The 54635-nt window shown below is 68.8% G+C and carries 53 protein-coding genes and 1 pseudogene; 30 read left to right on the top strand and 24 right to left on the bottom strand.

Going from position 1 to position 54635, the window contains the following annotated elements; genetic code table 11:
• The 4 genes from gspF to ACFDTH_RS04490 form a co-directional block, all read right to left on the bottom strand.
• Window positions 1-1182: type II secretion system inner membrane protein GspF (gene gspF, locus ACFDTH_RS04505; protein WP_375286309.1), on the bottom strand; the 1182-nt coding region annotated here is incomplete at its 3' end.
• Window positions 1183-1287: 105 nt separating this feature from the next.
• A complete protein-coding gene (locus ACFDTH_RS04500; RefSeq protein ID WP_375286308.1) occupies window positions 1288-2853 on the bottom strand; it encodes a GspE/PulE family protein in 1566 nt (521 codons plus the stop codon).
• A gap of 50 nt (window positions 2854-2903) precedes the next feature.
• A complete protein-coding gene (gene gspD, locus ACFDTH_RS04495) occupies window positions 2904-5114 on the bottom strand; it encodes a type II secretion system secretin GspD (protein WP_375286307.1) in 2211 nt (736 codons plus the stop codon).
• Window positions 5111-5908, bottom strand: a complete 798-nt coding sequence (locus ACFDTH_RS04490) for a type II secretion system protein N (protein WP_375286306.1) — start codon at window positions 5906-5908, stop codon at window positions 5111-5113. Before ACFDTH_RS04490 ends, gspD begins: the two co-directional genes overlap by 4 nt.
• Before the next feature lie 120 nt (window positions 5909-6028).
• Between ACFDTH_RS04490 and ACFDTH_RS04485 the strand changes: the two genes are divergently transcribed.
• Window positions 6029-6682 (top strand): prolyl hydroxylase family protein, encoded by a 654-nt coding sequence (locus tag ACFDTH_RS04485; protein ID WP_375286305.1) that lies wholly within the window; start codon window positions 6029-6031, stop codon window positions 6680-6682.
• 9 nt (window positions 6683-6691) lie between these two features.
• Here the strand turns inward: ACFDTH_RS04485 and ACFDTH_RS04480 are convergent, their stop codons facing one another.
• The 4 genes from ACFDTH_RS04480 to ACFDTH_RS04465 all read right to left on the bottom strand — a co-directional run bounded on the left by ACFDTH_RS04480 (window position 6692) and on the right by ACFDTH_RS04465 (window position 11835).
• Window positions 6692-8560, bottom strand: coding sequence for a CHASE4 domain-containing protein (locus ACFDTH_RS04480; protein ID WP_375286303.1), 1869 nt, complete (start codon window positions 8558-8560; stop codon window positions 6692-6694).
• Entirely contained in the window at window positions 8560-10437 is a 1878-nt protein-coding gene (locus ACFDTH_RS04475) for an EAL domain-containing protein (protein WP_375286302.1), read from the bottom strand. The genes ACFDTH_RS04480 and ACFDTH_RS04475 overlap by 1 nt, the downstream gene beginning before the upstream one ends.
• 64 nt (window positions 10438-10501) lie before the next feature.
• Window positions 10502-11395: an ROK family protein gene (locus tag ACFDTH_RS04470; RefSeq protein WP_375286301.1), complete on the bottom strand. Its 894-nt coding sequence runs from the start codon at window positions 11393-11395 to the stop codon at window positions 10502-10504.
• Complete coding sequence (locus tag ACFDTH_RS04465) at window positions 11392-11835, bottom strand: MarR family winged helix-turn-helix transcriptional regulator (protein WP_375286300.1); 444 nt, start codon at window positions 11833-11835, stop codon at window positions 11392-11394. The genes ACFDTH_RS04470 and ACFDTH_RS04465 overlap by 4 nt, the downstream gene beginning before the upstream one ends.
• 76 nt (window positions 11836-11911) lie before the next feature.
• Here ACFDTH_RS04465 and hppD point away from each other — a divergent pair, with 76 nt between their 5' ends.
• From hppD to dapE, 5 genes are all read left to right on the top strand, one after another.
• A complete protein-coding gene (gene hppD / locus ACFDTH_RS04460) occupies window positions 11912-12976 on the top strand; it encodes a 4-hydroxyphenylpyruvate dioxygenase (RefSeq protein ID WP_375286299.1) in 1065 nt (354 codons plus the stop codon).
• Window positions 12977-13117: 141 nt separating this feature from the next.
• On the top strand, window positions 13118-14404 hold the full coding sequence (hmgA, locus tag ACFDTH_RS04455) for a homogentisate 1,2-dioxygenase (RefSeq protein ID WP_375286298.1): 1287 nt from the start codon (window positions 13118-13120) through the stop codon (window positions 14402-14404).
• Window positions 14401-14751, top strand: a complete 351-nt coding sequence (locus tag ACFDTH_RS04450) for a Rieske (2Fe-2S) protein (protein WP_375286310.1) — start codon at window positions 14401-14403, stop codon at window positions 14749-14751. The genes hmgA and ACFDTH_RS04450 overlap by 4 nt, the downstream gene beginning before the upstream one ends.
• A 35-nt stretch (window positions 14752-14786) precedes the next feature.
• Entirely contained in the window at window positions 14787-15674 is an 888-nt protein-coding gene (locus ACFDTH_RS04445; RefSeq protein ID WP_375286296.1) for an alpha/beta fold hydrolase, read from the top strand.
• Entirely contained in the window at window positions 15675-16796 is a 1122-nt protein-coding gene (gene dapE, locus ACFDTH_RS04440; RefSeq protein ID WP_375286295.1) for a succinyl-diaminopimelate desuccinylase, read from the top strand.
• Here dapE and ACFDTH_RS04435 read toward each other — a convergent pair.
• From ACFDTH_RS04435 to ACFDTH_RS04420, 4 genes are all read right to left on the bottom strand, one after another.
• Entirely contained in the window at window positions 16760-18439 is a 1680-nt protein-coding gene (locus tag ACFDTH_RS04435) for a putative bifunctional diguanylate cyclase/phosphodiesterase (protein ID WP_375286294.1), read from the bottom strand. The two genes, dapE and ACFDTH_RS04435, sit on opposite strands and share 37 nt — an antisense overlap.
• A 69-nt stretch (window positions 18440-18508) precedes the next feature.
• Window positions 18509-19084: a Smr/MutS family protein gene (locus ACFDTH_RS04430; RefSeq protein ID WP_375286293.1), complete on the bottom strand. Its 576-nt coding sequence runs from the start codon at window positions 19082-19084 to the stop codon at window positions 18509-18511.
• Window positions 19065-20285, bottom strand: coding sequence for a murein transglycosylase A (locus tag ACFDTH_RS04425; RefSeq protein WP_375286292.1), 1221 nt, complete (start codon window positions 20283-20285; stop codon window positions 19065-19067). Before ACFDTH_RS04425 ends, ACFDTH_RS04430 begins: the two co-directional genes overlap by 20 nt.
• A gap of 14 nt (window positions 20286-20299) precedes the next feature.
• Window positions 20300-20938, bottom strand: a complete 639-nt coding sequence (locus ACFDTH_RS04420) for a Tim44/TimA family putative adaptor protein (protein ID WP_375286291.1) — start codon at window positions 20936-20938, stop codon at window positions 20300-20302.
• A gap of 107 nt (window positions 20939-21045) precedes the next feature.
• On the opposite strand from ACFDTH_RS04420, the gene secB reads away from it, so the two are divergent.
• Genes secB through trpS form a run of 3 tightly spaced genes read left to right on the top strand, consistent with a single transcriptional unit; the run spans window position 21046 to window position 24140 of the window.
• A complete protein-coding gene (gene secB / locus ACFDTH_RS04415) occupies window positions 21046-21546 on the top strand; it encodes a protein-export chaperone SecB (protein ID WP_375286290.1) in 501 nt (166 codons plus the stop codon).
• Between the two features lie 18 nt (window positions 21547-21564).
• Window positions 21565-23124, top strand: a complete 1560-nt coding sequence (gene murJ, locus ACFDTH_RS04410) for a murein biosynthesis integral membrane protein MurJ (protein WP_375286289.1) — start codon at window positions 21565-21567, stop codon at window positions 23122-23124.
• Between the two features lie 8 nt (window positions 23125-23132).
• Complete coding sequence (gene trpS / locus ACFDTH_RS04405) at window positions 23133-24140, top strand: tryptophan--tRNA ligase (protein ID WP_375286288.1); 1008 nt, start codon at window positions 23133-23135, stop codon at window positions 24138-24140.
• A 112-nt stretch (window positions 24141-24252) separates the two neighbouring features.
• Here the strand turns inward: trpS and dnaA are convergent, their stop codons facing one another.
• From dnaA to mutM, 3 genes are all read right to left on the bottom strand, one after another.
• On the bottom strand, window positions 24253-25623 hold the full coding sequence (dnaA, locus tag ACFDTH_RS04400; protein WP_375286287.1) for a chromosomal replication initiator protein DnaA: 1371 nt from the start codon (window positions 25621-25623) through the stop codon (window positions 24253-24255).
• Between the two features lie 403 nt (window positions 25624-26026).
• The gene (rpsT, locus tag ACFDTH_RS04395) at window positions 26027-26290 is read right to left on the bottom strand and encodes a 30S ribosomal protein S20 (RefSeq protein WP_375286286.1); all 264 of its coding nucleotides are present in this window, start codon (window positions 26288-26290) and stop codon (window positions 26027-26029) included.
• Window positions 26291-26380: 90 nt separating this feature from the next.
• A complete protein-coding gene (gene mutM / locus ACFDTH_RS04390; RefSeq protein WP_375286285.1) occupies window positions 26381-27196 on the bottom strand; it encodes a bifunctional DNA-formamidopyrimidine glycosylase/DNA-(apurinic or apyrimidinic site) lyase in 816 nt (271 codons plus the stop codon).
• A 57-nt stretch (window positions 27197-27253) separates the two neighbouring features.
• Here mutM and ACFDTH_RS04385 point away from each other — a divergent pair, with 57 nt between their 5' ends.
• The 9 genes from ACFDTH_RS04385 (at window position 27254) to ACFDTH_RS04345 (ending at window position 34676) form a co-directional block, all read left to right on the top strand.
• The gene (locus tag ACFDTH_RS04385; protein ID WP_375286284.1) at window positions 27254-27985 is read left to right on the top strand and encodes a class I SAM-dependent methyltransferase; all 732 of its coding nucleotides are present in this window, start codon (window positions 27254-27256) and stop codon (window positions 27983-27985) included.
• A 7-nt stretch (window positions 27986-27992) separates the two neighbouring features.
• Window positions 27993-29525: a 2-polyprenylphenol 6-hydroxylase gene (ubiB, locus tag ACFDTH_RS04380; RefSeq protein WP_375286283.1), complete on the top strand. Its 1533-nt coding sequence runs from the start codon at window positions 27993-27995 to the stop codon at window positions 29523-29525.
• Window positions 29525-30637 carry a hypothetical protein gene (locus tag ACFDTH_RS04375; RefSeq protein WP_375286282.1) on the top strand — a complete coding sequence of 371 codons (1113 nt, stop codon included), beginning with the start codon at window positions 29525-29527 and terminating at the stop codon, window positions 30635-30637. The genes ubiB and ACFDTH_RS04375 overlap by 1 nt, the downstream gene beginning before the upstream one ends.
• The gene (gene coaBC, locus ACFDTH_RS04370) at window positions 30634-31818 is read left to right on the top strand and encodes a bifunctional phosphopantothenoylcysteine decarboxylase/phosphopantothenate--cysteine ligase CoaBC (RefSeq protein WP_375286281.1); all 1185 of its coding nucleotides are present in this window, start codon (window positions 30634-30636) and stop codon (window positions 31816-31818) included. The genes ACFDTH_RS04375 and coaBC overlap by 4 nt, the downstream gene beginning before the upstream one ends.
• Window positions 31808-32257 carry a dUTP diphosphatase gene (gene dut / locus ACFDTH_RS04365; protein WP_375286280.1) on the top strand — a complete coding sequence of 150 codons (450 nt, stop codon included), beginning with the start codon at window positions 31808-31810 and terminating at the stop codon, window positions 32255-32257. The genes coaBC and dut overlap by 11 nt, the downstream gene beginning before the upstream one ends.
• Window positions 32254-32697 (top strand): hypothetical protein, encoded by a 444-nt coding sequence (locus tag ACFDTH_RS04360; RefSeq protein WP_375286279.1) that lies wholly within the window; start codon window positions 32254-32256, stop codon window positions 32695-32697. The genes dut and ACFDTH_RS04360 overlap by 4 nt, the downstream gene beginning before the upstream one ends.
• A complete protein-coding gene (locus tag ACFDTH_RS04355; protein ID WP_375286278.1) occupies window positions 32694-33464 on the top strand; it encodes a ThiF family adenylyltransferase in 771 nt (256 codons plus the stop codon). The genes ACFDTH_RS04360 and ACFDTH_RS04355 overlap by 4 nt, the downstream gene beginning before the upstream one ends.
• The gene (locus ACFDTH_RS04350; RefSeq protein WP_375286277.1) at window positions 33461-34222 is read left to right on the top strand and encodes a ZIP family metal transporter; all 762 of its coding nucleotides are present in this window, start codon (window positions 33461-33463) and stop codon (window positions 34220-34222) included. Before ACFDTH_RS04355 ends, ACFDTH_RS04350 begins: the two co-directional genes overlap by 4 nt.
• Window positions 34223-34316: 94 nt before the next feature.
• Entirely contained in the window at window positions 34317-34676 is a 360-nt protein-coding gene (locus ACFDTH_RS04345; protein WP_375286276.1) for a DUF6481 family protein, read from the top strand.
• Window positions 34677-34843: 167 nt separating this feature from the next.
• Here ACFDTH_RS04345 and ACFDTH_RS04340 read toward each other — a convergent pair whose 3' ends face one another.
• Together ACFDTH_RS04340 and galU are read right to left on the bottom strand one after the other, a co-directional pair.
• Complete coding sequence (locus ACFDTH_RS04340; protein WP_375286275.1) at window positions 34844-35830, bottom strand: SDR family NAD(P)-dependent oxidoreductase; 987 nt, start codon at window positions 35828-35830, stop codon at window positions 34844-34846.
• An 8-nt stretch (window positions 35831-35838) separates the two neighbouring features.
• Window positions 35839-36708 (bottom strand): UTP--glucose-1-phosphate uridylyltransferase GalU, encoded by an 870-nt coding sequence (galU, locus tag ACFDTH_RS04335; RefSeq protein ID WP_375286274.1) that lies wholly within the window; start codon window positions 36706-36708, stop codon window positions 35839-35841.
• Between the two features lie 118 nt (window positions 36709-36826).
• Between galU and wecB the strand changes: the two genes are divergently transcribed.
• From wecB to ACFDTH_RS04315, 4 genes are all read left to right on the top strand, one after another.
• Window positions 36827-37945 carry a non-hydrolyzing UDP-N-acetylglucosamine 2-epimerase gene (wecB, locus tag ACFDTH_RS04330; protein ID WP_375286273.1) on the top strand — a complete coding sequence of 373 codons (1119 nt, stop codon included), beginning with the start codon at window positions 36827-36829 and terminating at the stop codon, window positions 37943-37945.
• Entirely contained in the window at window positions 37929-39221 is a 1293-nt protein-coding gene (wecC, locus tag ACFDTH_RS04325) for a UDP-N-acetyl-D-mannosamine dehydrogenase (protein ID WP_375286272.1), read from the top strand. The genes wecB and wecC overlap by 17 nt, the downstream gene beginning before the upstream one ends.
• A gap of 50 nt (window positions 39222-39271) precedes the next feature.
• Window positions 39272-40051, top strand: coding sequence for a metallophosphoesterase family protein (locus tag ACFDTH_RS04320; protein WP_375286271.1), 780 nt, complete (start codon window positions 39272-39274; stop codon window positions 40049-40051).
• A gap of 187 nt (window positions 40052-40238) precedes the next feature.
• Window positions 40239-40466 (top strand): hypothetical protein, encoded by a 228-nt coding sequence (locus ACFDTH_RS04315; RefSeq protein WP_375286270.1) that lies wholly within the window; start codon window positions 40239-40241, stop codon window positions 40464-40466.
• Between the two features lie 208 nt (window positions 40467-40674).
• On the opposite strand, the gene ACFDTH_RS04310 is transcribed toward ACFDTH_RS04315, so the two are convergent.
• From ACFDTH_RS04310 to ACFDTH_RS04300, 3 genes are all read right to left on the bottom strand, one after another.
• On the bottom strand, window positions 40675-41301 hold the full coding sequence (locus tag ACFDTH_RS04310) for a DUF4198 domain-containing protein (protein ID WP_375286269.1): 627 nt from the start codon (window positions 41299-41301) through the stop codon (window positions 40675-40677).
• Window positions 41302-41360: 59 nt separating this feature from the next.
• The gene (locus ACFDTH_RS04305; RefSeq protein WP_375286268.1) at window positions 41361-43568 is read right to left on the bottom strand and encodes a TonB-dependent siderophore receptor; all 2208 of its coding nucleotides are present in this window, start codon (window positions 43566-43568) and stop codon (window positions 41361-41363) included.
• Between the two features lie 109 nt (window positions 43569-43677).
• The gene (locus ACFDTH_RS04300) at window positions 43678-44952 is read right to left on the bottom strand and encodes an acyl-CoA dehydrogenase family protein (RefSeq protein WP_375286267.1); all 1275 of its coding nucleotides are present in this window, start codon (window positions 44950-44952) and stop codon (window positions 43678-43680) included.
• A gap of 74 nt (window positions 44953-45026) precedes the next feature.
• On the opposite strand from ACFDTH_RS04300, the gene ACFDTH_RS04295 reads away from it, so the two are divergent.
• The 7 genes from ACFDTH_RS04295 (at window position 45027) to ACFDTH_RS04265 (ending at window position 51235) form a co-directional block, all read left to right on the top strand.
• Window positions 45027-46016 (top strand): phosphotransferase family protein, encoded by a 990-nt coding sequence (locus tag ACFDTH_RS04295; RefSeq protein WP_375286266.1) that lies wholly within the window; start codon window positions 45027-45029, stop codon window positions 46014-46016.
• Window positions 46013-46357, top strand: a complete 345-nt coding sequence (locus ACFDTH_RS04290; protein ID WP_375286265.1) for a DUF6285 domain-containing protein — start codon at window positions 46013-46015, stop codon at window positions 46355-46357. Before ACFDTH_RS04295 ends, ACFDTH_RS04290 begins: the two co-directional genes overlap by 4 nt.
• A gap of 42 nt (window positions 46358-46399) precedes the next feature.
• On the top strand, window positions 46400-47584 hold the full coding sequence (locus ACFDTH_RS04285) for an acyl-CoA dehydrogenase (protein WP_375286264.1): 1185 nt from the start codon (window positions 46400-46402) through the stop codon (window positions 47582-47584).
• 222 nt (window positions 47585-47806) lie between these two features.
• Window positions 47807-48187, top strand: a complete 381-nt coding sequence (locus tag ACFDTH_RS04280; RefSeq protein ID WP_375286263.1) for a DoxX family protein — start codon at window positions 47807-47809, stop codon at window positions 48185-48187.
• A gap of 92 nt (window positions 48188-48279) precedes the next feature.
• Window positions 48280-49401: a CaiB/BaiF CoA transferase family protein gene (locus ACFDTH_RS04275; RefSeq protein ID WP_375286262.1), complete on the top strand. Its 1122-nt coding sequence runs from the start codon at window positions 48280-48282 to the stop codon at window positions 49399-49401.
• 65 nt (window positions 49402-49466) lie between these two features.
• On the top strand, window positions 49467-50576 hold the full coding sequence (locus ACFDTH_RS04270) for a CaiB/BaiF CoA transferase family protein (protein ID WP_375286261.1): 1110 nt from the start codon (window positions 49467-49469) through the stop codon (window positions 50574-50576).
• Between the two features lie 134 nt (window positions 50577-50710).
• Window positions 50711-51235, top strand: coding sequence for a hypothetical protein (locus ACFDTH_RS04265; RefSeq protein WP_375286260.1), 525 nt, complete (start codon window positions 50711-50713; stop codon window positions 51233-51235).
• A gap of 19 nt (window positions 51236-51254) precedes the next feature.
• On the opposite strand, the gene ACFDTH_RS04260 is transcribed toward ACFDTH_RS04265, so the two are convergent.
• Genes ACFDTH_RS04260 through ACFDTH_RS04245 form a run of 4 tightly spaced genes read right to left on the bottom strand, consistent with a single transcriptional unit; the run spans window position 51255 to window position 54081 of the window.
• Entirely contained in the window at window positions 51255-52661 is a 1407-nt protein-coding gene (locus ACFDTH_RS04260; RefSeq protein ID WP_375286259.1) for a coniferyl aldehyde dehydrogenase, read from the bottom strand.
• Window positions 52662-52680: 19 nt separating this feature from the next.
• Window positions 52681-53085: a hypothetical protein gene (locus ACFDTH_RS04255; protein WP_375286258.1), complete on the bottom strand. Its 405-nt coding sequence runs from the start codon at window positions 53083-53085 to the stop codon at window positions 52681-52683.
• A complete protein-coding gene (locus tag ACFDTH_RS04250) occupies window positions 53067-53837 on the bottom strand; it encodes a prepilin peptidase (protein ID WP_375286257.1) in 771 nt (256 codons plus the stop codon). Before ACFDTH_RS04250 ends, ACFDTH_RS04255 begins: the two co-directional genes overlap by 19 nt.
• Window positions 53830-54081 carry a hypothetical protein gene (locus ACFDTH_RS04245; protein WP_375286256.1) on the bottom strand — a complete coding sequence of 84 codons (252 nt, stop codon included), beginning with the start codon at window positions 54079-54081 and terminating at the stop codon, window positions 53830-53832. Before ACFDTH_RS04245 ends, ACFDTH_RS04250 begins: the two co-directional genes overlap by 8 nt.
• Window positions 54082-54190: 109 nt before the next feature.
• Here ACFDTH_RS04245 and ACFDTH_RS04240 point away from each other — a divergent pair.
• Window positions 54191-54635: pseudogene (locus tag ACFDTH_RS04240) on the top strand (acetyl-CoA C-acetyltransferase); the annotation flags it as partial.

Raw genomic sequence — 54635 nt, 5'->3', positions numbered from 1 at the left:
GATGGATAGCACGATCGTCGCGACGATGCCCCCCATCACCACGATGATCGCCGGCTCCAGCAGCGACAAAGCGGTGGCGGTGAAGCGGTCGAACTCGCGCTCGAGGTAATCGGCCGCGCGCTCCAGCATCTCGTCCAGTCGCCCGGCGCTCTCGCCGCTCGCCGCCAGATACGTCAGCAGAGGGGGAAAGACGCCCGCGCGGCGCATCGCCGCGGACAGGCTGCCGCCGCCGCGCACCGCCTCGGCGATCTCGTCGGACGCGATACGAAGCCGCCGGTTGTGGATCGTGCCCGCGGTCAGCGTCAGCCCGTCGAGCAAGGGCAGCCGGCTCGCCACCATCGTGGAGAGCGTCCGAGCCATCCGCGCCGCATGCAGGTCGCGCAGCAGCCGCCCGAGCAGGGGCAGCCGCAGCAGCCTTGTGTCGAACGCCAGCCGGATCGGCGGCTGGCGCAACGCGAACCAGCCGCCCACGCCCAGCGCCGCCACCCCCAGCAGCATCAGCCACCACCAGCCGACCAGCAGGTCGGACAGCGCGATCACCAGCCGGGTCAGCAGCGGCAAGGTCTGGCCGACATCCTCGAATTGCTCCACCACCTGCGGCACCACGAACATCATCAGCGCCACCACCACGCCCATCGCCACCAGCGCCAGGATGGTGGGATAAGCGAGCGCGGTCAGCAGCTTGCCGCGGATCTCCGCCTGCCGTTCCAGCAGGATCGCCAGCCGGTCGAGGATCGCGGGCAGCGACCCCGATCCCTCGCCCGCCGCCACCATCGCGCGATAGAGCGGCGGAAAGCTCTTCGGCTCGCGCGCCATCGCATCGGCGAGGCGGCGCCCCTCGACCACGCCGGCGTGCACCGACTGGACCACCGCCTGCACCCGCTCCTGCTCGGTCTGCCGGGTGATGGTGCGCAGCGATTCCTCCAGCGGCGCGACGCGGTTGAGCGTCGCCAGCTGGCGGGTGAAAAGGGTCAGCTGCTTGCCCGACATCTTCGGCGCACCGAGTGTCAGCCCGAACAGCGGTCGCCCTTTCGCAGCGGGCGCGCTCCCCGGCTCGATCCGCACCACGTACAGCCGCCGCCGGTCGAGCAGCGCGCGCGCCGCGTCGAGGCTGTCCGCGGCGACATGCCCGCGCGTCTCCTGCCCGCGCGTGTCGATGGCGAGGAAGTCGAAGTCAGCCATCGAGACTCTCCTCCCTGGAAGGGAGGGGCCGGGGGTGGGTGGAGGCCTGGCGATACGGATGCCCGATCGCCTGACCTTGCCGTATCACCAAGCCTCCACCCACCCCTAGCCCCTCCCTTCCAGGGAGGGGGATTCCGATCCATCCGCCCGCGACACCCGCACCGCCTCCTCGGCGGTCGTCACGCCCTCCTCCACCAGCCGCCGCGCATTCTGCGCCAGCCGGCCGCCACGCGCGAACGCGTAAGCGGCGATGGCATCCTCGTCCGCGCCCTCGTTGATCATCCGCCGCACCGTCTCGTCGACGCGGATGCCTTCATAGACCCCGATCCGTCCGCGGAACCCCGTCCGCGAACATTGCTCGCAGCCCACCGCCTCATAGACGGTCGCCTCCGGCGCCACCCCCAGCAGCACCGCAACCGTCCCCTCCGCCCGCACCGGCCGCCGGCACGACGGGCACAGCCGCCGCACCAGCCGCTGCGCGATCACCGCGCGCAGCGTGGAGGCGAGCAGGAACGGCTCCACCCGCATGTCACGCATCCGCGTGATCGCGCCCGCGGCGTCGTTGGTGTGGACGGTGGAGAGCACCAGGTGCCCGGTCAGCGACGCCTGCACCGCGATCTCGGCAGTCTCGCGGTCGCGGATCTCGCCCACCATCACCACGTCGGGGTCCTGGCGCAGGATCGCGCGCAGGCCGGCGGCGAAGGTCAGTCCCACCTTGGCGTTGACCTGGGTCTGGCCGACGCCCTCGACCGCATATTCGACCGGGTCCTCCACCGTCAGGATGTTGCGCGTGCCGTCGTTGAGCAGCCGCAGCGAGGCGTAGAGCGAAGTCGTCTTGCCGCTGCCGGTCGGCCCGGTGACCAGCACGATGCCGTTGGGCTCGGCGATCGCGCCCTTGAGCAGCGCATACATCGCCGGGTCCATGCCAAGCGCATCCAGGTCAATCCCCGCATTCTCCTTGTCGAGGATGCGCAGCACCACCCGCTCGCCCGCCCGGCTAGGCAATGTCGAGACGCGAACGTCGAGCAGCTTCCCGCCAAGCGTCAGCCCCATCCGCCCATCCTGCGGCACCCGCCGCTCGGCGATGTCGAGCCGCGCCATCACCTTGACGCGGCTGACCACCACCGGCGCGACGTGCGGCGGCATGCGCAAGGTCTCGCGCAGCACCCCGTCGATGCGCATCCGCACCACCAGGCCGGTCTCGTAGGGCTCGATATGGATGTCGGACACGCCGTTGCGCGCGGCATCGGCGATGATGCCGTTGATCAGCCGGATCGCGGGGGCGTCATCGGCGGTGTCGAGCAGGTCCTCCGCGGTCGGGATGCCGTCGGCGAGCAGGTCGAGCTCGTCGCCCATCCCCACCGCAGCGGCGGCAGTCGCCTGCCCGTCCATGGCGTAGTGGTCGGAGAGCAGCCGGTCGAACTCGGCCGGCGCCACCACGCGAATGTCGAGCGGCCGACCGACCACCCGCCGCACCTCGATCAGCGCGCGCGGGTCCGCGCCCTCGCGCAGCGCGACACCGTCTCCGTCGAGCACCACGCCGAACTTGCGCGCGAAGGTGTAGGGGAGCGGCAGCAACGATGCCAAGGCAAGCCCCTCCCCTTCAGGGGAGGGGTTGGGGTGGGGCAGTGCCGCGGGCGCAAGTCTCGGCGAGACATCCCTCACCCCCATCCCCTCCCCTGAAGGGGAGGGGCTTGCATCGATCTCCCGCCCCGTGCGGATCACTGGCCCCGCACCCGCACGGTCGATTGCGTGTTCTTCATCACCGGCACCGCCACGCGCGGGTCCTCGATGTTGCCGGGCACCGGCGCGGAGGGGATCGGCGGCGCCGCGCCCATGTAATCGCGCACCAGCTCGTCGATGGTCGGCTCCCGCGTCGGGTCCTGCATGCCCTGCTGGAGGCGAAGGTAGCCGTAGCGCTGCTCGGTCACCCGCCGACTGTCCTCCGGCGTGCGCAGGATCGTCGGGCGGATGAACACCATCAGGTTGGTCTTGGCACGCGTCTTCGCCTTGGAGCGGAACAGCACGCCCAGCGCGGGAATGTCGCCCAGCAGCGGAATCTTCTCGATCGTCCGCCGCTCGTTGTCGTCGAGCAGGCCGCCGATCACCGCGATCTGGCCGTCGTCCACGGTCAGCGTCGTCTCCACCTCGCGCTTGTTGAGGATCAGGTCGGAATTGTCGTTGCTCACCGGCCCGGCGATGCTGCTCACCTGCTGGCGCAGGAACAGCTTGATCGCCCCCGAGGAATTGACCTGCGGCCGCACCTCCAGCTCGATACCGACATTCTCGCGCTGCACCGTGCGGAAGGCATTGTCGAAATTCTGGCTCAGCGCCTGGCCGGTGGTGATCGGGATCTCCTGGCCCACCAGGATGCGCGCCACCTGATTGTCCAGTGTCAGCACGTGCGGCGCCTGGAGCAGGTTGGAGGTGTTGTCGCTCTTCACCGCATTGATGATGCCGCCGAAGATCGTGTCGCCGCTGCGCCCGCCGCCGCCCAGAATGCCGCCCCCCGCGCCCAGGATGGAGTTGGCCGCCTGCTGGAGCAATTGGTCGCTGATCGTCGAATTGGTGCTGGTGGTGACGGTCGATCCGTTGATCGTCGTGGTGGTGGTGTTGAGCTCGCGCGCGGCGATCGCGCCCGCCACGGTCAGCAGGTTGGGCGCCGAGTTGGAGAAGCTGGTCGCGCCGAACGCCCCGCCCGAGAGGTTTCCGAGGAGGAATTGGAAGCCCAGCCGGTTGACCGTGGTGTCGGACACCTCCGCGACGATCGCCTCCACCAGCACCTGCGCGCGGCGGGTGTCGAGCTGGCGCACCACTTCCGAAAGCTGGCGCTGGATGTCCGCCGGCGCGGCGATGATGATCGCATTGGCCCCGGCGAAGCGCGTCACCACCGCGGCGGTGCGCCCGCCCTCGGTGGTCAGCGCCGCCTGGGTGGGCGCACCGCCGGGTGCCGCCGCCTGCTGCTGGCTGGCGCCGCTGGTGGTCGGCGCCGCGGCCTGCGCCACCTGCCCGTTGCTGCTCGAGCTACCCGAGGTGCTGAAGCCCGATTGCGACAAGGTGGATTGCGGCACCTGGTCGGGCGTCTGGCCGACGAGCTGCTGGAGCACGGGCAGCAGCTGCGCCGCATCCGCATTCTCCAGGAACACCACCTTGATCTCGGTGCCGCTCTTGGCCTTCTGGTCGAGGTCCAGCGCGATCGCGGACAGGCGCGCCACCGTCTGCGGATCGCCGCGCAGCGCCACCGAGTTGGCGCTGTCGATCGCCACCACGCTGGCCGTCGTGCCACCCCCCGCCGCCGCGCCCTGCCCGCCCGCGGGCGCTGCGCCGCCGCCGAGCAGCCCCTGGAGCGCCGCGGCGATCTCCTTGGCGCTGGCGTTCTTCAGCGCGATCACCCGCGTCGCGGCATTGTCGGTGTCGATCCGCCGCAGCACCTCGCGCACCCGGCGCACGTTGTCGGCGAAGTCCACCACCACCAGGCTGTTGCCGCCGCGATTGGCGGTGACGGAGCCCTGCGCGCTGACCAGCGGCCGCACCGTGTCCACCGCGGTGGAGGCGTCCACCGACCGCAGCCGGACGATCTCGGTCACCAGACTGTTGCGATTGGCGCCAGCGCTGCCGATCCGGCTCGGCTGCTGAGCCGCATTGTCGATCGGCTGGACGCGGAACGCGCCATTGGCGGTCGGCACCGCGACCAGCCCGTTCGCGCGCAGCGTGGAAAGGAACACCTCCAGATACTCGCTGCGGCTCAGCGGCCGGTCGGTCACCACCGAAACCTTGCCCTGCACCCGCGCGTCGATGATGAAGGTGCGGCCCGTCACCTTGGCGGCATCGGCGATGAACGCGCGGATATCCGCATCGCGCACGTTGAGCGTGGTCTGGGCAAGGCCCGGCGCGGCGCAGGCGAGCGCCGCCGCGAGAACGAGCTTTCTCATTGCCCAGCCACCTTCACCGTCAGTTCCAGGGCGTCGCCGCCGCGCTCCACCGTGATCGGGATCGCCCCGCCGGCGGGATAGTCGCGCCGCAGCCGGTCGAGGTCGTCGGGCCCGCTCACCGGCTTGCCGCCCAATGCGGTGACCACATCGCCGTCGCGCAGCCCCGCCGCGGCAAAGGCGCTGCCCTCGCCCTGGCGGCGCACCACCAGCCCGGTGATCGCGCCGCGCTGGATGCGCGGGATGGCGCCGATCTCCTGGGTCAGCTGGTCGATGCTGACGCCGCGATCCGCTGCCGGTGTGGCCGCAGGGGCCCCGCCCGCCCCGCCGCCCGACTGGTCGAGGTACAGGTCCTCCGGCACGCCGCCGCGCGCCAGCGTGACGTGATCGAACGCCACCGCCTGCAGCGTCACGCCCGGCGCGATCTCCTCGCCCACCGAGACGCTCTTCTGCACCCCGTCCGGCCCCGCCACGATCGCCGAGCCGCGCCCCATCGCCTCGTCGACGCGCACGCCAAACAATTTCACGTCGCCTGCGCTCACCTGCGCCGGACCTTGCTGGCCGCTGATCCGGAAGAACGGGTCGAACCCCGCCAGCACGCCCGCGGGGTCACCCGGCACGCTCGGCTCGGCCGGCCGCCAGTCACCCAGCGGCGCGATCGGCGTCGCGATCGCCCAGGTCAGCCGCGCGCCCTGCACCGCCAGCAGGCCGAGCAGCGCCAGTTCCGCCAGCGAATAGACGTTGACCGGCAACCGCCGCAGGATCGCCCGGCCGCGGGCATCGAACCTCAAGCGCATCGGTGTCCGCCCGTCTCGCGCGCCGCAGCGGCGCGCCCCATCATGTCCCGCATCGCCGCGCCTTTTGAAGCAATTGGCCGGACGTTGCTAGGCTTTGCGCGCGGTGGCATGGGCGACAGCATGGCGACGGTCCCCACCGCATCCGGGCTCGACCCGACCGAAGCGGTCGCACGGCTCTCGGCGCGCGCGGGCGTGCAGCGCGTCCCCAGCCCCAAGCTCACCCTGTTCCTCCACCGCGGCTTCCTGGAGCCGGAGCTGTGCGTTGAACTGATCGCGCGGATCGACGCGCGCCGCCGCCCCTCCACCATCTCCGATTCGAACGGCGACGCCGCCTATCGCACCAGCGAGACCTGCGACCTCGACCCCGCCGATCCCGTGGTCGCCGAGGTGGACCGCCGCATCGCCGAGATCACCGGCTTCGATCCCGCGCATGGCGAGCCGATCCAGGGCCAGCGCTACGCCGTGGGGCAGGAGTTCAAGGCGCACACCGATTATTTCGAGCCGCAGGGCGTCGATTTCCACCGCTATTGCTCGGTCGCCGGGAATCGCACCTGGACCGCGATGATCTACCTGAACGAGCCCGAGGCGGGCGGCGCCACGCGGTTCAAGGCGATCGACAAGATCGTCCAGCCCGAGACCGGCAAGCTGCTCGCCTGGAACAACCGCCGTGCCGACGGCAGCCTCAATCCCGCCACCATGCATCAGGGCATGAAGGTGCGCGCCGGCGTGAAATACGTCATCACCAAGTGGTTCCGCGAACGCCCCTGGGGCTGACACGCGCGCTCAGGCGGCGGCGGCCATCGCTTCCGGCGCGCGGAGCGTCAGCACCGCCACCGCGCCGCGACCCGGCCCCTCGCTGACCAGCACCAGCGATCCCTCCATCGCCACCATCGAGTTGGCGCACCAGTGCAGCCCGAGTCCGCCCGACTTGTGCGCCCGGGTGGAAAAGCCGCGCTGGAAGAAGTGCGGGGCCTCCTCCGGGCGGAAGCCCTCGCCATCGTCGCGGATGCGGATCACCACGCCCGCGCCTTCGCGATGGACGGTGACCGCGATCGATCCGCTGTTGCGCCCCGTCGCGGCAATCGCCTCCGCGGCATTGGAGAACAGGTTGCCGATCACCTGGCTCAGGAGCACGCGGTTGGCCATGGCCCGCATCGGCTGTGCCGGGAAGCTCAGCGCCACCGAACATGCGTCGGAATAGCGCGCGATGGTGGCATTCTGCGCCACCACCTCCGTCACGTCCACGTCGCTGAGCGCCGGCCGCTCGTGTGCCTGCGCCTGCTGCGTGCCGATGATGTCGAGCACGTGCGCCAACGCTTCGCGCCCGATGCCCAGTTGCCGCACCTGCTCGGCCCGCGCCGCGTCGGTCGCGTCGATGCCGCGCCGCACGAACGCGGCCAGCTTCTCGCGCCGATCCTCGCCAACGTCGCCGCCGGCAAGCTCGTCCAGCGCCCGGTCCAGCATCGCGCGGTCCACCGGGGGCGCCTGTCGGATGCCGTGGCTGAGGATGGTCGAGACCGGGTTCAGGGCATTGCGTACGTTGTGCATCACCGCCACGGCGCTCTCCGTCCGGCCAAGCGCGAACGACTGGGCCTCGATCTGCTCGCGCAGATCCTCCAACTGCCGCAGCATCGCGTTGAAGCTGCGACCCAGCGAACCGATCTCGTCGCTGCGATCCTCCTCGTCGAGCAGCCCCAGCGAGCCGGAGGCGCGGACATGCTGCATGTGCCGCTCCACTCGCCCCAGCGGTGCCAGCACCTGCCGGTCCACCGTCCGCCGCAGCACCACCAGGATCAGCAGCAGCAGCAGCGTCGATCCTGCTACCGCCAGCAGCAGCACGCGCCGGCCCAGCACGAAGACGTCGCGCCCGAAGGCGAAGCGCGCGGACGCCACCGGCACGGCATTTGGCCCGTCGATCGGCACCGATAGCGCGATCCGGCTCGGCGTTCGTTCCACCCTCTCCCTCTGGGAAGCGGCCGTATCAATCTGGGCGTGCGTTCCCAGCAGCGCGGACAGGCGCGCAGACGTGATCTCCTTGGCCATCAGCACGAAACCGAGCGGCGCGCCCGTTCCATCGCTGCGGCGCACCCGCGCGACCGCCACAGCCGCCACTCGGTCGCCGAGCCGAAGATAATAGGCGTTGGATCGCTGGCCGGACAGCACGCTGGCCGGGTCGCTGCGCTTGATCGCAGCGACCAGGTGCCGGCGCATGGCGGGGTTGTCGCGGCCATCGGCGTCGATCCAGCGTGCGATCACGATCCGTCGGGCGTCGCGCACATAGGCCATGCCGTTGACGCCAAGATTGGCCATGGCCGGCGGCGAGAAACTCTCCCGCTCGAACGCGGTGTTCGGCCGACGCATGTAGTTGTAGCTGGCGTCCCAGTCGCCATAGTCGCGCACCGCGCTCTCGACCTTGCCGGCATAGTCGTCCAGCACAGCGCGGGTCCGCTCCACCTCCCTCTCGATCGATTGCGCCTCCAGCGCGCTGAAGCTGGGCGTGATGATCGCGGCGAGCAGCAGCGTGATTGCGACGGCGCCGGCCAGGCCGATCGCGGTCAGCGTCAGCACCAGCCGTGCGCCGAGCAACCGCGGCCGCAGCCGGACGACGAACCAGGCGGTTGCCAGGGCGCCGCGGATGGCGGCGCCGGCCATCAGCCGTTGGTTCCGTCGGCGGGAGCCTCCTCCGCGCCGATGAAGCGCTGCCGGGCGAGCGCGAGCGCCGCATCCGCCGCTACCGGCCGGGAGAAGAAGAAGCCTTGAAGGTGGCTGGCGCCGGCGATCCGCAGGGATTGAACTTGGGACTCCGTCTCCACGCCTTCCGCGATCACTTCCAGCCCCAGCGCGCGGCCCAGGTGGATGATCGAGTGGACGATCGCCGCCGATTCGCGCTCGCGGCCCATGCCGTCGATGAAGCTGCGGTCGATCTTGAGGCTGTCGAGCGCGAACTTGCGGATGTTGTAGAGCGAGGAATAGCCGGTGCCGAAATCGTCCAGCGAGATGCGGAAGCCCATCTGGCGGAGCCGGTACAGGGTCTCGGCGGCGCGCTCCGCATCGTCGAAGATCGCGGTTTCGGTGATCTCGATCTGGAAGCGGGAGGGTGCGATGCCCGCACGCTGCACGCGCTCCATCACATAGCCGACGAAGTTATGCCGGCGGAACTGGCGCGGGCTGAAGTTCACCGAAACATACTGGCCCGGCCATTCGGCCAGCACCTTCAGGCTTTCGTCGATCACCCAGTCGCCCAGTTCGTGGATGAGGTTCGATTCCTCGGCGATCGGGATGAAAATCGCCGGGCTGATCGGACCGTGTTGGTCCGTATGCCAACGCAGCAGCGCCTCGAAGCCGACGATCTCCAGCGTATCGCGTCCGACGATCGGCTGGAACACCATGCCCAGCTCGCCCTTCGCGATCGCCTGTGACAGGCCGCTCTCGATTCGACGGCGGATGCGGATGCCCTCGTCCATGCTCTCGTCGAACAGCCGCGCCAGGTTGCGGCCCTCGCGCTTGGCGTCGTTCAGCGCCAGGTCGGCACGGCGCATCAGGTCGATCGGATCACGCGCCCCGTCCTCGCCGGCGACCACCACGCCGATCGAGGCCGAGCCATGCACCGAATGGCCCAGAACCTTCATGGTCGTGTTGCAACCCAGGATGATATGGTCGCACGCCATCTTCGCCGCCTCGTCGCCGGGCGTTTCGAACAGGATACCGAATTCGTCGCCGCCCAGCCGCGCCACCAGCGCGTCCTCCGGCGCGGATCGAATGAGGATGCCGTAGATCTCGCGGATCAGCTCGTCGCCGGCGAGATGGCCCAAGGTATCGTTGACCAGCTTGAACCGGTCCAGGTCCACCATCGCCACTGCGAACATGCCCTCGCCGCGGGCGCGCATGGCAAGCGCGCGGGTGAAGGCGAGCCGGTTGGGCGCGTCGGTCAGCGGATCGTGGCTGGCAGCGTGGTTCGCGCGGCTCTCGTTGGCGGAAAGCTCGGCGGCCTGCTGCTCCAGCTGGCGCACCTGCGCCGCCAGCGTCTCGCGCGCGGCCGCCAGTTCGCGGTCGGCCTGCCAGCGATGTGCCAGCGCGGTCGCGGTCTGGCAGATCTCCACCACCTCGAACGGCTTGGCGACGTAGAAAAGCTTGTCCACCGGGCCTGCAACCTGGGCGATCTCCAGCGGGGAGAAGTCCGAATATCCGGTCACGATGACGATGTTGATGTCGGGATCGAGCGCGCGGATGCGCTGCGCAGTCTCCTTGCCGTCGATACCCGGCGGCATGCGTATGTCGATGAAGGCCACCGAATAGGGCTGTCCATTGGCCAGCGCGCGCTCCACCGCCTCCACGCCGTCCAGGCCCTGGGTACAATGAGTTGCATCGATCTTCGGCTGGCACGGCTCGGGCTTCGGCTCCGCGTCGTCGTCCCACAGCTCGCCGGCCATCGCCAACAGCGCGTCGCTCGCCTCCGTCGTGACGGGGGCGAAGCAGCGCCGATAGGATTCGTGAACCGCAGGCTCGTCGTCAACGATCAAGATGCGCATCCGCCGCCCCTTTCTCCGGGCCGAAGTTCGGCCGCGGTAGTTTCCGGCAGGTAGCGAAGGAAGGTTAATGCGCGCCTAAAGCCTGTTGTCCCAACAGGATGGTGCCGAGCGGCCCGGCATTGTTGCCCAGCGCCGCGGGCACCACGTATGTGTCGGCATCCTCCACCTCCGGCAGGGCGACATAGCCGTTCAGCGACGCCTTGAGCGCCTCGCGGATGCGCGGCAGCAGGTGCGGATTGCCCACCGCGACGCCGCCGCCCATCACGATCCGCCGCGGAATGCCGGTCAGCACCGCTGCATGCAGCATCTGCGCCAGCGCATCGGCGACCAGCAGCCAAGCCTCGTGATCCGCGGGCAGCTCGGGCGCGGCGATGCCGGTGCGCGCGGCGATCGAGCCGCCTGCCGCCAGCCCTTCCACGCAGGCGCCGTGGAACGGGCAGGCGCCCACCCAATCGTCGCCCGGCACACGTCGCGGTCGGACATGGCCCAGCTCCGAATGGGTCAGCCCGTCGACGGGCCGCCCGCCCGCGACCAGCCCCACGCCGATGCCCGTGCCCACGGTCACATAGGCTAGGTCTCCCAGCCCCTCCGCCGCGCCCCAGCGCGCCTCCGCGAGCGCCGCGGCGACCACGTCGGTGTGGAAGCCGGTCGGAACGTCGAAGCGCGCCGCGATGCGCCGGGCGACATCGGTGTTCGCCCAGCCGGGCTTGGGGGTGGAGGTGATCCGGCCATAGTCGCCGGACGCGCGGTCGATCGAGACCGGGCCGAAGCTGCCGATGCCGATCGCCGCAAAGCCGCGCCACCCGTCCAGCACCGCCTCGATCGCCGCCAGCGTTTCGGCCGGGCGCTCGGTGGGCAGGCGCTTCTCCTCCAGGATCGCGTCGGGCCCGCGCGCCAGGATAAGGTTGCACTTGGTGCCGCCCAGCTCGATCCCTGCGACGAGCGGCGCTTCGGTCATGCTTCCTCCTGCGCCGCCGCATCGATCCGACGGAGCATTGCGGTGAACGTCTCCAGCTCCGCCGGCGTGAAGCGCGAGAACAGCCGCTCCTCGATTTCCATCGCCTTGGGCGCGACCGAGCCATAGAGCGCCTCGCCCTCCTCGGTCAGCGACAGCAGGTGCGATCGCCGGTCGTTGGCGTTGGGCGTGCGCGCCAGCAGTCCACGCCCGACCAGCGCGATGGCGGCGCGGCTCACCGTCACCTTGTCCATGCGCGTCCGTTCGCCCAGCTCGGCCTGGGTGATCGCGCCCGCCTCGGCCGTGACGGTGATCAGCCGCCATTCCGGAATGGAGAGCCCGAACAGCGATTCATACACCCGCGCGATGCGGCCACTGACCAGGTTGGACGTGATCGACAGGCGGTACGGCAGGAACCGATCGAGCTGGAGGCGGTTGGCCATGTTGTCCGATGGGTAGCATTTGACACGAACGGCTCAAGCGAGGATATAGTATCATCTGATACCAAGAGGAGCGACCATGACCGACGTCCATGTGCGCGAGGATCGTGAAGTTACGGACAACCCGCTCGGCCTCAACGGCTTCGAGTTCGTCGAATTCACCTCGCCCGACCCCGACGCGATGGCCCGCCAGTTCGAGCAACTCGGCTTCGTCGCCACGCATCGCCATCCCTCGAAAGCGATCACCCGCTACAAGCAGGGCCGCATCAACCTGATGCTCAACCGCGACGAGACCGGCCGTGTCGCCGCCTTCCGCGAGGCGCACGGCCCCTCGGCGAGCGCGATGGCGTTCCGCGTCTCCGATCCCGCCAGGGCGCTCGAATGGGCCCTCGCGCACGGCGGCGAGCGCACCGACGAGGACGACACCGTCATCCAGGGTATCGGCGGCAGCTACCTCTACTTCATCCAGGACGGCACCGATCTCTACGCCGACTGGCAGGAGATCCCCGGCTGGCAACAGGCAGAGGCGGAGAACAACGTCGGGCTCGACCTGCTCGACCACCTGACCCACAATGTCCGCCGCGGCCAGATGCGCGTGTGGAGCGAGTTCTACCGCACGCTCTTCGGCTTCGAGGAGCAGAAGTATTTCGACATCAAGGGCAAGGCGACCGGCCTGTTCAGCCAGGCGATGATCGCGCCCGACAAGGCGATCCGCATTCCCCTGAACGAGAGCCAGGACGACAATTCCCAGATCGAGGAGTTCATCCGGCAATATCACGGCGAGGGCATCCAGCACCTCGCACTGACCACGGAGGACATCTTCGACACCGTGGAGCGCCTGCGCGCCCGCGGCGTCAAGCTGCAGGACACGATCGAGACCTATTACGAGCTGGTCGACAAGCGCGTCCCCGGCCATGGCGAGGATCTGGAGCGGCTCAAGAAGAACCGCATCCTGATCGACGGCAACGTCGGCGAGGAGGGCATCCTCCTCCAGATCTTCACCGAGAACATGTTCGGCCCGATCTTCTTCGAGATCATCCAGCGCAAAGGCAACGAGGGCTTCGGCAACGGCAACTTCCAGGCGCTGTTCGAATCGATCGAGCTGGACCAGATCCGCCGCGGCGTGATCAAGGTCGAGGAGTGACTTCTCCCCTCCCTTCAAGGGAGGGGTCGGGGGTGGGTGGAGTGCTCGCGTCACCGCCCGGTCAGGCTGAACCCCATCCGTATCACTTGGACGCGACCCACCCCAGCCCCTCCCTTGAAGGGAGGGGAGCAAGGTAGGCTCATGACCCACTATCTCCCCGGCTTCGGCAACCACGTCTCCACCGAGGCGGTGCCCGGTGCACTCCCCATCGGCCGCAACTCCCCGCAGAAGCCTCCGTTCGGCCTCTATGCCGAGCAGCTCTCCGGCACCGCCTTCACCGCGCCGCGGCAGGAGAACCGCCGCGCCTGGCTCTACCGCCTGCGCCCCACCGCGCAGCACCCCGCCTTCACACCCTATCAGGGCGCCAAGCTGCTCCGCTCCGGGCCGTTCAGCGAGGCGCCGCCCTCCCCCAACCGCATGCGTTGGGATCCGCTGCCGATGCCCGCCGAGCCGACCGACTGGCTCGACGGCCTCGTCTCCTATGGCGGCACCGGCAGCGTCGCCGAGCAGAGCGGGGTCGGCATCCATTGCTATGCCGCCGATCGCGACATGGAGCGCGCCTTCTTCTCGGCGGACGGCGAACTCTTGATCGTGCCCCAGCACGGTCGCCTCGAAATCACCACCGAGCTCGGGCGGATCGACCTCGCCCCCTTGCAGATCGCGCTGATCCCGCGCGGCGTCCGCTTCCGCGTCGCGCTGCCCGACGGCGCCGCGCGCGGCTATGTCCTCGAAAACTACGGCGCGCTGTTCCGCCTCCCCGACCTCGGCCTGATCGGGGCGAACGGTCTCGCCAACCCGCGCGATTTCGAGACGCCTGTCGCCTGGTTCGAGGATCGCGACGAGCGCTGCGAGGTCATCCAGAAGTTTCAGGGCGGGCTGTGGCAGACCCGCCTCGACCACTCACCCTTCGACGTGGCCGCGTGGCACGGCAATCTCGCGCCCTGCCGCTACGATCTCACCCGCTTCAACACGATCAACACGGTCAGCTTCGACCATCCCGATCCTTCGATCTTCACCGTGCTGACCTCGCCCAGCGACACGCCCGGCACCGCGAACTGCGACTTCGTGATCTTCCCGCCGCGCTGGATGGTGGCGGAGGATACGTTCCGCCCGCCCTGGTTCCACCGCAACGTGATGAGCGAGTTCATGGGACTGATCGCCGGCGCCTATGATGCCAAGGAAGGCGGCGGCTTCGTGCCCGGCGGGGCGAGCCTCCACAACCAGATGAACGGCCATGGGCCCGACCGCGCGACCCACGAGAAGGCGAGTGCCGCCGAGCTCAAGCCGGTCAAGATCGACGGCACCATGGCGTTCATGTTCGAAACCCGCCACGTCGTCCGCCCCACCCGCTGGGCGACCGAGACGCCGACCATGCAGCTCGACTATGACGACGTCTGGTCCGGCTTCGCCAAGGCGCAGCTGCCCTGACCGACCGCCTGTCCAAGACTCCGGCCGGCGTCCGCCTCGGCCCGCTCGATCAGATCGCCGATGGCGCCGCGCGCGCTTTCGTTCTGGAAATGCGTGCCGGCCGCTTCCACGGTTTTGTGGTGCGCCGCGGCGAAAGCGTCCACGGCTATGTCGATCGCTGCCCGCACATGGGCCTGCCGCTCGCCCAGACCCTGGACGACTATGTCCACGAAGGCGCGATCCTCTGCTCCTGGCACGGCGCGGTGTTCGCGATTGAGGACGGCCGCTGCGTCGCCGGGCCCTGCGCTGGCGGGCGGCTCACCCCCTGGCCGGTCATGGTGCAGGGCAGCGAGATCGTCACCGCCTGATTGCAGCCAAAGCCCCAGCCGTGCATTGACGGGCGATGGCAAGGATCCGCGCGAACGGCCTCGACCTCGAATATGAGATGCACGGGCCCGAGCACGGTCCTCCCATGCTGCTGATCATGGGCCTGGGCGCGCAACTGACTCTGTGGCCCACCCCCTTCGTCGAAGCACTCGGCCATCGCGGCTATCGCGTGATCCGGTTCGACAATCGCGATTGCGGCCTGTCCACCAAGTTCGATGCGGCCGGCACCCCCAACATCTATACCCTGGTGCTCGCCCGCATGTTCGGGATGCGCCCGCGCGTTCCCTATTCGCTCGCCGATATGGCCGAAGACGCGGCGGGGCTGCTCGACGCGCTCGATATCCCGCGCGCGCATGTCGTCGGCGCTTCGATGGGTGGAATGATCGCGCAGCATCTCGCCGCCCGCCATCCCGAGCGCGCGCTCTCGCTCGCCTCGATCATGTCCACCACCGGCAATCCCGCGCTGCCGCGCCCGCGCCGCGAGGCGCTGCGCGTGCTGCTCCGCCGCCCCCGCGCCAACGACTTGGAGGCGGCGGTGGCGCACGGCATTCGCACCGCCAGGGCGATCGGCAGCCCGCGCTATCCGGTGGACGAGGCCGCGCTCGCCAGCCGCGTGCGCGCCATCGTGTCGCGCATGCACTATCCGCCGGGCATCAGCCGCCAGCTCGCCGCGATCATCTCCGACGGGGATCGCCGCGCGATGCTGCGCGGGATCCGGGTGCCCACCGTGGTGATCCACGGCACCGCCGATCCGCTGATGCCCGTCGCGGGCGGGCGCGACACCGCGGCGAACATCCCCGGCGCCCGCCTCGTCGAGTTCGAGGGCATGGGCCACAACATGCCGGTCGAGTTGATCCCGCACATCGCCGATGCGATCGTCAGCGATCTACGCCGGGCCGCCTGAATGGCCGACGCGCTCGCCCTCGCCACCGCGCTGCTCGCCTGCCCCAGCGTTACGCCCGCACGCGGGCCGGTGTTCGACGTCCTCGAAGCCGCGCTGCACCTGATCGGCTTCGACGTCGAGCGGTTCACGGTCGGCGAGGCGCCCGACGGCCCGGTCGAGAACCTCCTGGCGGTTCGCGGCACCGGTGGGCGCCATCTCGCCTTCGCCGGCCATGTTGATGTTGTCCCGCCGGGCGAGGGCTGGACCGGCAATGCCTTCGTCCCCGAGGTGCGCGGCGGCCTGCTCCACGGCCGCGGCGCAGTGGACATGAAGGGCGCGATCGCCGCCTTCGTCGCCGCCGCCGCCCGCACGGCGCCGGAAGGCACGCTCAGCCTGATCATTACCGGCGACGAGGAGGGGCCCGCAGTATTCGGCACCCGCGCGCTGATCGAGCGGATGGCCGCGCGCGGCATCCGCCCGGACCTGTGCCTCGTCGGCGAACCCACCTCGGACCAGCGCTTCGGCGACACGGTCAAGATCGGCCGGCGCGGCTCGGTCAACATCTGGATCGAAGTGCCCGGCCGACAGGGCCATGTCGCCTACCCGCACCTCGCGGATAATCCGATCACCCCGCTGGTCGCCGCGCTGGCGGAGATCGATGCGCTGGTGCTCGATACGGGCAATGCCTGGTTCCAGCCCTCCAACATCGAGATCACCGATCTCGCGGTTGGAAATCCTGCCACCAACGTCATCCCCGCGCGCGCCGCGGCGCGGCTGAGCATCCGCTTCAACGATCTCCAGCGGGGCGACGCCCTGGCCGCGCAGATCGACGAAATCGTCCGCCGCCACGCCCCCGCCGCGCAGGTGACGGCGCGGATCTCGGGCGAGGCATTCCTGACGAAGCCGGGCGCGCTCTCGTCCTTGCTGTCCGCCGCGATCGAGGCCCGCACCGGTGTCGCGCCGCAACTCTCCACCACCGGCGGCACGTCGGACGCGCGCTTCCTCTCGCAGCTATGCCCCACGATAGAATTCGGCTTGGTCAACGCTACCATGCACAAGGTGAACGAGGCGGTGGCGGTGGAAGACCTCTACGCCCTGACCGACATCTATGCCGACGTGATCAACCGCGCGGGCGCCGGCTGAGCCGCGGCATCGCTCGCCAGCCAGGCGAGCAGCGCATCCTCGTCCATCGGCTCGGCGACGCCGAACCCCTGGATCACGTCGCAACCCAGCACGCGTAGCACTTCGGCTTGGGCCCGGGTCTCGATCCCCTCGCCCACTGCTTCGCGGCCGATGCCGTGAATCAGTCCGATCAGCGCCTGCGCGATGCTGCGCGCCACATCGCTGCCGGCGACCTCCGCGGTGAGGCTGCGGTCCAGCTTGATGCGATCGACCGGCAGCATCCGCAGCCGGCCAATGTTGGTATAACCGGTGCCGAACCCATCGATTGCTACCGTCGCCCCCTGCTCGCGCAGTGCCTCGATCGCCGCGATCTGCACGGGGGAGCAGCGCATCGCGAGCGTTTCGCCAATCTCCAGCTCGATCAGCCGCGCCGGCGCGCCATGCGTCTCCAGCGCGGCGGCAAGCCGCAGGAAGAAATCCGCCCGCGCGATCTGGCGCGGGCTGACATTGATCGCCATACGCGCCTCTATCCCCGCCGCCGCCCAGCGCGCGAGGGTTCGCGCCACATCGTCGATCACCTTGTTGCCGATGTCGACGATCAGCCCGCTTTCCTCCGCCCGGATAAGGAAGCTGCCAGGTAGCCGGGTGCCGTCCGGATGGTGCCAGCGCAGCAGCGCCTCGACGGAGACGGTGCCGCGATCGCTGACCCTGCGTTGCGGCTGGAAAACTAACCCGAACTCGTTACACGCCAGTGCCTGGCGCAACTCGTCGTCTAGTGTAAGGCGCGCCGCAAGGTCGCGCTGGATTGCCGCGCCGAAGCGCTCGACACGGCCGCGCCCCAGGTGCTTCGCCCGGTACATTGCGGCATCCGCTGCCCGCATCAACTCGGTCAGCTGGGCGCCGTGAAGAGGGTGCATGGCCAGTCCCACGGACGCCCCGATCATCAGCTCGCTGCCGCCGATCTCGAAAGGCGCTTCCAGAACCTCGAGGACACGATGGCCCAATCGATCCGCATCCTCCGGCTGGCGGAGCGCGGGTACAAAGATGCTGAACTCGTCGCCGGCGATCCGCCCCACGACGGGCGCGGCGCCCGCGCCGTTGGCTGCCACCGTGCGCAGCCGCTCCGCGACTTGGGTGAGCAGCATGTCGCCAGCCGCATGACCATGGGTATCGTTGATCGCCTTGAACCGGTCCAGATCGATGAACAGCAGCGCCGAACAGGCGCCCTGGGTGGCCGATGCGATCAGCGACTCGCAGGCAGCGCGGAAGCTGGACCGGTTCGGCAGACCGGTGACCGGATCGACCATCGCCAGCCGCTCGATGCGGCTGAGATTTGCGCTGATCTGTCCGAATAGCGCAGTCATCGCTTCCGAAAGGCGCGGCGCGATTTGAAATACCGTCGGCGGGATGGGGCTGGCGAGATCACCCCCGGCCGCGTCGGCGAGCCGATCGGCCGCCAAATCGATCGCACCGGTAACATGGGTCGAGATCCGGATGATCGCAGCCCAGGCGATCGTCCCGCACGCGATCGCCAGCACCGCGGCACGCCACAGGTGTCCGGCCGACGGATCATCCTCGGCCAGGACAAGAGCGAACGCAAAGGCTGCCCCGCCCACGCAGAGCGCCAGTGCGATCGCACGGCTCTTCAACGTCGCGGCCTTCATCGCGCTTGCAGCTTCCCCAAAACGTGACGTCACGGGCGCCACCATCGGGGGAGCATGGCACGACGAGGGTTAAGACTTCGGTTCGCGCTCGCGACGAAGGATGATGTAGAGCGCGCCCACGCCGCCATGCCGGGGATGCGCGTTGCGGACCGCGGCAATGCTGCCGGCGAAACGCGATCCTGCCAGCCAGTCGCCCACCGCCGCGCGGATCGCACCGCGCGCGTGGGGCCGCTCGCTTTCCGGTCGCGGCGGGCGGCCCGTTACCAGCAGCACCACGCGGTCGCCCCGAGCCACCGCCCGGTCCAGCGCACCCTCAAGCAGGTCATGCGCGGAATGCAGCGTGTGGCCGTGCAGATCGACGGTCACGTCCGGCGTCACGATGCCGCGGGACAGGCGTTTGTCCCAGCTCGAGTCGAGCGTAGTACCCGGTCTTGGCGTAGAAGGGGCTGCCGGCTGTACCCGCTTGTCCATCTCCAGGCGCGTCGGAATCGTCGCGCTGCTCGTCTTTCTTGCCACCTGCACCGGAGCAGCGGGCGTTGCGACGGGCCCCGCCAATCGCATCGGAGGCGGAATCGCCCGCAACGGTCGCGCGGTCGCCATCACCCGCGCCCAGAGCGCCGCCTCGTCAGGGGCGAGCTTGCGCATCGCGCCGCGCCAGCGTGCCCGCGGGCAACAGAAGAAAAGCGGTGCCGCGCGCGCTCATCCCTCCCGCGATCGCCCGGGCCTCCTCGCCTGCGCCCCAGAAGGTATCGAAGCGATTGGCGCCCTTGATCGCGCCGCCGGTGTCCTGCGCCACCCACAGGCCGGTCGCGTCGGTGCGGTCCATCGACAGGAAAACGGGGGCGCCCAGCGGCACGAACTTGGGGTCCGCCGCCACCGTGGTCGCGTCCGCCACCGGCAGCCCGAGCGCGCCGAGCGGCGGGCCGTCCAGCTCGCGGAAGAAGACGTAGCTCTTGTTCTCGCGCATGATCGCCCGGCCTTCTTCGGGGTGCGCGCGCAGCCACGCCATGATCCCCTGCATGCTCGACTGGCCGGGCCCGAGCAGCCCGCGCTTCTTCATCAGTGCGCCGATGCCGGTATAGTCGCGGCCGTTCTGGCTTTGATAGCCGATGCGGACCACGCTGCCGTCGGGCTGGCGCAGCAGCCCCGACCCTTGCACCTGGAGGAAGAACAGCTCGATCGGATCCGCCGCCCAGGCGATGATCCGTGCGCGCCCGTCCAGCGCGCCTTCCTCGATCGCGGTCCGGTCGAAATACGGCACCAGCTTCGTGCCCTCCACCCGCCCACGGATCGACTTGCCCTTCAGCGCGGACGAGAAGGTGCCGAGGTCGACGTCGACCAGGTCGCCCGGCCGGCCATAGACCGGCGTGTCATAGCCGCTGCGTCGGGTGCGGGATCCCGCAATCTCCGGGATGAAATATCCGGTAGCGAAGGCGCGGCCGTCACCCACCTGTACCGCCTCGAACCACCGGCGGAAAAAGGCGAGCGCCTCGCCCGCATCGGTCCGCGCCGCCTCGTCGCAAACCGGCCGCCAGTCCGCCCGCAGGCCTGCGGTATCTGGCCGGCGCACCAGCGACGGGCAGCTCGTGCGAAAGGCAGCGAGCGCCCGCGCAGCATTGGCGGCGGTGATCGGCAGGGAGGCAATCGGTGGCCCCGCGATGGTCCCGACGCTGGCGGCGGTCGGCCCCGATCCCGCAGCCACCGGCGCCGGCGCGATCGGCGTCGCCGGTCGCGGCTGGCGTACCGGCGCAGGCGGGCGGCCCGCCGTTTCGGGTGTCGGCACGTGCCCGCCGCCGACGCAGGCCGAAAGCATCAGTCCCAGCGCAAGCGCGCCGCCCCACCGCATGCCCCGCGTTGCCATCAAGCGTCGTCGGTGTCCGCGAGTCTCCAGTTCGGGTCGCCCGTCTTGAGCGTGCGCGCGAAGGTCCACAGGTCGTGCGTCTCCACCGCATCGTCGGTGGAGCCGGCCACCACATTGCCCTCGGCGTCGCGCGTCACCGCCGCGATATCGGCATCGAAGCGCACCGCGATCCGCGCCTCGCGCCCGGCGAGCGACGCATCCGCGATCACCGCGCGCTCGATCGAGACCAGCCTGTTGTCCAATGTCAGCCCGTCCGTCTCGCGCGCCGCGATCGCCTCGTCGAACGAGGCATAGACGTCTTCGGTGGTCAGCGCGCGCAGCGCCTCGCGGTCGCCTTTCCAGAACGCTTCCAGGATCATGCGATACGCCGCCTGCGCGCCATCGACGAACTGCGTCACGTCGAACCCCGGCTCGGCGCCTACGATCGCGCGGATGCCGCCCTCGGCACCCGAGTCGATGGGGCGCGGCTGCACGTCGCGCACCTCGGGGGTGACGTCCACGGTGCGCGCCACCGGCTTGGGGCCGACGCGCTCCTCCGCCGGCCGCGCCAGCGGCTCGCCGCTGCGCTTGCCGAGCACGGAATAGAGACGGAGGGCGAGGAACGCCGCCACCATCATCAGCAGGATCGCGTAAAACACCGGACCTCCGATCATATCATCCGCCAACATAGGCCAGCCGACCCGGCTTTCAAAGAGCCGGAGGGCCTGCTAGTCGCCCGGGCCAATCCATTCGACAGGAAGAACTCATGAGCGACGATTTCGGCGCGGCCGCCGCCGGCACCAACGGCAACGGGCAGGACATGACTCCCTCCGCGGGCCTGATCTCGCAATACATCAAGGATCTGTCGTTCGAGAACCCCAACGCGCCGGGAATCTACCAGATCGAGCAGGCGCCGGAGATCAACGTCCAGTTCGACATCAACGCCCAGCAGGTCGGCGAGGAGGTCCACGAGGTCACGCTCAAGATCGAGGTCCGCGCCGAGACCCAGGGCAATGTCGCCTTCCTGGTGGAGCTGGCCTATGCTGGCCTGTTCGGGCTGCGCAACGTGCCCGACGACGCCACCCAGCCGTTTCTGCTCGGCGAGGGCCCGCGCCTGCTGTTCCCCTTCGCGCGCCGCGTGGTGGCCGATGCGATCCGCGACGGCGGGTTCCCCCCGCTGCTGCTCGATCCGATCGACTTCAACGGCCTCTACTACCAGCAACTCGCAGCGCAGCAGGATCAGCAGGGCACGCTCGGCCAGGCCTGATCCCGACAGCCTGATCCGATGAACCTCGCCCGCGCGCTCGGCTCGGTCGGCGGGCTCACGCTCGCCAGCCGGGTGCTCGGGCTGGTCCGCGACAGCCTGTTCGCGCGCTTCGTCGGCGCGGGCTTCGCGTCCGACGCCTTCCTGATCGCCTTCCGCCTGCCCAACATGTTCCGGGCCCTGTTCGCGGAGGGCGCCTTCTCCGCCGCCTTCATCCCAATGTTCAACCGCAAGGTGGCGGACAAGGACGGACGCGGCCTGCCGGACGGGATTGCCTTTGCCGAGGACGCGCTTTCGGTCCTGCTCCCGGTGCTGCTGGTGATGACCGCGGTGATGGAGCTTGCCGCCTGGCCTGTCACCTGGCTGCTCTCGGGCGGATTCAACGAAGCGGGGGCGGACGAATTCGCCTTTGCGGTCACGCTGTCGCGGATCACCTTCCCCTACCTGCTCTTCATCAGCCTGGTGTCGCTGCTCGGCGGCATCCTCAACTCGCTGCACCGCTTCTGGGTCGCCGCGGCGGCGCCGATCCTGCTCAACCTCACGCTGATCGCGGCATTGCTGTTCTTCCACAGCCAGGAGCCGCTGTTCACCGCGCGCAACCAGGCGATCGCAGTGACGATCTCCGGCGCGCTCCAGCTCTTATGGCTGTGGTGGGCGTGTCGCCACGCCGGCGTGCGGCTCCGGCTCAAGCGGCCGACGCTCAATCCGGATGTGCGACGCCTGTTGGCGCTGATCTGGCCAGCGGCGGCGGGCGCCGGCGCGGTGCAGATCAACCTCGTCGTCTCCACCGCGCTCGCCGCCAGCCTGCTCGACGCGGGCTCGGTCAGCTACATTTATTTCGCGGACCGACTGAACCAGCTGCCGCTCGGCCTGATCGGCATCGGCCTGGGCACCGTCCTCCTCCCCACCATCTCGCGGCAGCTCGGTGCGGGCGAGGAGGCCCGCGCAATGGAAACGCAGAACCGCGGGCTCGAACTGGCGCTATTCCTCACCCTGCCCGCCACCGTCGCGCTGATTGTCGCCGGCCAGCCGATCGTCGCAGCGCTGTTCCAGCACGGCAAGTTTGTCGCGGACGACACGCTCTTCACCGCGCAGGCGCTCGCCGCCTTCTCGGTCGGCCTGCCCAGCTACATCCTGGTCAAGGTGCTCACCCCCGGTTTCTACGCGCGCTCGGACACGCGCACGCCAGTGCGCTACGCCACCATCTCGATGGCGGTGAACCTCGCGCTGAACCTCGCGCTGATCATGCCCTTGCGCCACATGGGCCCGCCGCTCGCCACCGCGCTCGCCTCTACCGTCAATGTCTGGCTGCTCTGGCGCGCCCTGGTCCGTCGCGGCGAGTTCGTCGCCGACGCGCAGCTGAAGCGCCGCACGTGGCGGCTGACGCTCGCCGCGCTGGCGATGGGTGCCGCGCTCTGGTTCGCGCTGGACCTGTTCCGGCCCTACACCACCGGCGGCAGCCTCCAGCGCTGGGGCGCGATGTTCGTACTGGTCGGCGCGGGCTGCGTCGTCTACCTCGCCGCCTCCGTGCTGCTTGGTGCTTTCCGGCTCTCCGATGCCAGGCGGCTCATCCGTCGTTAGGAACCCACATGCGCGTCGTCTCCGGCATCAAGCCCACCGGCAATCTCCACCTCGGCAACTATCTGGGCGCGGTGAAGCAGTGGGTCGCCATGCAGGATGAGGTGCAGGCCGCCGGCGGCGAAACGATGTACTTCATCGCCGACCTCCACGGCCTCACCGAGTTCATCCCTCCCGCCGAGCTCACCGCCAACACGCTGGAGATGACTGCCACCCTGGTCGCCGCCGGCATCGATCCCTCGCGCTCGATCCTGTTCAACCAGGCCCGCGTCCCCGCGCACAGCGAGCTTGCCTGGCTGCTCAACAACGTCGCACGCGTCGGCTGGCTCAACCGGATGACCCAGTTCAAGGACAAGGCCGGCAAGAACCGAGAGGGCGCCAGCGTCGGCCTCTACGACTATCCCGTGCTGATGGCGGCGGACGTGCTGCTATACAACGCCACCCACGTCCCGGTCGGCGAGGACCAGAAGCAGCATCTGGAGTTGGCGCGCGACATCGCCACCAAGTTCAACACCGACTACGAAACCGAGCTGTTCACCCTGCCCGAGCCGCTGGTCAGCGGCGCCGCGCCGCGGATCATGAGCCTGCGAGACGCGGGCTCGAAGATGTCCAAGTCCAACCCGTCCGCACAGTCAGTGGTCAAGCTGGTCGACAGCGACGAGACGATCGCGGACAAGTTCCGCAAGGCTAAGACCGATCCGGACCTGCTGCCCGACAGCTGGGACGCGCTGGAAGGCCGCGCCGAAGCAAAGAACCTCCTCACCATCTACGCCGCCCTCGCGGACCGCAAACCCGCCGAGGTGCTGGCCGAGTTTGCCGGCAAGGGCTTCGGTCAGTTCAAGCCCGCGCTCGCCGACTTGGCGGTGGCGACGCTCGGCCCGATCCGGAACGAGATGCTCCGCCTAATGGCCGATCGCGCCGCCATCGACGCGATCCTGCGCGACGGTGCCGCGCGCGCCCGCGACCTTGCCGCGCCGCTGCTGTCGCGAGCTCAGGCGGCGATGGGGCTGGTCCTGTAGAGCATCGCATCCCAGACGTTTCCGTCGTCTTCTCCGGGTCGGCGCACAGCCGCAAAGCATTGCTGCCAGGATTGGCACAACATCGGCGACGCGCGTCATTGTTCTGACCGGCTCAGCCCTCCAGCTGGCCGAGCAGCATCCTGACGGCGCCGTCCACGTCCTGGTCGCTGTCGCGCAGTTCCTCGATCCGGCGCACCGCATGGATCACGGTTGAATGATCCCGCCCGCCGAACTTGCGGCCGATCTCAGGCAGCGAGCGCGTGGTGAGCCGCTTCGCCAGGTACATCGCGATCTGACGCGGTCGCGCGATCGCACGAGCGCGCCGTGCCGACACGAGATCCGACGGTTTCATGTCGAAATGCGTCGACACGACCTTCTGGATCTCGTCGATCGTCACCTGCCGACGTGCGCCGCGCAGGGTGTCCCCCAGAGTCGCGATCGCGAAATCAAGGTCGATCGCCTCGCCCGTCAGCTGGGCGTAAGCAATGACCCGGTTCAGCGCCCCCTCCAGCTCGCGGATGCTGCTCTGGATGCGCGTGGTGAGCAGATCAAGGACGGGCTCGGGCACGTCCATGCCCAGTTCCGCGCATTTGCGATCGAGCACCATCCGGCGCAGCGCGGCGCCTGGCGCCTTGATGTCGACGACCAGCCCTGCCGCCATGCGTCCGACGATCCGGGGCTCGATGCCGTCCAGCGCCTGTGGGCACCGATCGGCGGCGATCACCAGCCGCTTGCCCGCTGCCATCACCTCGTTGATGGTGTGGAAGAACTCCTCCTGGGTCGCATCCTTACCGCCAATGAACTGGAGGTCGTCGATCAGCAGCAGGTCGCAGCCGCGCAGCCGCGCCTTGAACGCGAATGTGTCGCGCGCGCGCATCGCGGCGACGAACTCGAACATGAACCGCTCGGCCGACATGTAGAGAATGCGCGACTCGGGCTCGGCCTCCAAGAATGCGGCGCCGATCGCCTGCATCAGATGAGTCTTGCCCAGCCCGGTGCCGCTATGGAGGAACAACGGGCTGAACCGCACCGGACCGGGTGCGGCAAGCGCCCGCGCCGCGTTCAGCGCGACGCGATTGGACGGGTCCTCGACGAACGACTCGAACGTCAGTCGCGGGTCGAGCGCGGGGCGCTCAGCCGCCGGCACGGGATCGGCAACCGATTGCGCAGGCGCCGTGACCAGCGACACCGCGGTCGGCATGCCCGAGCGCGTCTCGATCGCGATCGCGCGCACCTCAGGCACCTGCTGGCGGAATTCCAGCAGCAGTCGCTCGGCATAATGGTTGCGGACCCAGTTGGTCATGAACGGAGATGGGAGCGTCAGACGGACGCATTCCACATCCTCATCCTCCACCAGCTCAATCGGCTTCAGCCACTGATCGAAGAGCCGCGCGCCGGCGGACGCACGCAGGTTCACGCGAATGCGCGTCCAGGCCCGTGCGATCGTCCCTGTTTCCTCGATCCTGGACTGCAAACTCGACACGCGCACCCCTCCGTTCGAGCTGACACGCCCCGTGCCGAACCCGGTTTCTTCGACATGACGAACCCCGTGGCGGCCCCAGCCGCGTGGCTCCCGACGCTGTCCAAATGGGCGCCTCGGCAGATGGCCGCGGCGACAAACACAGGTTTAGGAAGGTTCGGCAGAGTCGATCAAGTCCGGGGCGTGACGCTTTTGTGAAATAAACGGGATTGACACGTCTCCGTCGGCGGAAATCCGTCAAACGATCTTATAAGTCTTTGAAGTTACGAGATTGAAGTCCCGGAAGCGAACGCGAGCAAGCCGCGAATCGCGGACTCTCCATGGTTTGTCAGACAGTTCCCGGGCGGACGCAAAAAAACCCGCCGGAGAAACTCCGACGGGCGCTGAAAACGCAAGGAGTGCGGGATCAGCTCAACGCGGCAACCGCCTTGGTCAGGCGCGAGAACTTGCGCGAGGCGGTGTTCTTGTGGAGGACGCCCTTGGCTACACCCCGCTGCAGCTCCGGCTGCACCGCCGCCAGTGCGCTGCTCGCGGTCGCCTTGTCGCCGCTGGCCAGCGCGGACTCGACCTTCTTCACGAAGGTGCGGATGCGGCCGATGCGGTTGCCGTTCACTTCGGCACGGCGGGCGTTGCGACGGATGCGCTTCTTGGCTTGCGGCGTGTTCGCCATGTGTCCTCGGGTCTCTCGATGAAAAAGAGGGCGCCGGGAAACCCCATCGCCCTCGTGAAGCCGGCCCCATAGCGGCCGCCGCGCCGCGGGTCAACTCCGCTGGCAGGCCGGACACCAGAAGGTGGATCGCCCTGAGTGGACCTTTCTCGCGATGAGGCCGCCGCAGCTGCACGGCTGTCCCTCGCGACCATAGACCTGGAAACGCTTGGAGAAATAGCCGAGCTCGCCATCGGGGCGTGCATAATCGCGCAAGGTGGAGCCGCCCGCCTCGATCGCCTCCAGCAGCACCGCGCGGATCGCCTCCACTAGCCGGGCGAGTCGCGGCTTGGACACCTGCCCCGCCGCCCGCCCCGGCGCGATTCGCGCCGTGTAAAGCGCCTCGCAGACATAGATGTTGCCCAGCCCCGCCACGATTCTTTGGTCAAGTAGCATCGCCTTGATCGGGGCCAATCGCCCGGCGAGCACCCCGGCCAGATAGGCAGCGGTGAGTTCTTCGCCGAGCGGCTCGGGCCCGAGCGCGCGGAACGGCGGATAGTCCGCAAGGCTCTCCGTGGGCCACAGGTCGACGAAGCCGAAGCGCCGCGCATCGTTGAGCGCCAGGCGGCGGGCGGCATCGGTTTCCAGCACCAGGTGGTCATGCGGACCCAGTGTATCGGGATCGACGCGCCAGCGGCCGGACATGCCAAGGTGGAAGATCATGGTGGTCCCCCGGTCGGTCTCGACCAGCCCGTATTTGGCCCGGCGGCCGAGCGCGGTCACCCGCGCGCCGGTCAGCCGCTGGCGAAGATCGGCGGGGAAAGCGCGGCGCAGGTCCGCCCGGCGCGCCTCAACCGCGGAAAGGCGGGCGCCTTCCAGCACCGGGCGCAAGCCCCGCACCGTGGTCTCGACCTCTGGCAATTCCGGCATGGGGGCGAGCTAGGTTGCGTTTGCCGCCTCCACAAGCCGCCGCTACAGCCCCGGGCGATGAGCGACACCGTCTCCTTCGGCTACGAAGACATCCCCGCCTCGGAAAAGACCGCGCGCGTCGGTACCGTATTCACCAGCGTCGCGCGCAATTACGACCTGATGAACGACGCGATGTCGGGCGGGCTGCACCGGATTTGGAAAGACGATTTCGTCCGCAAGGTACGCCCCCGGCCCGGCGAGCGCATCCTCGACATGGCGGGCGGCACCGGCGACATCGCCTTTCGCCTCCACAAGACGGGCGCGCACGTGACGGTGGCGGACATCAACCCCGCGATGCTGGAAGTGGGCATGGCGCGCGCCGCCAAGCGCCGGCTGGACGGGCTGGTATGGAGCGAGGCCAATGCCGAGTCGCTCACCTTCCCCGACCGCGCGTTCGACGCCTATACGATCGCCTTCGGCATCCGGAATGTCACCGACATTCCCGCGGCGCTGCGCGAGGCACACCGCGTGCTCAAGCGCGGCGGGCGGTTCTTCTGCCTCGAATTCTCCACCACCACCTGGCCCGGCTTCGCCGAGGTGTACGACGCCTATTCGCACCATCTGGTGCCGCGCCTCGGTCAACTGCTGGCGCAGGACGCCGCCAGCTACCGCTACCTGATCGAATCGATCCGCCGTTTCCCGGACATGCCGGCCTTCAAGCGGATGATTGAGGAGGCCGGCTTTGCGCAGGTCTCCGCGCAGCCGATCCTGGGCGGGCTGGTCGCGATCCATTCGGGCTGGAAGATCTGACCCGCGCATGACAGCGCCCGCCGTCCACCTTTGGCGGCTCCTGAAATGGGGCCGCATCCTCGCACGCCATGGCGCGCTGCGCGGCATTGAGCGTGATCGCAACACGCCCGCGCCGGTGCGCCGGCTGGTGCGCCTCGCTCGCGTCGGCGCGCGCGTGCCCGCGGTGCCGCGCTATGCCGATGCGCTCCAGGCGATCGGCCCGGCGGCGATCAAGCTCGGTCAGACGCTCGCCACGCGGCCCGACATCGTCGGCGAGGCCGCGGCGCTCGACCTGCTGCGCCTCCAGGACGCACTGCCGCCGGTGCCGTTCGCGGACATCCGCGCGGTAATGGAGGCGAGCTTCGGGCGACCGCTCGACGAACTGTTCGCGCAGATCGACGAGGTACCGATCGGCGCCGCCTCGATCGCGCAGGTCCACCGCGCGATCACCACCGACGGGCGCACGGTGGCGGTAAAGGTGATCCGCCCCGGCGTGATCGAGGAGTTCGGGCGCGCGATCGACACCTATGAATGGGCGGCGGCGCAGGCGGAAGCGATGGGTGGCGAGCTGGCCCGGCTGCGGCCGCGGCTCGTCATCGCCACCTTCCGCCGCTGGACCGCGCGCGAGCTCGATATGCGGCGCGAGGCGGCCTCCGCCTCCGAGCTTGCCGAGGCGATGGAGGCGGAGCCCGACTTCCACGTCCCCGCGGTCGACTGGGCGCGCACCGCCGGCCGCGTGCTGACCATGGAGTGGATCGACGGGATCAAGCTGGCCAATCGCGACGCGCTGCGCGCCGCTGGCCACGATCTCCCACAGCTCGCCCGCACCCTGGTGCACGCCTTCCTTCGCCAGGCGATCGCCGACGGCTTCTTCCACGCCGATCTGCACCAGGGCAATCTGTTCGCGCTGCCCGGCAACAAGATCGCCGCGATCGACTTCGGCATCATGGGTCGGATCGATCGGCGCGCGCGGCGCTGGCTGGCGGAAATCCTCTATGGGCTGATCACCGGCAATTACCGCCGCGTCGCCGAAATCCACTTCGAGGCGCAGTACGTGCCCGCCCACCACAATGTCGCCGAGTTCGCGACCGCCCTGCGCGCGGTGGGCGAGCCGACGCGCGGCCTGCCGGTCAAGGACATGTCGATCGGGCTGATGCTCGACTCGCTGTTCTCGATCACCCGCGATTTCGACATGCAGACCCAGCCGCACCTGCTGCTGCTCCAGAAGACCATGGTGATGGTGGAAGGCGTCGCCACCGCGCTCGATCCCGACGTCAACCTTTGGGACACCGCCCGGCCGGTGGTGGAAGAGTGGATGCGCACCGAGCTCGGGCCGGAGGCGGCGATCGCTGACCGGCTCGTTGCCGACTTCAAGACGCTCGCCGGCCTGCCCGATCTGGTCCGTCGGATCGAGGCGCGCTTCCCACCTCCCGGCGGCGCCCCGCCCACGCCGCCGCTCCGCGAAATCGAGGTGGTGCGGATCGGCGGCGGCTGGCGCTTCGTCGCGATTGCGCTGCTGTCCGCTGCGGTGAGCGTCGCGGCGACCCTGGCGCTGACCTGATGCCCCGCTGGCTCGCCGAGCCGACCCGCTTCGCCGCACTGCCGTGGCGGCAGGCGCGGGTGGCGGGGGCGTTGGCGGTGCTGCTGGTCCTCGCCTGCTTTACCGCGCTGCAGGCGCCCGGCGTACCGGCCCATACTCAGGCGGACGCCCCCGCGGCCGAGCGCACCCCGGATCGTACCGACGTGCTGCTGTACCAGGAGGTGATCGACGGGCTGCGGCATGGCCAGGATTATTATTCCACCGCGGCGGAAGCGATGCGGCGCGGACCTTATCCGCTGAAGCCGTTTGTCACCTTCCGCTTGCCAACCCTCGCGATGGTCCAGGCGCGCCTGCCGGATTGGGCGAGCGTTGCGCTGCTGTTCGCCATCGCGATCGGCGCTCTCGCAGCATGGTGGGACCGGTTCGAGGGCGCTTTCGCCCGCACCACGGTGCGCATCGTCGCGGTGATCCTGCTCGCCGCCGGCATGTCCTCCTTCATCCGGCCCGACCTCGTCACCTTTCACGAAGTCTGGGCCGGGCCGCTGATCGCGCTGTCGCTGGGGCTGCGCAAGCCTGGCAACGCCACCGCGGCGATTGCGGTGGCGGCAATTGCGATGCTGATCCGCGAAACCAGCGCACTCTATGCCGGGCTGATGTTGCTCGCCGCCGCACGCGAGCGGCGCTGGCGGGAGGTGGCGGGCTGGGCCGCCGCACTGGTGCTGCTGGTAGTGGTGGTGGCGTTCCATGCCCATGCCGTCGCCCAAGTGGTGCGGCCGTTCGACGATGGGTCGCGGGGCTGGAGCGGGATGCTCGGCTTCGGCTTTGCGGTGCATGTGCTGGTGCTGGCGACCGCGCTGTCGCAAGGGCCCTTGTGGCTGGGCGCGCCGCTGGTCGGCGTGGCGCTGATCGGCTGGGCAGGATGGCGCAGCCCCTTCGCGAAGCGGGTACTGATGACGCTCATAGGTTATGGTGTGCTGCTCGCCCTGTTCTGCCGCGCCGACACCTATTATTGGGTGCTCCTCGCCGCGCCGCTGCTGCTGCCGGGTCTCGCCTTCGCGCCCGATGCGATCCGCGACCTGCGTAGCGCCGCCCTCGACAGGCGGCGGATCACCGTGACAAGGACACGGACATGAGCCGCATCCTGCTGATCGTCGGCGGAGGGATCGCCGCCTACAAGGCGTGCGAGTTGATCCGCCTCGCCCGCCGCGCCGGGCATTCGGTCACCTGCGTGCTGACCGAGGCGGGGCATCATTTCGTCACGCCGATGACGCTGGCGGCGCTCAGCGAGAACCACGTCTATACGACGCTGTGGGACCTCAAGGACGAGGCCGAGATGGGACATATCCAGCTCAGCCGGCAGGCCGACCTGGTAGTGGTGGCGCCCGCCACCGCCGACCTGCTCGCCCGCATGGCGCACGGCCATGCCGACGACCTCGCCTCAACGCTGCTGCTCGCCACCGACAAACCCGTGCTGGCCGCCCCGGCGATGAACGTGCGGATGTGGCTCCATCCCGCGACCCTGCGCAACGTGGAAACGCTGCGCGCGGATGGGGTGACAGTGCTGGAGCCCGATGAGGGCGCAATGGCCTGCGGCGAGTTCGGTCCCGGGCGGCTGCCCGAACCTGAGGCGATCCTGGCGGCGATCGAGTCGCGGCTCGGCGCCGGCAGGCGCCTCGCCGGGCGGCACGTCCTCGTCACCGCCGGGCCGACGCACGAGCCGATCGATCCGGTGCGATACATCGCCAACCGCTCGTCCGGGAAGCAGGGCTTCGCCATCGCCGGCGCGCTGGCGGCGCTGGGCGCTCGGGTAACGTTGGTCGCCGGGCCGGTCACGCTTCCAACACCCGCCGGGGTCGACCGCGTCGATGTTGAGACCGCACGCGAGATGGCGGCGGCGGTCGAGGCGGCGCTGCCTGCGGACGCGGCGGTGATGGTCGCCGCGGTCGCCGACTGGCGGGTCGACACTGCCGCGGGCCAGAAGGTCAAGAAGAGCGAGGCCGCCCCTGCCCTGTCGCTGGTCGAGAACCCGGATATCCTCGCCACCCTGGCCCGGTCGGCGCAGCGTCCTCGCCTCGTCGTCGGCTTTGCGGCGGAAACCGAGCGGGTGGAGGAGCATGCCGCCGCCAAGCGCCTGCGCAAGGGCGCGGACTGGATCGTCGCCAACGACGTTTCCGGCCCAAGAGGCGAAAGCGTGATGGGCGGCGATGCCAACACCATCCACCTCGTCACCGAGACGGGCACCGAGACTTGGGACCGCATGCCGAAGGGCGAGGTTGCCCACCGCCTGGCCGAAAGGATCGCCGATGCCCTCTGACCCCGTCCGCATCCTGATCCGCCGTCTGCCGCATGGCGCGGGGCTGCCGCTGCCCGCTTATGCCACCGCTGGCGCTGCCGGGATGGACGTGGTGGCGGCTGAGGACGTTGATCTCGCCCCGGGCGCGCGGCATGCGGTGGCGACCGGGTTTGCGATGGCGATCCCGGCGGGCTGGGAGGTGCAGGTGCGCCCCCGCTCGGGCCTGGCGCTCAAGCACGGCATCACCTGCCTCAACACGCCGGGCACGATCGACAGCGACTATCGCGGCGAAGTGAAGGTGATCCTCGCCAATCTGGGGCAGGCGCCCTTTCCCGTTCGCCGAGGCGAGCGGATCGCGCAGCTGGTTCCGGCCGAGGTGGCCCAAGTTGCGCTGGACGAGGTCGAGACTCTCGACGATACTGTGCGCGGGATCGGAGGGTTTGGGTCGACCGGATCGTGAAGGCGCTGCTTCTCCTGCTCGCGATCGCGCAGGGCCCGTCCGTGCCCGGGCTGACGCTGGCTGCCGGTGCACAGGCGGCCGAGGCTTGGCAGCTGGCAATGCCGCCTGCGGACTGGTCCGGCCTGCCTGAACTACAATATGTTCGCCGCTCGCCTGACATGGAGGCGCTGTCCGCGTTCGTCCGCGATGAGGTCAACGCCGGGCGCTGCACTGCCGCGGGACGGGTGCGCAGCGCGGCGGTGGTGACGCTGGACTTGGCGGTGCTGGTCGGTCCTTCGGGGCGAATCCGCAAGATCGTGCCGCGCGCGATCGACTGCGTCACGGTGGAGCAATACGGCTCCGGCCTGGTTTCGCGGCTCGCCCGCGACAATCTGGTGACTGTGGGGCTCACCACGCCGACCTGGTTCCGCACTACCCTGGTCTTCTCCTGGCCGGCGTGACGCTTTCCGACGACGAGCTTGCCCGCTACGCCCGCCACATCGTCCTCAAGGAGTTCGGTGGCGCCGGACAGGTGCGGCTGAAGGCGGCGCGGGTGGCGGTGATCGGCGCCGGCGGAATCGGCGCGCCGGCGCTCCAGTACCTCGCCGCTGCCGGCCTTGGTGCGATCCGGATCATCGACGACGACCGGGTGGAAGCCTCCAATCTCCAGCGGCAGGTGATCTTCGCCAGCGATGACGTCGGTGCGGCGAAGGCCGAAGCGGCAGCGATGCGGGTCCAAGCGATCAACCCGCATGTCGCCGCAGAGCCGCGCCGCGCCCGGATCGATGCGGGGAACGCCGCCGAGCTGCTGGACGGTTGCGACGTGGCGCTGGACGGATGCGACAATTTCGCGACCCGCTTTGCGGTGGCGGATGCGGCGCTCATGATGCGGATGCCGCTGATTTCGGCGGCGGTGGGCCAGTTCGAGGGGCAGCTGGGCGTGTATCGCGGCTGGGAAGCGGACAAGCCGTGCTATCGCTGCTTCGTCGGCGAGGCGAGCGACCGGGCCGAGACGAGCTGCGCCGAGGCGGGCATCCTGGGTCCGGTGACCGGCGTGCTCGGCAGCCTCGCCGCCCTGGAGGTGCTGCGCGCGCTCGCCCCGTTCGGCGACGATCCGGCGGGCAAATTGCTGCTGATCGACCTGCTGGCGATGCGCTTCCGCAGCGTGAAGCTGCCGAAGGACCCGGCGTGCGTGGCATGCTCGGGACGGCCTGTTGCGACGAAATGAACGGTCCGGTCGCCGCCGGGATGTGGGGCCTTGTGGGAGGCTCGGCGCTGCTGCTCGGCGCGGCGATCGCCTATGTCGTCGCATTGCCCCAGCGGGTGATCGCGGCGGTGATGGCGATCGGATCGGGGGTGCTGATCTCGGCCGTAGCCTTCGACCTGATGGACGAGGCCTATGCGCGCGGCGGCTTCGATTCCACCGCCGCGGGGTTCCTGGGCGGCGCGCTTGCCTATACGGTGGCGAACGTGATCGTGTCCCGGCGGGGCGCGCGGCACCGCAAGCGGTCCGGGTCCGATCCGACGGCGCGGCAGCCGTCCGCGGACAGCGGGTCCGGCCTGGCGATCGCGATCGGCGCCCTCCTCGACGGCATCCCCGAATCGGTGGTGATCGGCGTCAGCCTACTCCAGGGCAGCGGCGTCAGCCTCGTCACCGTCGCCGCGGTGTTCCTGTCCAACATTCCCGAGGGCCTTTCCAGCGCGGCCGGGATGAAGAAGGCGGGCCATGGCCCCGGCTACGTGTTTGGTGTGTGGGGCGGCATCGCCCTGCTCTCCGGCGCGGCGGCGCTGATCGGCAATGTCGCGCTGGCGGGCGCCAGCGCCGATCTGATCGCTGGAACCACCGCTGTGGCGGCCGGCGCGATCCTGGCGATGCTGGTCGACACGATGATCCCCGAGGCGACGCAGGAGACGCACGAATATTCGGGGCTGATCACCGTGGGCGGCTTCCTGCTGGCCTTCATGCTGTCGAAACTGGGCGGCTGATCCGGGCGGTCGCAGTCTCGCCGACACTGCCGGGTTGAAAATCGCGTGCGAACGGCACATCTGCGGCCCATCTACAACCCTTCAAGGACAATGCGTGGCTTCCTTCGTCAATCCCTCGTTCCAAGATCGCATCGCCGCTGCCGGCAGCGCCAAGCAGAAGGCGCTGGAGAAGCTGAAGTCGAAGCCGCCGGTGGATGAGGCCGTGCTGGCGGAACGGCGCCGGGTAGCCGAGGCGAAGGAACAGGCGGCGGTCGAGGCCAGGGCCAAGCGGGCCGAGGCGCTGGCCGCGGCAAAGGCGGAGCGCGTGGCGAAGGCCGAGGCAAAGGCAGCGGCGGAGGCGGAAGCCGCTGCTGCGGCCGCGCTCAAGGCGGCGCGGCTTACCCCACCGAGTGCGGCGGAGATGAAGGCCGCGCGCGACGCGCGCTATGCGGCACGCAAGGCGCGGAAGAAGTAGCAAGCGCGCTGTACCGTTCGTGCTGAGGAGGCACTGAGCGCCAGCGAAGGGCCGTCTCGAAGCACCGCATGTCCTTCGAGACGCCGCTTCGACTTCGCTCAGCGGCTCCTCAAGATAAACGGCTGTGGGTGAGTCTTTGAAGCGGCGAGGCGGTAGCCTGGCGAGCCTCAAACCCCCTTGTACGCCCGGTACCAGTCGACGAACTTCGGCACGCCCACCTCGATCGGCGTCGTCGGCGCGTAGCCGAGGTCCTCTGCGATCGCGCTGATGTCGGCGTAGGTGGCGGGGACGTCGCCGGGCTGCATCGGCTGGAAGTCGCGCAACGCCGGCTTGCCGCAGGCGGCCTCGATCAGGTCGATCAGCTTGCCTAATTCCTCGGGGCGGTTGTTGCCAATGTTATAGAGCGCGTGCGGGCTGACGCTGCCCCCGGCCTTGGGCGAACCGTCGTCCATGGGCGGGTGATCTAGTGCGGCGATCACGCCCGCGACGATGTCGTCGATGTAGGTGAAGTCGCGCTGCATCTTGCCATGGTTGAACACCGCGATCGGCCGGTCCTCCAGGATCGCGCTCGTGAACAGCCACAGCGCCATGTCCGGCCGGCCCCAGGGGCCGTAGACGGTGAAGAAGCGCAGGCCCGTCTGAGGTATCCGGAACAGGTGGGAATAGGTCTCGCTCATCAGCTCGTCCGCCTTCTTGGTGGCGGCGTAGAGCGAGACGGGATGGTCGACACGGTCCTCGACGCGGAACGGCAACTTGGTGTTGCCGCCGTAGACCGACGACGAGGAGGCATAGACCAAGTGCCGCACGGCGCGTTCGCGCGCGAACTCCAGCAGGTTGAGGTGCCCGGCGAGGTTGGCGCGGACGTAGGCGCGCGGGTTCTGAAGCGAGTAGCGCACGCCCGCCTGCGCGCCGAGGTGGATGACGCGGTCTACTTCCGCATCCGCCACCGCCGCCGCCAGCGCCGTCTCGTCGGCAAAGTCGCATTCGGCGAAGCGGATCGCATCGCCCAGATCGGCGAGGCGGTCGCGTTTGAGCTTGGGGTCGTAATAGGGGTTAAGGTCGTCGATGCCGAGCACGTCGTCACCACGCGCGGCGAGCGCCCGGCAGACATGATAGCCGATGAACCCCGCCGCGCCGGTGACGAGAATTGTCACCTCGGTACTTACGCGAGCAGCTTCTGCGCGAAGCCGCGCACGGCTGGCCCGATATCCTCGCGCTCCAGCGCCAGCGCCAGATTCGCCTGGACCCAGCCGGCCTTGTCGCCGCAGTCGAAGCGGCGACCATCGAAGGTATAACCGTGGAAGGGTTGCTTGCCGATAAGCTGCGCCATCGCGTCGGTGAGCTGGATCTCGCCGCCCGCGCCGGTGACGGGATTGTCGAGGATCTTCATCACCTCGGGCTGAAGGATGTAGCGGCCGGGAGTCATCAGGTTCGACTTGGCGGTGCCCTTCGTGGGCTTCTCCACCACCTCGAGCACCTCGGTCAGTGCGCCATCCACCTTGCCCGGCGTGATGATGCCGTATTTGTCGGTCTCCGCAGGCGCCACTTCGAGTGCGCCGATCAGATTGCCGCCGACCTTCTCATAGGCCTGCACCATCTGCTTGAGGAAGCCGGGCTCGCCCACCATCAGCTCGTCGGGCAGCAGCACGGCGAACGGCTCGTCTCCCACGATCTCGCGCGCGCACCACACGGCATGGCCGAGGCCGAGCGGCTCCTGCTGGCGGACATAGACCGGGCTGCCCGGCTTCTGGCGGATGCCCTCGATCAGCGCCATGCTCTTGCCGCGCGCCTTCATCGTCGCTTCGAGCTCGTAGGAGACGTCGAAATGGTCCTCCAGCGCGCCCTTGCCGCGACCGGTGACGAAGATGATCTGGTCGCAGCCCGCTTCCAAAGCCTCTTCCACCGCATATTGGATCAGCGGCTTGTCCACGACGGTCAGCATTTCCTTGGGCATCGCCTTGGTGGCGGGCAGGAAGCGCGTGCCGAGACCGGCGACGGGAAACACGGCCTTGCGGATCGGCTTAAACGTCACGTCTTTCTCCCCGGCAGTTTGCGTGTTCCTAGCGGGCGACCACTCCGGCGACAATGAGATGGTGCGGCGCACAAGGCGGTTGACGCGTCTTTAAGCGGGACTGTCTATCCGCGACGCCATGAAAACCCTCGTCGTCTTCGGCACGCGGCCGGAAGCCATCAAGCTGTTCCCCGTGGTGCGCGCGCTCGCGGCGCGGCCGGGGCTGGAGGTGGTGACCTGCGTCACCGCGCAGCATCGCGGGCTGCTGGACCAGGTGCTGGCGATCGCGGGGCTCACGCCCGACATCGACCTGGACCTGATGGAGCCGGGGCAGACGCTCGACCGGCTCACCGCCCGGCTGCTGACGGGGCTGGGCGAAGTGATGGACCGGACGAAGCCGGACCGCGTGCTCGTGCAGGGCGACACTGCGACCGCGATGGCCGGGGCGCTCGCCGCTTACTACCGCCGGGTGCCGGTGGGGCATGTCGAGGCGGGGCTGCGCTCGGGTGACATCTACCATCCCTGGCCCGAGGAGGTGAACCGGCGGATGATCGCGCCGATCGCCGACCTGCACTTTGCGCCGACGCAGACCGCAGCGGACGCGCTGGCGCGGGAGAATGTGCGCGCCGGCGTCCAAGTCACCGGCAATACCGTGATCGACGCGCTGCACTGGACGCGCGAGCGGATCGCCGCCGATCCGTCGTTGGCGGCGGGGCTGGACACGATCGCCGAGCGGTTCGCCGGCAAGCGGATCGTGCTGGTGACGACGCACCGCCGCGAGAATTTCGGCGGCGGGATGGAGGCGATCGCCCGCGCCATTCGGCGGATCGCGGCGATGCCTGACACCGCGGTGCTGTTTCCCGTGCACCCAAACCCCAATGTCGTGTCGGTGATGGATGCGGCGCTGGGCGACCTTGCCAATGTCGCGCGACTCGAACCGCTCGACTACCCGCACTTCATCCGCGCCCTCTCGCTCTGCCACCTGGCGCTGACCGATTCGGGCGGGGTGCAGGAGGAAGCGCCGGCGCTGGGCAAGCCCGTGCTGGTGATGCGCGAGACCACCGAGCGCCCCGAGGGGGTCGCTGCGGGCACCGCGAAGCTGATCGGCGCGGACGAGGACCGCATCGTTTCCGAAGTCTCAACCCTTCTCGGCGACAAGGCCGCCTATCTCGCCATGGCCCGGGCCCATAATCCGTATGGTGACGGCCGCGCGAGCGAACGGATCGCGGGGCTGGTGGCGGATGGTTTCGGACTCTGAACTCAAGGTCGTCGTCCTCGGCCTCGGCTATATCGGCCTGCCGACCGCGGCGGTGATCGCGCGGACCGGCGCCAGGGTGCTGGGCATCGACGTGCACCAGAATGTCGTCGACACGATCAATTCGGGCAAGGTGCATATCGAGGAGGTCGACCTGGACGGCCTCGTCTCGGGCGTGGTGGCGCGCGGGACGCTGACCGCCTCCATCCAGATCGCCCCCGCCGACGTATTCGTGATCGCGGTGCCGACGCCGTTCGGTGACGACCACCAGCCCAACATCGGCTATGTGCTGCGCGCCGCCACCAGCCTGGCCGCGGTGCTCAAGGCGGGCGACACGGTGATCCTCGAATCGACCTCGCCCGTTGGCACCACCGAGAAGGTGCGCGACCTGCTGGCCGAGCTGCGGCCCGACCTCAAGGCGCCAGGCCGCGGCGAGGCAGGCGACTATGCCCTCGCTTATTGCCCCGAGCGGGTGCTGCCCGGGCGCATCCTGGTCGAGCTGATCGATAACGACCGCGTCATCGGCGGCATCACGCCGCGCTGCGCGCGCAAGGCGCTCTCCTTCTATCGCCGCTTCGTCCGCGGCGCCTGCGTCACCACCAATGCGCGCGCGGCGGAGATGACCAAGCTGACCGAGAACGCCTTTCGCGACGTCAACATCGCCTTCGCTAACGAGCTCTCGCTGGTGGCCGACACGATGGGCGTCGACGTGTGGGAGGTGATCCGCCTCGCCAACCGTCACCCGCGCGTCAACATCCTCCAGCCCGGACCCGGCGTCGGCGGCCATTGCATCGCGGTGGACCCCTGGTTCCTTGTCGCCGCCGATCCCGAGAACACGCCGCTGATCCGCACCGCGCGCGAGGTCAACGACGGCAAGACCGAGCATGTGATCGCCCGGGCGGCCGCGTTGATCGAGGAGACCGCAGGGCCCGTCGCGTGCCTGGGCCTCGCCTTCAAGGCGAACATCGACGACTTCCGCGAAAGCCCGGCGCTCAAGGTCGCCGCCGGGCTGGCGCGCGGCTTCGGCGCGCGGATCCGCGTGGTCGAGCCCTATGCGAACGCGCTGCCGCATGAGTTCGACGGCACCGGCGCCACCCTGGTCGACCTCGACACCGCGATCGAGACCTGTTCGACGATGATCGTGCTGGTCGACCACGACCTGTTCCGGTCGGTGCCGGTGGACGAGCGCGCCGGCAAGGCGGTGCTCGACACCCGCGGGATCTGGCCCGACCAGCCACGCGACGGCCGCGTCGCCCCGGCCCTGCGGCTTGCCGGCTGACGCACGTTGTTGCAGTGCGGTGCAGCGCGGGTTAAGGCCCGTCGCTTATCGTGCCCGCTGCCATGCTCAGCCGCTTCTTCCCGCTTCGCCGCGAGACACCGGACGCCGCCCGCGTGCCGGACGGCCGGCGCGTGTATGCGATCGGCGATATCCACGGCCGGCTTGATCTGCTGAACCGGCTGCTGACGATGATCGGCCAGGACGACGCCGCCCGCCCCGAAGCCGATACCACCTTGGTGTTCCTGGGCGACTATGTCGATCGCGGTCCCGATTCGGCGGCAGTGGTGGACCTGCTGCGCCAGTTCGCCGGCGAAGCGACCATGGACGCGCACTTCCTCGCCGGCAACCACGAGGAGGTGTTCCTGCTGGCGCTGGGAGGCGACGAGCGAGCGACGCGGCTGTTCTGCCGCATCGGCGGGCGCGAGACCGCGCTGAGCTACGGCGTCGCTCCCGACGAGTACGAGCGCCTGTCGCACGCGGAGGTCAGCGCACGGCTGCAGGCACTGGTCCCGGGTGCGCATCGCGACTTCCTGTCGGAGCTGGAGGACGTGGTGGTGATCGGCGACTATGCCTTCGTTCATGCCGGCGTCCGGCCGGGCAAGCCGCTGGACGCGCAGCGGCGCGAGGACCTGCGCTGGATTCGTGATCCGTTTCTCGGCCATCGCGGCCGGCTGGAGAAGGTGATCGTCCACGGTCACACGATCAGCGACGAGGTGGAAATGCTGCCGCACCGGATCGGCATCGACACCGGCGGCTTCCAGACCGACCGGCTGACCGCATTGGGGCTGGAGGGCGAGGCGCGTTGGGTCCTCCAAACGGAACTCCAGTGATTTGGTGGAGTTTCGTTGCAACTGGATGGAATCCTGCTTGCTGGCCCCTTTGCGTCACGCTAGTGCCGCGACGCGGAAACATATGCCTGTTGGAGGGTCCGCCCCGTTGATCGCGGTTGCTTTTTGCGACGCGTGGTGCAAGGGTAGGTGTGAGAAAAGGGAGTCGTTTATGCGTCTTGCGAAGTACATGATGACCGCCGCCGTCGCGACCTTCGCGGCTGCCCCGGTCCTCGCTGCCCCGGCGAACCCGGCGGCAAGCCTGTCGGTTGCGAAGTCGGCCCGCGCCTCGGCGCCGGTTTCGGCCAAGAATGACGCCATGGGCGGCGGCATCGTCGTTGCGGTTCTTGCGGCGGCTGCCGTGATCGCCGGCATCGTCATCATTGCCGACGAGGACGATGACGCGGACAGCAACTGAGCTGTCTGACACGTCAGAGTTAGAGAATAGCGGCCCTTCGGGGCCGCTATTTTTTTGTGCGCTCTAAGGGCACCGCACGCGCCCGGCCGTTCCGTCAAGCGACAGGACCACGACTGCATCGTAGCGCCGTCGATCTCGCGCAACGAGGTCGTGGCGCTGATCGAGGCGGATTAGGTCCTGCGAGAGGCCGCCGGCCCGGCGCCCTTAGTTACCGCACGAACGTCAGCGTCGAGATATGCATTACGCTGGCGACGTCCTGCCCGGCGACCTTGCCGGGCGCCTTCTCGATGTGCGAGGCGCTGAGGAGATAGCGGCCGCGGCCGAGTTCGGGGACCGCGAGGGCACCGGCGGCATCGGTCTCGAACGACTTCTGCCAGCGCTCGGGCGAGATCACCGTCACCTTGGCGGCGGGCAGCGGCTTGCCGCGGAACATCAGGGTGAAGCGGTCCGCTTGCGCCGCGACCGGCACCAGTTCGAGGTCGAGCTTCGCGGCGGTCTCGCTGCGGCCGGCGCGCGCATAGAACACTGCGCCCTGCTTGCCGCCCTCGCCGTCCCACGGCGCGAACACCGTGTCGTCGCGGACACGCACATCGCCCGCACCCGCGACGGCCGCTTCGATATGGTTGGCACGGCGGGTCAGCGCCGGGCTTGCCGCGCCGACCAGCTGCGGCTTCTGGAGCTTGGGAAACTCGGGGTCGCCCGCGGCGGGCACCGGGTCGGCGGGCTCGCCCAGGTAGATGCGCGCCGGGCCAGTGGCATCGCGCTCTACCCACACCTCATGCGCCGCGGCGGGCGCTGCCAGCAGCGCGGCGGCAATCACGATCGCCTTCTTCATCATCCTACTCCTGCCGATGTATGGGCCGCACGATGGCTCCATCGCGCGGCCGGTGAAGCTCAGAACCGGAAGGTCGCACCCGCGGTGAATCGCCGCGGCGCGCCGTAGCGATACTGGCTGAACGTGCCCATCTGACTGTAATAGGTCTCGTCGAACAGGTTCTCGACATTCGCCTGCAGATCGACCTGCTCGGTCAAGGCGAAGCGCCCCATCAGGCTGACCAGGGTGAAGCCCGGCTGGGTGAAGCGGAACGGGTCTCCCGTGACCGGGTTGGTGCCCTTGGTGAACGCCTCGCTGCGGTAGTTTACGCCACCGCCGAAGGTGAGGCGATCATAGGTGTAGGTGGTGAACAGCTTGAGCAGCCGGCGCGGCTGCTGCGTATTTGCGGCGACCTCATCGCGATCCTCGGCCTTGAACTGGCTGTAGCCGAAGTTGATGTTCCAGCCCGGCAGCGGCTGGCCGGTAACCTCGACCTCGAAGCCTTCGCTGGTGACGCCCTGCGCGGCGACATAAGTCTGCTGCGGCAGACCGCCGCCCGGCGGGATCACCATTTCGTCAGGCTGGCCGACATTGTCCTGCTCGATGCGGAACAGTGCGATCGAGGTCTGCAGCGCCTCGTTGAAGAACGCGCTCTTGAGGCCGACCTCATAGGCCTTGCCGTCGAGCGGCTCGATCAGCTCGAAGGTCCGGGTGCGCAGGTTCTGCGGCTGGAAGATGCGCGTATAGCTGGCGTAGAGGCGGTGGTTCGGCGTCACGTCGAACAGTGCGCCGACATAAGGGATGAACTCGTCGTTAGCCCCGAACTTACTGGGGCCGCTCCAGGCAAAGCCTTCCTGCTGCCAGCTGGCGATGCGGCCGCCGGCGATGATCTTCAACGGATCGGCGATGTTGAGCCGCACCGCGCCGTAGTAACCGGTCTGCTTGATCCGCTCCTGCTCGTTGCGGACCGCGACAGTGCCGAACACGGGCTCCGGGAACAGTGCGCCCTCGCGGCCGAGCACGGGGACGTTGGTGGCCCAGCTGTTGAGCCCCTCGCCAAACGCGGGATTGTTCTCGGTGTACGGCGCTACATAATTATCGGTGTGGCGGTTGAGGATGCTGTGCAGCGCGCCGATCACGACCTCGTGATCACGGCCGAACACGTTGACCAGGCCCTTGATCTGGCCGTCGAAGCTCTCCTGGACGCTGATCCCCTCGGACTTGTACGGATTGCTCGACTGGATCGTGCCGGTCTCGCGATCGGCGGTGCCATACATGTAGAGCAGCTGGGTGCTGCCGGTGTTGCGCAGCCGGTTGTAATTGGCCGTCACCGTCCAGCGGTCGCCGATCTCCTGGTGGATGGTGGCGAAGATGTTCTGGTTGGTGGAGTTCCAATAGGTCCAGTCGGCCGCGGTGGTCTGCGAGCGATCGATGTCGGTGGTGACCGAGCCGTCGCTATAGAAGGTGGGTAGCGAGCCCCAAGTCGCGCCCTTGGGCTTGGTGTCCTGGTGGCTGATGCCGGCGCGGACCAGCGTGGTCTCGGTCACGTCGGCGTCGATGACGCCATAGGCCACCCACTTCTTGGTGTGCAGCAGGTCGGTGAAGTTCTTCGCATTCTCGTAGCGGCCGACCGCGCGGACGCGGATGCGGCCGGCCTTGTCGAGCGCGCCGCCGACATCGGCGGAGAGGCGATAGGTGTCCCAGCTGCCCGCCTGGGCGTTGACATAACCGGTCCACGCCTCGGCATCTGCATGCTTGCGGACGAGGTTGACCGAGGCGGAGGGATCGCCCGCGCCCGAGAGCAGGCCGGTGGCGCCGCGCACGATCTCGACGCGCTCGTAGATCGACACGTCGATGCTGGTCTCGCCATTGCCGCCGGCGAGCGTCCAGGCCGCGGGCACGCCATCGACCTGTGTGTTGCGGATCTCGAAACCGCGCGCGAAGAACTCGTTACGGACATCGTCGAACTCGTTGACCGAGACGCCGACCGCATTGTTGATCACGTCGCGCACGCTGATCAGGTTCTGGTCCAGGATGCGCTGCGCGGTGACGATGCTGACCGACTGCGGCGTCTCACGCACGGTGAGGCCGAGGCCGGTGGCGGTGTCGATCCGGTCGGGCAGCGTATAGGTGCCGGTGACGACGACATCGCCCTCTGCCTCTTCCGCAGTACGCTCGGTGGTCTCCTCCGCCGGCGGTTCGGCCGTGGCGCCGCCGGTCTGCGCGACGGCCGGCATGGCCAGCGCGGCGAAAGCGGTTGCGAGAAGAAGCGATACCTTGGTCTTCAACGTCAGTCCCCCGATCGGTGGACCCGGCGGCGCAGGGCAGCCGCCGAGTCCTCATGATCGGGGCGCTTAGTGAGGATGATAACTGTTCGCAATAGCGCGTTTGGGATCGCTATCCCCGCGGCCGTCGGTTCGGGCCGGCGAAGCCGAACATCCAGGCGGCGACCTTGCGCATCTGGATCTCCTCCGATCCTTCGGTGATCCGGTAGCGGCGGTGGTGGCGGTAGATGTGCTCGAACGGCTTGTGCCGCGAATAGCCGATGCCGCCATGCACCTGCATTGCCCGGTCCGCCGCCTCGCAGCACAGCCGGTTCGCCCAGTAATTGCACATGCTGATCTTGTCCGAGAGCTGCTTTTCCACCTCGGGCTTGGGCATCTGGTCCATCTGCCAGGCGGTCTCGCGGATCATCAGGCGGAGCATGCGGATCTGCGTGGCGAGCTCGACCAGCGGGAACTGGATCGCCTGGTTGGCGGCGAGCGGCTTGCCGAAGGGCTTGCGCTCCAGCGCGTATTTCACGCTCTCCTGTACGCAATAGTCCGCCGCGCCGCAGGACGACGCCGCCTGGCGGATGCGGTTCTCGTGGACGAAATGCTGCGCGACCGCGAGGCCCTTGCCCTCCTCCCCCAGGATCGCGTCGGCGGGCACGTGCACGTTGCTGACGCTGATCCGCGGGTGATCGGTGGGCATGTTGAAGGTCCAGTAATATTCCTCGACCTTTACCCCCGGATCCTTGGCATCGACCAGGAAGCAGCTGATCCCGTCGGCATCGCCGTCCTTCCCCGAGGAGCGCGCGAACATCATGATGTGGCTGGCGACGTGCATGCCCGTCGTCCACATCTTGCCGCCGTCGATCCGCCAGCCGTTCCCGTCCTTTACCGCGCGCGTTTCCATGAAGGTCGCGTCGGAGCCATGGTCCGGCTCGGTCAGGCCGAAGCAGATGCGGTAGCGTCCTTCGAGCATGCCGGGGATGAATTCGTCCGCCTGCGCCTTGGTGCCGAAATCCTGGAACATCAGCACCTGGGGGAAATTGGCGATGATCGAATGCTCGTTCTGCAGGTCGTTGTGGAGGCCCAGGCCCATCGACGCGAAGTGATCGCGGATCACCGCCATCCACAGGTTCGATCCGTCGCGGCCGCCATATTCGCGTGGAAGCGCGAAGCGGAGGTGGCCCGCCTTGTCGGCGCGGCGGCGCACCTCGCGCAGCAGCTCCTCCCACTCGGTGCGGGGGAGGCCCTGATTGTCCCAGTCGGTGCGGGCATGCTCGCGCCGGTGGTCGAAGAAGCGGATGTTGTCGTCCTGCGCCTCCAGCGGCTTGATCTCGGCGGCGATGAACGCGTCGAGCTCGGCGAGATAGTCCTTCAGGTCCTGCGGCAGATCGAAATCCATGACGTCCTCTCCCCACGATCTAAGTCGAGTCTTTTAACTGGCGTAGCGCGGCGCGGCGTGATTTACAGCCCCCCATGGAGAGGTTGTCGAAAGACGGGATCGCGACCCGGCTCGGTGCGATCGCGGGAGCGCTGGTGCCGGGCGCGGAGGGGATCGCCGGCCTCACCCGGCTGACCGGCGGTGCGAGCATGGAGACATGGGCGTTCGAGGCAAGCGGCGTGCCGCTGATCCTGCGCCGGCGCACCGGTGTTTCCGACGAGCATCCCGGCCGCAAGCCGCCGCTGCGGCTGGAAGCGGAGGTGATCGCCGCCGCCACCGCCGCCGGCGTGCCCGCGCCCGAGGTGGTGCATGTCTGCGACGATGCCGACGGGCTGGGCGAGGCCTATGTGATGCGGCGCGTCTCCGGCGAGACTTTGGGCAAGAGGATCGCCACCGACCCTGCTTTCGCGCCGGCACGCGGCGTGCTGGCGCGCCAGTGCGGCGCCGCGCTCGCCCGCATCCATGCCACCCCGCCGGTGGCGGCGCTGGCGACGGTAGGTCCACGCGAGACGCTGGCGAATTACGAGGCGACCTGGCGTGCCTCGGGCGCGGTGCGGCCGACGATCGAGGCGGCGTTCCGCTGGCTGGAGCGGCGTCTGCCGGAAGAGACCGGGCTGACGCTGGTGCATGGTGATTTCCGCAACGGCAACCTGATGGTGGACCCCGGGACGGGGCTGGTCGCGGTGCTGGACTGGGAGCTGGCGCATGTCGGCGATCCGGCCGAGGACCTCGGCTGGATCTGCACCAACAGCTGGCGCTTCGGCCAGCCCGCCCGGCGCGTCGGCGGGTTCGGCGACGTGGCCGACCTGCTCGCCGGCTATGCCGAGGCGGGCGGCGCGCCGATCAGCGCCGAGCGGCTCGACTTCTGGACCATGGTCGGCAGCCTCAAATGGGGGGTGATGACCACTATCATGTATGCCGCCTATCTCGCCGACCCTGCCGCCGGTCCGGAGCGCGCGGTGATCGGCCGGCGGATGAGCGAGACCGAGGCGGACATCGTGGCGATCCTGGAGCGCGCGGCATGATCACCCACCCCACCGCGCAGGAGCTGGTCGAAGGCGTCGCGCGCTGGCTCCCGGTTGACGGCAGCGCGGGCACCTTCGGCCTGCGGGTCGCGCGCAACGCGCTGGAAATCGCCGCGCGCGACATGGCGCTGGGCCCCGCCGCCGACGCGCGCGCGGCCGAACGGATGCAGGCGCTGCTCGGCCGCGGGGGCACGCGGGACGAGCTCGACATGGCGCTGGTCGCGGCGATCCGTTCGGGCGAAATCGCGTCGGACGATCCGGGGCTTGTTGCGCACCTGAAGGCGTGCGCCCTCGACGCGCTGGCAATCGATCAGCCCCGATATGCGCACGAGCTTGGCTAGCGGCCGCGCGGGTCTATACACCCGGCCAAAAGGAGAGACTTGATGGCCGGCATGAGCCCTTTCGACTGGGCGGACCCCTTCCTGCTCGACGAGCAGCTGACCGACGACGAGCGGATGATCCGCGATACGGCGCGCGCCTATGCGCAGGATCGGCTGGCGCCGCGGATCGTGGAGGCGTTCCAGCACGAGCATACCGATCCGGCGATCTTCCGCGAGATGGGCGAGCTGGGGCTGCTCGGCCCGACGGTGCCGGAGGAATATGGCGGCGTCGGCGCGAGCTATGTCGCCTATGGCCTGGTCGCGCGCGAGGTGGAGCGGATCGATTCGGGCTACCGCTCGATGATGAGCGTCCAGTCGTCGCTCGTGATGTACCCCATTCACGCGTACGGATCGGAAGAGCAGCGACGGAAGTACCTTCCGATGCTGGCGAGCGGCGAGTGGATCGGCTGTTTCGGGCTGACCGAGCCGGATGCGGGCTCCGACCCCGGCGGCATGACCACGCGCGCGAAGAAGACCGACGGTGGTTACGTCATCTCGGGCGCCAAGACCTGGATCTCAAACAGCCCGATCGCGGACGTGTTCGTCGTCTGGGCGAAGTCGGACGCGCACGGCGGCGGCATCCGCGGCTTCATCCTCGAAAAGGGCATGAAGGGCCTTTCCGCGCCTAAGATCGAGGGCAAGCTCAGCCTGCGCGCCTCCATCACCGGCATGATCACCATGGACGAGGTGGAGGTCGGCGAGGACGCGCTGCTCCCCGAGGTGCAGGGACTCAAGGGCCCGTTCGGCTGCCTCAACCGCGCGCGCTACGGCATCAGTTGGGGCGCGATGGGCGCGGCGGAGTTCTGCATGCACGCCGCACGGCAGTACGGGCTGGACCGCAAGCAGTTCGGCACGCCGCTGGCAGGGCGCCAGCTCTACCAGAAGAAGCTGGCAGACATGGAAACCGAGATCGCGCTGGGCCTCCAGGCGAGCCTGCGCGTCGGCCGGCTGATGGACGAGGGCCGCTTCGCCCCCGAGATGGTCTCCATCGTCAAGCGCAACAACGTCGGCAAGGCGCTCGACATCGCGCGGGTGAGCCGCGACATGCACGGCGGCAACGGCATCTCGGGCGAGTACCAGGTGATGCGCCACCTGATGAACTTGGAGACGGTCAACACCTATGAAGGCGCCCACGACGTCCACGCGCTGATCCTCGGGCGCGCGATTACGGGGATCGCGGCGTTCTAGCCCCCCTCCCCGCACCAGACGCGCAATAGATCAATAGCCTGGGCACGTCGCCACAGGCTGCCTCCCTTGCTGCCTGCGGGGCTGGTTCGATCACCGGCTGTAACCACCGCGGCCCGCCCGCCGAACTCCGCAAGGTGGGCGGGGCGATCTCGTCCGGTTCTCGAGACCGCGGGCGCCCCGGAGGCGCGCGTCCGGTCCATGGGACATGCAGAGGAAATGACCATGACGACCATCGCACCGACCAGACGCGCGATCAGAACGGTCCAGCTGGTGCTGCAGGCCCTTGTCGCATGCGTCTTCCTGGTGGCCGGCGTGCTCAACCTGGGCGGTGTGATGGCAGAGGAAATGATGCGCCTTGGCTATCCGGGCCATTTCATGATCATCGTCGGCGTGGCGTACATCGTCGGTGTGATCTGCCTCTATCAGCCGCGCTTCGCCTTTCTCCAGGACTGGGTCTTTGGCGCGATGGCGGCCACCCTCGTGGGCGCCGCGGGAACGCACATCCTTATCGGTGACCCCATCGGCAAAGCCGCGCCGGCGATCGTGACTTTGGTCCTGCTCATCGCCGCCTATGCCCTGCGCCGGCGCCTGCGCGCGGGCTGATCGACCAGGCCTGCCGCCCGCCGCATCCGGCACGCTTGCAAAACACCGCCCCGTACTACACCAGCGTCCCTCGATATCGCCGCAGGGATGACGTGGGTAGCGAAGCGCCGCTGAAGGGCATTAAGGTCGTCGAGCTCGCGCGCATCCTCGCCGGGCCATGGGCGGGGCAGATCCTCGCCGATCTCGGTGCGGAGGTGATCAAGGTGGAGAGCCCGGCGGGGGACGACACCCGCACCTGGGGGCCGCCGTTCGTGGAGCAGGACGGGGACCGCTCCGCCGCCTACTTTCACGCCTGCAACCGCGGCAAGACCGGCATCGTTGCCGATTTCACCGACCCCACCGATGTCGTCCGCGTAAAGGCGCTGATCGCCGATGCCGACGTGGTGATCGAGAACTTCAAGGTCGGCGGGCTGGCCAAATACGGCCTCGACTATGCCAACCTGGCGCCCGATCACCCGCGCCTGGTCTATTGCTCGATCACCGGCTTCGGCCAGGACGGGCCGTACGCCTCCCGCGCGGGATACGACTTCATCATCCAGGGCATGGGCGGGATCATGTCGCTGACCGGCGAGCCCGACGGCGCACCGCAGAAGATCGGCGTCGCCTTCGCCGACATCATGACCGGCCTGTACGCCACGATCGGCATCCAGGCGGCGCTGCACATGCGCGAACGGACGGGGCGCGGGCAGATGGTCGATTGTGCGTTGCTCGACACGATGACAGGGGTGCTCGCCAACCAGGCGGCGAACTACTTCGCCAGCGGCTTGAACCCGCCGCGGATGGGCAACGCGCATGCCAATGTCAGCCCCTATGCGGTGTTCCCGACCAGTGATGGCTGGTTCATCCTGGCGGTGGGCAATGACGCGCAATACCGCCGCTTCGCCGCGATCGTCGGTATCGCGCCCGACGCGCGCTGGGTAAGCAATGCGGGGCGGATCGAGCATCGCGCGCCGCTGTTCGCGCTGATCGAGGAACGCTGCCGCACCTTCCTGCGCGACGACCTGCTCGCGAAGCTGGAGGCGGCGGGCGTGCCGGCGGGGCCGATCAACACGGTGGAACAGGCACTCGCCGACCCGCAGGTCGCGGAGCGCGGCATGGTGTTGCCGCCCAATGCCGCGCGGCCGATCGCGGGCCTGCGCACGCCGATCCGCTTCTCGGACGCCGAACTGGCGCTGGGCGGCGGCGCCCCGCCGCTGGCGAAGCGCACGCCATAACTTTTGTTGTGCCACCCCCTCCCTCCCGCTAGCGTCTGGCCAAGAGACAAGAGGAGAGGACGTCCGTGAGCACCCCGCCCCTTCATGGCATCCGCGTGGTCGAGTTCGCCGGAATCGGCCCGGGCCCGTTCGCGGGCATGATGCTCGCCGATCACGGCGCGGAGGTGATTCGCATCGATCGCGGCGATGCCGGAGGGGCCGCGAAGGACCCGCTACTGCGCGGCCGCAAGTCGATCGCGCTCGATCTCAAGAAGCCCGAGTCGATCGCCGCGGTCCGCCGGATCGTCAAGCAAGCGGATGCGATCATCGAGGGCTTCCGCCCCGGCGTGATGGAGCGGCTGGGCCTAGGGCCGGACGTGCTGCTCGGCGACAATCCGAAACTGGTCTATGGCCGCATGACCGGCTGGGGCCAGACCGGGCCGATGGCGCCCGAGCCGGGGCATGACATCAACTATATCGCCATCTCCGGCGCGCTCCACGCCTTGGGCCGCCAAGGCGAGAAGCCGACGCCGCCGATCAACCTGGTCGGCGATTTCGGCGGCGGCGGCATGCTGCTGGCCTATGGCATGCTCGCCGCGTTGCTCCACGCCCAGCGCACCGGCGAGGGCCAGGTGGTGGATGCGGCGATGACCGAAGGCTCGGCGCTGCTGATGACCATGATGTGGGGCTTTCGCGCGATGGGCCGCTGGCGCGACGAGCGCGGCACCAACCTGCTCGATACCGCGGCGCACTTCTACGACACCTATGAGACCGCGGACGGCAAGTGGGTCTCGCTGGGTGCGATCGAACCGCAATTCTATGCCGAGCTGCGCGCGGTGATGGGCTTATCTGACGACAAATGGTCGGCGCAGATGGACGCGCGGCAATGGCCCGCGCTCAAGGCGGAGATTGCGGCGCTGTTCAAGGGCAAGACGCGCGACGAATGGGTGGCGGCGTTCAAGGGCCACGACGTCTGCTTCGCGCCGGTGCTGGGCTTCGACGAGGCGTATGACGACGCGCACAACGTCGCGCGCGGCGCGTTCGTCGAGGCAGGCGGGGTCAAGCAGCCGGCGCCCGCGCCGCGCTATTCGGTCAGCGGCACGGTGGCGCCGGCAATGGCCGGCGAGCGCAAGGATGCCGCGGTGCTGCGAGGTCTGGGGTTCGCGGAGGAAGAGGTCGCCGCGCTGGGGTTCTGATCCCTGCTCCCCTCCCTGGAAGGGAGGGGCCGGGGGTGGGTGGCCCCTCGCGCAACGGCTGCGAGGATCACCTCGACAACGCCATTGACCTCAGCAAAACTCAGCTCGAGACCTTTGCCGGACACGTTGCATACATGAGGAAGATCTTCACCACACTCGCGACAGCAATAGTTGCGCTCTGGTCAGTAAGCGCGTGCAGCCCGAATTCGACCGAAGCAGCCGAACGGAAGGCGGATCACATTCGGAGCTTTTATCCTGGAATGACCCGCCAGTGCTTCGAACGGCTTCGTAATGGCGACGAAAGCCTCTTCCTGAGCGGCACAGACAAATGTTTCAAGATGACCCCAACTCAGCGCTGGCAGGGTATTTGGCTGGATGAGTTCGAGGGACAGCATTTCTGCGCTGCTCCTGCAAAAACATGCGAATTTAGCGAGTCCGTGCCTCGGACTTGGCTAACCTTCACAGACGGCCTTCTACCGTCGCGGCGTAAAGCGAGCGGCCGAGAGTACGACATCATCTTTATCGGCCGCCGCACGCTACTTCCTGGCAAACATGGGCACATGGGTGTGTCCGATCATGAGATGATCGTGGACCGGATCATTTCCGTTTCGCCGCGCGTCAAAGATCAGCGCGCGCAGCCCTCCCACCCTTCCCTTTGAGGAGGGAGAGAAGGCCCTCTCACCCTATCTGCCGCGCTGCCGCCTTGCGCGTCGCGGCACCGTATGGCGGCTTCAGCCCCGCCAGCTTGGCCACGTCCACGCGGGCCTGCTTGTACACCGCCTTGGCGTGGCTGAACGTCCGGAAGCCGTCCAGGCCATGGTAGGAGCCCATGCCCGAGGGGCCGATGCCGCCGAACGGCAGGTCCTCCATCGAGACGTGGAAGATCACATCGTCGAGGCTCACCCCGCCCGAGATCGTCCGGTCGAGCACGCGCCGCCGCTCGCCCGCGTCGCTGCCGAAATAGTACAACCCCAGCGGCCGGTCGCGGCGGTTGACCTCGCCGATCGCGCCCTCGATCGTGTCGTAGCGGCGGACGGGGAGCACGGGGCCGAAGATCTCCTCCTGCATCACAATCATCTCGTCGGTGGCGTCACGGATGATGTGGAACGGCATCTTGCGGCTGTTGGTGCTGCCGAAATCCTCGCCCGCCGGGTTCACCACCTCCACCGTCGCGCCCTTGGCGCGGGCGTCGTCCACCCAGTCGGTCAGGCGCTGGAAGTGGCGGTCGTTGACTACGCTGGTATAGTCCGGGTTGGACAACAGGGTCGGGTACATCGCCGATGCCGCCGCCTTGAGGCCCTCCACCACCCGCGGCTCCTCGCCACTCGGCACCAGCATATAGTCGGGCGCGAGGCAGATCTGGCCGGCGTTGAGCATCTTGCCCAGCGCAACCCGCTCGGTCGCCTTGGCGATGTCGGCGCCCTTGCCCAGGATCACCGGGCTCTTGCCGCCCAGCTCCAGCGTCACCGGGACGAGATTGTCGGCGGCGGCGTGGAGGATATGGCGGGCGATGCCGGTCGCGCCGGTGAAGATCAGGTGATCGAAGGGCAGCTCGGCAAAGGCCTTACCCACGTCCGGCCCGCCGCTGACGAAGGCGAGCTCGTCCGCCGCGAAATACTTCGCCACCGCCTCCTCGAACACCGCCGAGGTGGCAGGGGTATATTCGCTGGTCTTCACCATCGCGCGGTTGCCCGCCGCGAAGATGCCGGCGAGCGGGCTCATCACCAGGTTGATCGGGAAGTTCCACGGCGAGATCACGCCCACCACGCCCTTGGGCTGATATTCCACCCACGCCTTCGCGCCGAGCAGCCCGAGCGGGAACTGGACCGAACGCTTGTCACGCCGCGCCCAGCGGTCGAGGTGCTTCTCGGCGTGCTTCAACGGCGTGATCGAGCCGGCGATGTCGGTCATCATCGACTGTTCGCGGCTGCGGTGGCCGAAATCCTCGCTCAGCGCCTCGCAGAACCGGTCGGCATGGTCGCGGATCATCGCCTGGGCGCGCTTGAGCCGGTCCTTGCGCACCGACAAGGGCTCCGGCAGCGCCGCCATGAACGCCGCGCGTTGTGCGTCGAGTATCGCCCGCATGTGACCTCTCCCCTTCGTGTCAGGGGGCGCAGCCGATCATCCCCACCAGCGGCACCACCACGCCGTCCTGCCCCGGACGGTCGATCCTAAGCGTCGCCGCGGGCACGGCCGCGCCATCGCGCAGGTCCGCCCGTTCGGAGACGGTAAGCGACAGCGCGGCGAGCGTGTCGCCGGCGCGATATTCGGTGTCGGCAGCGAGGCCGTAGCCCGCCGCGCCGACCTGCGCGGCGCGCGGCAGGTCCACCGCTTTGCCATCCAGCGCTACCCGGATGCTGCCCGCGCTCGCCACCGCGACGAAATGCCGCTTGTCGCCGGTGGTGAACAGATAGGCCGCGCAGCCGCTCGCCGGCAGCGCCTGGGGCGCAAGCTCGCCGAGCGGCAGCCCGTTGACCGAAGTGGCGAGCGCTAGAACGAAGGCCAGCATGCAGGACAGGCTATCATGCCCGCCCACACCATGTAAGCCGCAATGCTTAGAAACGTGCCGAACGGCAGTTCGCTGTCCCACGCCACCGCGCCGCCGCGCAGCCGCGCGATGCCGGCGGTCAGCAGGCCCACCGCAGCGGCGGCGAACAGCACCAGCGGCAGCACCTGCCAGCCGAGCCAGCAGCCGATCGCCGCCAGCAGCCGCGGGTCCCCCTCCCCCATCACCTCGCGCCCGCGCAAGGCGCCGTAGAAGGTGGACAGGAACCACAAGGAAAGGAAGCCAGCGCCCGCGCCGATCATCCGGTCCGCAAAGGCGGGCTGGGGCACCAACGCGGCACTGGCGAGGCCGACCGCAGCGAGCGTGGCGGTCAGCTCGTCGGGCAGGATCAGCTCCGCCGCATCGATCGCCGCCAGGGTGAGCAGCAGCCAGCCGAACATCGCCCCCGCCACCCCCGCCCAGCCCGGCGCGAGGAGGCCCGAGGCAAGCCCGATCGCCGCCGCTCCCGCCTCGATCCGCCAGTGCCGCGGGTCGATTGCCGCACCGCACGACCGGCAGCGTCCGCGCTGGAGCAGCGCACTGACCAGCGGCATCAGTTCGATCGCGCGCAACGGTCGCCCGCACGAATCACACGCTGATCGCCCGGCCAGCGCGGTCCTCTCTTGCGGCCAGCGGATCGCCAGCGTGGCGAGGAAGCTGCCGAGGATCGCGCCGAGCAGCGCCAGCCCGCCGGCGAACGCCAGCGCGTCAGACACCCGTCTTGCGGACGAGATAGCGATACACGCCGAAGACGTTGATCCCGAACAGCACGATGTTCTGCGTGCCCAGCGCCCAGTCCTGCGTCAACAGCGCGCCGCTGATCCAGCAGATCGAGCTGCCGACGAAGATCACGAACCCCCAGCCGGTCAGCCGCCGGCCGAGATCGAGCGAGACCATGAAGGCCGCAGCCATGCCGCTGATCGCGGCGGCCCATTTCAGCGTTTCGACAAGGGTGTCCATGGCGCGGCTCAACGCGCGTCGGCGCCGGGAGGTTCGGCAATGTTGGCAGACGTTGCCCCGCCCCGCCCACGGGCCTACATTGCAGCGCACAAATCCGCTGGAGAGAGCCATGTCTGATCCCGTCGTCATCCTGTCCTATGCCCGCACGCCGATGGGCGGCATGCAGGGCGCGCTCGCCGATGTGTCGGCCACCGATCTCGGCGCCACCGCGGTGCGCGCAGCGGTGGAGCGCGCCGGTATCGACGGGGGCGAGGTCGAGCGGATCTACATGGGCTGCGTGCTGCCCGCCGGCCTCGGCCAGGCGCCCGCGCGCCAGGCGGCGATCAAGGCCGGACTGCCCAAGTCGGTCCAGGCGACCACGGTCAACAAGGTCTGCGGCTCGGGCATGCAGACGGTGATCATGGGCGCGGAGGCGATCGGCGCCGGCTCGGTCGACCTGGTGGTCGCGGGCGGCATGGAGAGCATGACCAACGCGCCCTACCTCCTCAAGAAGCACCGCTCGGGCGCGCGCATCGGCCATGACACCGCCTATGACCACATGTTCCTCGACGGGC

It is taken from the genome of Sphingomonas sp. (genome assembly GCF_042096255.1).
GTDB lineage: Bacteria > Pseudomonadota > Alphaproteobacteria > Sphingomonadales > Sphingomonadaceae > Sphingomonas.
Note: the sequence above shows the minus strand (reverse complement) of the source record. Positions and strands in the feature narration are given on the sequence as shown.

Coding starts and splice junctions, on each gene's coding strand:
- ACFDTH_RS04485 (WP_375286305.1), top strand. CDS start 6,029: ATGGCGACGGTCCCCACCGCATCCGGGCTCGACCCGACCGAAGCGGTC.
- ACFDTH_RS04470 (WP_375286301.1), bottom strand. CDS start 11,395: ATGACCGAAGCGCCGCTCGTCGCAGGGATCGAGCTGGGCGGCACCAAG.
- dut (WP_375286280.1), top strand. CDS start 31,808: ATGCCCTCTGACCCCGTCCGCATCCTGATCCGCCGTCTGCCGCATGGC.
- ACFDTH_RS04425 (WP_375286292.1), bottom strand. CDS start 20,285: ATGCGGTGGGGCGGCGCGCTTGCGCTGGGACTGATGCTTTCGGCCTGC.
- ACFDTH_RS04295 (WP_375286266.1), top strand. CDS start 45,027: ATGGAGAGGTTGTCGAAAGACGGGATCGCGACCCGGCTCGGTGCGATC.
- secB (WP_375286290.1), top strand. CDS start 21,046: ATGAGCGACGATTTCGGCGCGGCCGCCGCCGGCACCAACGGCAACGGG.
- ACFDTH_RS04500 (WP_375286308.1), bottom strand. CDS start 2,853: ATGGGGGTGAGGGATGTCTCGCCGAGACTTGCGCCCGCGGCACTGCCC.
- ACFDTH_RS04310 (WP_375286269.1), bottom strand. CDS start 41,301: ATGAAGAAGGCGATCGTGATTGCCGCCGCGCTGCTGGCAGCGCCCGCC.
- ACFDTH_RS04430 (WP_375286293.1), bottom strand. CDS start 19,084: ATGCGCAAGCTCGCCCCTGACGAGGCGGCGCTCTGGGCGCGGGTGATG.
- ACFDTH_RS04465 (WP_375286300.1), bottom strand. CDS start 11,835: ATGGCCAACCGCCTCCAGCTCGATCGGTTCCTGCCGTACCGCCTGTCG.
- ACFDTH_RS04375 (WP_375286282.1), top strand. CDS start 29,525: ATGCCCCGCTGGCTCGCCGAGCCGACCCGCTTCGCCGCACTGCCGTGG.
- coaBC (WP_375286281.1), top strand. CDS start 30,634: ATGAGCCGCATCCTGCTGATCGTCGGCGGAGGGATCGCCGCCTACAAG.
- wecC (WP_375286272.1), top strand. CDS start 37,929: ATGGTTTCGGACTCTGAACTCAAGGTCGTCGTCCTCGGCCTCGGCTAT.
- ACFDTH_RS04265 (WP_375286260.1), top strand. CDS start 50,711: ATGAGGAAGATCTTCACCACACTCGCGACAGCAATAGTTGCGCTCTGG.
- rpsT (WP_375286286.1), bottom strand. CDS start 26,290: ATGGCGAACACGCCGCAAGCCAAGAAGCGCATCCGTCGCAACGCCCGC.
- ACFDTH_RS04260 (WP_375286259.1), bottom strand. CDS start 52,661: ATGCGGGCGATACTCGACGCACAACGCGCGGCGTTCATGGCGGCGCTG.
- trpS (WP_375286288.1), top strand. CDS start 23,133: ATGCGCGTCGTCTCCGGCATCAAGCCCACCGGCAATCTCCACCTCGGC.
- ACFDTH_RS04245 (WP_375286256.1), bottom strand. CDS start 54,081: ATGGACACCCTTGTCGAAACGCTGAAATGGGCCGCCGCGATCAGCGGC.
- gspD (WP_375286307.1), bottom strand. CDS start 5,114: ATGAGAAAGCTCGTTCTCGCGGCGGCGCTCGCCTGCGCCGCGCCGGGC.
- ACFDTH_RS04490 (WP_375286306.1), bottom strand. CDS start 5,908: ATGCGCTTGAGGTTCGATGCCCGCGGCCGGGCGATCCTGCGGCGGTTG.
- wecB (WP_375286273.1), top strand. CDS start 36,827: ATGAAAACCCTCGTCGTCTTCGGCACGCGGCCGGAAGCCATCAAGCTG.
- ACFDTH_RS04350 (WP_375286277.1), top strand. CDS start 33,461: ATGAACGGTCCGGTCGCCGCCGGGATGTGGGGCCTTGTGGGAGGCTCG.
- ACFDTH_RS04475 (WP_375286302.1), bottom strand. CDS start 10,437: ATGCGCATCTTGATCGTTGACGACGAGCCTGCGGTTCACGAATCCTAT.
- ACFDTH_RS04290 (WP_375286265.1), top strand. CDS start 46,013: ATGATCACCCACCCCACCGCGCAGGAGCTGGTCGAAGGCGTCGCGCGC.
- murJ (WP_375286289.1), top strand. CDS start 21,565: ATGAACCTCGCCCGCGCGCTCGGCTCGGTCGGCGGGCTCACGCTCGCC.
- ACFDTH_RS04255 (WP_375286258.1), bottom strand. CDS start 53,085: ATGCTGGCCTTCGTTCTAGCGCTCGCCACTTCGGTCAACGGGCTGCCG.
- ACFDTH_RS04300 (WP_375286267.1), bottom strand. CDS start 44,952: ATGGATTTCGATCTGCCGCAGGACCTGAAGGACTATCTCGCCGAGCTC.
- hmgA (WP_375286298.1), top strand. CDS start 13,118: ATGACCCACTATCTCCCCGGCTTCGGCAACCACGTCTCCACCGAGGCG.
- ACFDTH_RS04285 (WP_375286264.1), top strand. CDS start 46,400: ATGGCCGGCATGAGCCCTTTCGACTGGGCGGACCCCTTCCTGCTCGAC.
- hppD (WP_375286299.1), top strand. CDS start 11,912: ATGACCGACGTCCATGTGCGCGAGGATCGTGAAGTTACGGACAACCCG.
- ubiB (WP_375286283.1), top strand. CDS start 27,993: ATGACAGCGCCCGCCGTCCACCTTTGGCGGCTCCTGAAATGGGGCCGC.
- dapE (WP_375286295.1), top strand. CDS start 15,675: ATGGCCGACGCGCTCGCCCTCGCCACCGCGCTGCTCGCCTGCCCCAGC.
- ACFDTH_RS04480 (WP_375286303.1), bottom strand. CDS start 8,560: ATGGCCGGCGCCGCCATCCGCGGCGCCCTGGCAACCGCCTGGTTCGTC.
- ACFDTH_RS04435 (WP_375286294.1), bottom strand. CDS start 18,439: ATGAAGGCCGCGACGTTGAAGAGCCGTGCGATCGCACTGGCGCTCTGC.
- ACFDTH_RS04280 (WP_375286263.1), top strand. CDS start 47,807: ATGACGACCATCGCACCGACCAGACGCGCGATCAGAACGGTCCAGCTG.
- mutM (WP_375286285.1), bottom strand. CDS start 27,196: ATGCCGGAATTGCCAGAGGTCGAGACCACGGTGCGGGGCTTGCGCCCG.
- ACFDTH_RS04445 (WP_375286296.1), top strand. CDS start 14,787: ATGGCAAGGATCCGCGCGAACGGCCTCGACCTCGAATATGAGATGCAC.
- ACFDTH_RS04385 (WP_375286284.1), top strand. CDS start 27,254: ATGAGCGACACCGTCTCCTTCGGCTACGAAGACATCCCCGCCTCGGAA.
- ACFDTH_RS04315 (WP_375286270.1), top strand. CDS start 40,239: ATGATGACCGCCGCCGTCGCGACCTTCGCGGCTGCCCCGGTCCTCGCT.